This window comes from Pantoea sp. B9002, assembly GCF_013385945.1.
Taxonomy (GTDB): Bacteria; Pseudomonadota; Gammaproteobacteria; order Enterobacterales; family Enterobacteriaceae; genus Pantoea.
Genome location: NZ_JACAPA010000009.1, coordinates 1 through 57671, shown reverse-complemented (window position 1 = coordinate 57671; position 57671 = coordinate 1). Strand labels below are relative to the sequence as shown.

Below are 57671 nucleotides of genomic sequence, written 5' to 3'. Positions count from 1 at the left end.
AGATAGCCTTCCGCATCGGTGGCAATCTCTTTACCAGCAAAATTCACAGTCATTCCTCATCGCGTTAATCAACACATTGTAAATTCGCCCGGCCGTAAAAAGCAAAAACCCCGCCGAAGCGGGGTTTAATCACTATTGCAGCAGCTTAATCGCGGTTAGCGAAGCCCAGCAGGCTCAACAGGCTAACAAAGATGTTATACAGCGAAACATACAGGCTCACGGTGGCGCGAATGTAGTTGGTTTCGCCGCCGTGAATGATGTTGCTGGTTTCCCACAGAATGGCACCGGCAGAGAACAGAATGAACAGGGCGCTAATCGCCAGATGCAGCGCAGGCAGTTGCAGGAAGATGTTAGCCACCACCGCTACCAGCAGCACCACAAAGCCGGCCATCATCATGCCACTCAGGAATGACATATCGCGGCGCGTGGTCAATACATAGGCCGAGCAACCGAAGAACACCAGCGCGGTGCCGCCCAGCGCCATGGCGATCACATCACCCATGCCCGCAGTGAGGAACGAACTCAGGATTGGGCCAAGGCAATAACCGAGGAAGCCGGTGAAAGCGAAGGCCGCCAGAATCCCTGCCGGACTGTTAGCCAGTTTATGCGTCAGGAACATCAAACCATAAAAGCCCACCAGCATCAGAATCAGGCCCGGTGAAGGCAACGCAAACACGGTGCTGAGTGTGGCGGTGACCGCCGAGAAGGCCAGCGTAAAGCCAAGTAACAGATAAGTATTGCGCAGCACCTTGTGGGTGCTGACTAACGATTGCTGCGACGAGCTAAAAATTCTTTCCATCACGCGCTCCTTAAAGAGAGAAACACCAAATATGGCACGAGGATACGCAGCGCTTGAAAGACAGAAAAGGCGTTTTACCCATCTTTACGCGATAAATTGCTGTTTCACTGAGCAGAATGGCGAAATTGACGCCGAAAAAATAGAATTTGGCTGTTTTTCAGCCGAACGAATCATTGCAGGCTTTACATCGTTATGGGGGATGTTTATAGTGCGCCTCATTGCGGAGGGGTGGCCGAGTGGCTTAAGGCAACGGTCTTGAAAACCGTCGATGGGAAACCATCCGAGAGTTCGAATCTCTCCTCCTCCGCCATTCACTCTTGCAGAGTGACGCAACAAAAAAATCCCCGGAGGGATGGCCGAGTGGCTTAAGGCAACGGTCTTGAAAACCGTCGATGGGAAACCATCCCAGAGTTCGAATCTCTGTTCCTCCGCCATATTAAAGAAGCCCGCAGAAATGCGGGCTTTTTGCTTTTCTGCGTTCACAGATTCCGAAAAACATCGCGTTGCTTTTCAATCTGCTGCCGTTCCCCAACGCCACGCGCGTTTACTGCTATATTCCATGCACGGTTTTTTGCAAACATCTGGCGATTTTCCGATGCAAGCTGAGTTACACTGTGCGGTAATTCGCTCTTTGGCGGGCTAATCGTTTGAAAGCCAGAGTGTTTCACTGATGAATTATGGAATAGGCACAATGATCAAGAAACTGAGTCTTTGCGCGTTGTCAGTCATCGCTGCGCTCCCGATGGGCATGTCCGCCTATGCTGCGGATGGAGATATGCAACTCCAGCAGGTGCTGATGTTAAGCCGTCACAATCTGCGTGCGCCGCTCGCCAATAACGGCAGCGTACTGGAACAATCCACCAAGAAGAGCTGGCCGCAGTGGGATGTCGCGGGTGGTGAGCTCACCACCAAAGGTGGCGTGCTGGAAGTCTACATGGGGAATTACACCCGTCAGTGGCTGGCACAGCAGGGCTTAGTCCAGAACGGTACTTGCCCGGACAGCAGCAACATCTTTGTCTACGCCAACAGCCTGCAGCGCACTGTTGCTACCGCGCAGTACTTTATCACTGGCGCCTTCCCAGGCTGTGATATCGCGGTAACGCATCAGGATGCGATGGGCAGCATGGATCCTATCTTCAATCCGGTCGTCACCGACGGCAGCGATGAATTCAACAAGAAAGCGTTGGCTGCTATGACCGCCGCCAATGAAAAGCTGGCACTGAAGCCTGCCTTCCAGCACCTGGAAAAAATCGTCGATTACAAATCTGCCCCGGCTTGTAACGGCAAAAAGCAGTGTGATTTGAGCAGTGGCGACAACACCTTCAGCGCGGATAACGGTAAAGAGCCGAACGTAAGCGGCCCGCTGAAAATCGGCAACTCGCTGGTGGATGCGTTCACGCTGCAATATTACGAAGGTTTCCCGGCCGATCAGGTTGCCTGGGGCCAGATCAAAACGCCGGAGCAGTGGAAAGAGCTGGCGTCGATCAAAAACGGTTATCAGGATGCGCTGTTCGCCTCTCCTGAAGTGGCGCGCGAAGTGGCGGCACCGCTGGTGGATTACATCCGCAGCCAGTTAGTCGATCAGGACAAGGCCAACGCGCCAAAAGTGACGCTGATGGTTGGTCATGATTCCAACATCGCCTCCTTACTCAGCGCGCTTCAGGTTAAGCCTTATGAACTGCCGGGCAACGATGAGAAAACGCCGATTGGCGGTCAGGTGGTATTCGAACGCTGGCACGATGTGAAGAACAACAAAGATCTGCTGAAAATTGAGTACGTCTATCAAACGGCCGATCAGCTGCGCGATGCCGATGTGCTGAGCCTGAAAAATCCGCCGAAGCGCGTCACGCTGCAACTGGCGGGCTGTGAAACGGATGCCAACGGCTATTGCAGCTGGGATCAATTCACCGGCGCATTGAATGGCGCTCTGCAAGGTACGCCACTGCAGCCTGCAGCTGCACCGGCTGCGGCAGAACAGCCAGCACCAGCGGCCGCAGCACCAGCTGCAGATGACGCTAAGCAGAAAGCCGATCAGGCTGCTGCGGATAAAGCAGCGGCAGACAAAGCAGCAGCGGATAAAGCCGCAGCACAGAAGGCTGCAGACGCGAAAGCGGCGGAAGAGAAAGTGAAGGCGGATAAGGCGGCCGCGCAGAAAGCGGCAGACGAGAAAGCCAAAGCGGAGAAAGCCACTGCCCAAAAAGCAGCGGATGACAAAGCCAAGGCCGATGCGGCAGCGGCGCAGAAAGCACAAGCCGATGCAACGCCAGCCAAGCCAGAAGAGCCGGCCAAACCAGCGACCAATAACTGAGTTTGCTGCTAAAAGAAAACCCCGCCGCGGCGGGGTTTTTTTATGCCTGTGAACTTAACCGGCGACGACCACCAATTTCTGGTTGGCGAACTCTTTGATACCCAAATCCGACAGCTCACGTCCGTAACCGGAACGTTTTACGCCACCAAACGGCAGCTCTGCTGAGGTATCGCTCTGCGAATTGATAAACACCATGCCGGTTTCAATCTGCGACGCCATCTTACGGCCGCGCGCAATGTCTTTGGTCCAGACCGAACCGCCCAGGCCGTAATTTGAATCATTCGCCAGCGCCACAGCGGCACGATCGTCCGCCACCACATACACCTGCGCCACCGGGCCAAAGAACTCCTGATAGTAAGCCGGATTGTCTGGCGTCAGACCGGTGAGCACCGTTGGCTGGTAATAGCAGCCGACGCCATCAATGGCGCGTCCACCAAACTCCACGCGCGCGCCATTTTTTACCGCTTCATCAACCTGCTTCACTAAACGATCGCGCGCATCTTTTGAAGAGAGCGGGCCGAGCGTGGTTTTCTCATCGAGCGGATCGCCCGGCGTGGCAGATTGCAGAGCCGCGCTGAATTTGGCCATAAACGTATCGGCAATTTTCTCATGCAGAATAAAGCGCTTGGCGGCGGTGCACACCTGGCCGCAGTTGCTGAGGCGAGCTTGCGCACCCTGACGAACCGCTTCATCGATATCGGCATCGTCCAGCACCACAAACACATCGTTACCGCCCAGCTCCAGCGTCGATTTCTTCAGATGTTTACCGGCCTGTTCCGCCACGGCGCTACCAGCGCGTTCGGAACCGGTCAGCGCCACGCCTTGCACGCGCGGATCGGCAATCAGATCCGCGACCTGATCGGTGGAGATAAACAAGTTGGTCCATGCGCCTTTTGGCGCACCGGCTTCTTCTACCAGCTTTTCAAACACATCGGCGCAGTGCGGCACGATATTGGCGTGTTTCGCCAGGACCGGATTGCCGAGCGCCAGGTTGGGCGCCAGCACGCGCATCAGCTGATAGTAAGGAAAGTTCCACGGTTCAACCGCGACGATCACGCCAATCGGATGGTACTCAAGCCAGGCATCGCCCACATCGCTGGCGTAGGGTTGTGGCTGTAAAAATGTCGCGGCATGTTCAGCGTAGTAGCGGGCGATCTGCGAACAGATTTTCACTTCACCGCGGCTTTGCCCAATCAGTTTGCCCATCTCTTTACTGGCGATGGTCGCCAGCTCTTCGGCACGTTGGTCAATCAAGTCGGCTAAACGGTGCAGCACCTGCAGACGCGGCTGAATATCGCCTTTACTCCACGCGGAATGATAAAGCGCATCTGCGGTTTTCAGCGCCTGCTGTGCATAGGCATCATCGTGCTCGTTCCACGCTTTTAACAGTTGGTTATTGGCTGGATTGATACTTTGATAGGCTGACATACAAGGCTCCTTGGTGATGTAAAGGTAACAAAGGCGGGACAATGCCCGCCTGCAATTCAAACGTTTTTGCGCTCGACCGTTTTATCGTCCCAGGTCAGAACATCCTGGTCGGTTTTTTTGAAGGCGCGAATCAGCACTTCATCGCTGCCTTGCTGGCTCCAGATCTGCTCGGCTAAACGTTCGTCGTAGTTGGCTACCTCAAAAATGGCTTCAGCGATTTCGCGTGAAGTGTGGCGCAGTGATGCCCATTCGCCTACGTGATGCTCTTTAGACTGTTCTGTTGTCATGAAGGTCTCCTGTTGTGGATTTTATCCCTGCAGCTTTACCGCCAGTCCGGCGACGTGTTGGCCCTGATAACGGGCAATATCCAGTTCTTCCGCCGAAGGTTGACGTGATCCATCTCCGCCCGCCAGCGTGGTGGCGCCGTAAGGCGTTCCGCCGCGGACGTGGGAGATGTCGAAAAGTTCTTTAGTGCCATAACCGATGGGAACAATCACCATGCCGTGGTGGGCGAGGGTGGTCCAGACGGAAGTGATGGTTTGCTCCTGGCCGCCGCCGGTGCCGGTGGAGGCAAAGACGCTGGCGATTTTGCCGTACAGCGCCCCCGAAGCCCACAGGCCGCCGGTGCGATCCCAGAAGTTACGCATCTGGCCCGCCATATTGCCGAAGCGCGTCGGCGTGCCAACGATGATGGCATCGTACTGCGGCAAATCTTCCGGTTTCGCTTCAGGCGCGGCCTGATTCACTTTGCCGCCAACCTGGGCGAAACGCTCTGCATCCATGCTTTCCGGCACGCGTAAAATCGTGACTTCCGCGCCGCTCACACTCTTTGCACCGTCGGCCACGGCTTGCGCCATGGTTTCAATGTGTCCGTACATCGAATAATAGAGCACCAAAATCTTTGCCTTACCGCGTTGTTCATCTTGCATCTCAATGTCCCTTCAGCAAACGAATCTAAAGGAAAGCGTAGCACATGGAATTGTTCCCATAATTCGCCATAAAATTCGGGTTTCATAGAGTTCTAAATCCAAAAAACAAAGCGCATTGGCGAAGGCTCAATGCGCTTTGTTTATTAGCTAATGAACTTAGAGACTTTGCAGATACTGCTCTTCCAGTGAATCTGAAGGCTGCATCGCCACCATGGCATAAGCAGTAGGTAATGCCTCATACAGGCTATCTTGGGACATCGCGGCCAGATCTAACGTCAGCGGAGTGATATCCAGCGTTACTGGCATGTCTGGTGCAAGCAACATATCGCCTTCATCAATCAGTAGATCACTAAACGACAGGCTAGACAGAGTCGTCTCATCTTGCAGCATTGCATTGCCTTCCTCTAACGAGAACATCGAACCGTACGCCTGTTTCGTAAAAGTGAAGTTTTCGCTGTACTCATTGCCGACTTTGATTCTTAGAGTATTTTCGCCATTAGGGAAACCGGCGTTAATATCCCAGCGACCGTTGAAGTCGGTCTGCACTCGACCATAGAACGAACCATTCAGATACAGCTCGACAGTGGTATTGCGCAGAGCGGTACCGCTAACAATGAAGCTGTCTGCTGATGTGGTGTCGCCATCGCTAACCATTCCCTGCGTACTGTACAAACGATCAATGCTCAGATCTGTTGAGGTCACGCCATCCACGTTGACAACGAAGCCTTCACTTGCCTGTGAACCATCGGCATTGGTGATATGCAGAATGTTTTCGCCATCATTTAATACCGGTGAATACGACCAGTTGCCTGCGGCATTCGCGACAGCTTCACCTACAACTTCATCATTCGCATAAATCACGACGACGGAATGAGGCTGCGATGTTCCCGAGAGGATTAGCTTTCGGTTCGCGGTCATGTCACCGCTTTCCAGGAAGTCACCCGCATTGACTGCGTCAAACACATTCAGTGGCAATGCAATGACAGGTTCTGGTGTTGGCTCTGGTGTCGGTCCCGGCGTTGGCTCAGGAGTTGGAACCGGTTCTGGTTCAACAGGTGCAACCGGCACGCCTTCGGGCTGAACGGTAATCAAATAAGGCTCACTACGTTCACCGCCCGACGCGATTTGCAGTTGATGTGTTCCGTTGCTAAGTGTGGCTTTATAGCTCCACTTACCTTCGCTGTCAGTACGGATGTAAGCGACCTCATTGCCGTTTACCAGCAGGCGCACCAATGCATTCGGCTTATCACCGGTGCCGCTTAGCAGGACGGTATTACCGTTAGTGGTGCCACCTTCAGGAACGGCGTCGTTATCGCTGCTTTGATTGATGATACCGGTAATCGCCGCTACCGGTGCCGGTGTTGGCTCTGGAGTCGGCTCTGGAGTTGGTTCAGGGATAGGCTCAGGGGTTGGAGCCGGTTCTGGTTCAACAGGTGCAACCGGTGCACCCTCGGGCTGAACGGTAATCATATAAGGGTCGCTACGCTCACTCCCTGACGCGATCTGCAGTTGATGTGTTCCGTTGCTAAGTGTGGCTTTATAGCTCCACTTACCTTCGCTGTCAGTACGGATGTAAGCGACTTCATTGCCGTTTACCAGCAGGCGCACCAACGCATTCGGCTTATCACCGGTGCCGCTTAGCAGGACGGTATTACCGTTAGTGGTGCCACCTTCAGGAACAGCGTTGTTATCGCTGCTTTGATTGATGATACCGGTAATCGCTGATACCGGAACCGGAGTTGGTTCTGGCGTTGGTTCAGGAGTTGGTTCAGGAGTTGGCTCAGGTTCCGGAGCGGGTGGCATAACCGGCGCGGTAACCGGCTGGACATCAATGTTAATCACTTCGCTCCACTCACCGCGAGAAACGATCTGCAAGTTGGTGCTGCCGGTTTGCAGAATCGGCTCATAACGCCAGTTTCCTTCGCTATCGGCGATCACGCGGGCGATTTCCTGACCGTTAGAAAACACCTGAACGGTGGCGTACGGTGCTGGCGCGGTACCTGTGATGATGACGAAATTACCGTCGGTGGTGCCGCCTGCAGGAACATCGTTTTGTTCACCGCGCACATTTTTTACGCTGCCGATGGTTGCTGCTTTCGGTGCTGGTGGTGTAATAGGATCGGGAGTAGGAAGCGGATTTACAGGCTGAACGGGCTGAGATTCAATCACCACTGGGAAGGTGTCGCTCATCTGGCCTTGAGACATCACACTTAAAGAGTGCCCACCATAGTTCAGTGGCTGAGTTGGGGTAAATGACCAGCTGCCGGTATTATCGGACTGCGCAACACCGATAAAGCGACCATGAGAATAGATAAAAACCATACTATTGGCGGGTGCGGTGCCTTCTAACGTGGGTGTGGTATCGCTGGTACGGCCGAGGAAAGGAATTGTTTGGTCTGTATCGTTGGAATTATCAATGACTGAGGTGATTTGAGGTTTTGACCGAAATATTGTCGACATAAATTTAAGTCCTTATAAACGTATTAAATATGTTTTCCCTGGTGTTTCAAGTACAACAACACTGTTTAGTTAGTAAGTGTCCTGCTTAGTGTAAGGAATCAAAGGATAGAGCAAATTGGGAGAGGTCTTGCATTTAGGTAAAGATTCGTGAGCAAGACGTTACTGACTATCATATGGAATATTTTTAATGGTTTTTATATTTAAGGCTGAAGAGTTATAATTGTGTCAGTGCTCGTAATTTCAAAGTTTGAGTTTATCCTCGGCATGTTTATTCATCGCTTTTATTAATTTTCTCACCACACTCCAGCTTGCAGTGAAACCAAAGAAAGACATTTCCTTTTATTCAGAAAGTGCTTGTTTTTCTGTTTATTACAGTTAGTTAGTCCGCGACGCATCTTGTATTTCTTTACGTGAAAAAACGAAACACAATGTCGATAAGGCTCAAAGTTGACCTTAAGGCCGTTGTAAGTTTTTAACTTAAAAAGGATATTGTCATGACGACTAAATTTACTCCACTCAGCACCTCTGGGCGTACCCCGCCAGAAATTACTCGTGTAACTGATGCCACGGGTTCGATTATTAATGATGGTTCTACCAGTTAGGGGAATTTATTAACGCTCTCGGGTATCGGAGAGCCGTTAACCGCGTTGATGATCTTCGTTGACGGCGTGCGAGTTCAGATTGGTACCACGCGTGCCGATGGCAGTTGGAACGTGATGATTAATATCAACGGTGACTTTGGCGACCACCTAATTGAAGTGAAACAACCTAGCGAAAATGGACTGCTGAGCGATGCATTTCGCGTGACCACGATTGAGCCACCTATCGATACGCGCCCGACCATTGCAGTTGCTTTAGATGATGACCATGGTTTTTTAGTCTCGATCGGCGATGGTACCCAAACCACCGACGGTGATCCGCTATTACGCGGTAGCGCTGAACCTAACAGTCTTGTGCAGATTGTGATTAATGGACAGGTGCATGCCACAGTACAAAGCGACGAAAATGGCGAATGGAGCAGCAACCTGCTTCTGCTTGAAGGGGAAAACAACATTGTCGTTCAGGTAAACGGTGAAGATAGCCTGCCTTATCACATCACTTACACACCCGTTGCGGTTGTTGAACCTGAATTGCCTCGCGCGCCAGTCATTACCGAGGTTTTCGCCAATCAGGGCCAAATCGGCGACATTCTTAACGGCGGAGAAACTGACGACCGTACGCCAGTTTTGCGGGGTACCGCTGAACCTGACACGCGGCTGGAAGTGATGGTTAATGGGCAGATTTTCACCCATTGGGTCCCAAGCGACGGCAACTGGACGCTGACCGTTACCCTACAGGCAGGCCATAATGAGATCATCGTCTCCTCTGCCGGACAAAGCACTGATCCCTTCATTATTAACTATTCAACGGCATCACTACCGAAACCTGAGATCACCTCCGTATGGGCCGATGAACATCAGATCGGTGAAATTGCCAATGGCGGCAGCACTAAAGACGGCACACCGCGCATCCATGGACGCGCGCTGCCTAATTCTGTCGTTGAAGTAACGGTGAATGGTCAGGTTTACACGGCTTACACGGTGAGAAATGGAAGCTGGAGCGTTGAGGTCACGCTGCAGGAAGGGCGTAACGAAATCATTGCTTCCATCAACGGGCAATCCGCCGAACCGTATATTATCGATTATGCCGTGCCCGAGAGCATGAAGCCGGAAATCTTTGCTGCCTTTGCCGATGAAAATCAGATGGGTGATATCGCCAATGGCGGCTCTACGGACGATCGCACTCCACGACTGAGTGGACGTGGAGAGCCGAATACCCTGCTGGAGGTGTCGGTCAATGGTCGAATGTATTTAACGCTTATCGGAAACAATGGTCTTTGGAATCTTCAGGTCAGATTGAGTGATGGGCATAACGAAATTATCGCGACCTCAATGGGCAAGAGCAGCGAAACGTTTGTCATCAATTTTGCGCTGCCAGAAGTCGCCACACCTGAAATCACCTACGTGTTTGCTGATGAACATCAAGTTGGTGATATTTCAAACGGTGGCAACACCAACGACCGCACCCCGCAATTGCAGGGAAAAGGCGAACCCAACTCCATGCTTCAGCTCTACGTCAATGGTGAGCTATACAGCCTCTACATTGGCCACAATGGCAACTGGAATATCCGGATAACGTTGCAGGATGGGTACAACGAAATTGTTGCCGTCTCAGGTAACAAAAGCAGTGAACCGTTCATCATCGAATATGCTGCCCCTGCCGCGCCTAAACCGACAATTACGGCGGCTTTCGCTGACGAAGGTCAGATTGGCGAAATCGTTAACGGTAGTGTAACGGATGACCGTACACCACGTTTAAGTGGTAAAGCAGAACCGAATGCCAACCTTGAAGTGACAGTGAATGGTCAGGTTTACCATACCTGGGCAGGTTGGAACGGTTACTGGAGTTTCACCGTTACGCTGAGCGAAGGACATAACGAGATTATCGTTTCATCAGCGGGTCAAAGCAGCGAACCGTTTGTTGTCGATTACGTTGCAGCCCCTACGCCAGCGAAACCAGAAATCACCCACATTTTTGCTGATGAAGGGCATATTGGCGAAATTTTTAACGGTGGTACGACGAATGACCGCACGCCACGCATCAGCGGGCAGGCGGAGCCTAACGCCATGCTGCAAGTGATGGTGAATGGCCAAACCGTGCACGCCAAGGCCGGCTGGAATGGCCACTGGAGCATCAACGTTACCTTGAATAAAGGTTTCAATATGATCCTGGTCTCTTCTGCTGGCGTAACCAGCGAGCCACTTTATCTAACCTTCGATCCACTGCAATCAGCAAAACCACAAATCACCAATATTCTCGGCAATGATGGAGATATGGGTGAGATTATTAGCGGTGGTATGACCGATATTCAATCTCCGCGCCTGAGTGGAACAGCCGAGCCAAATAGCCTACTGGAATTGATGATTAATGGTCAGCTTCATACCACGATGGTCAGAAGCAATGGCTACTGGAGCCTGTGGGTTAACTTGCAGGAAGGTACAAATGAGATTGTTGTCACTTCTGCTGGACAAAGCAGCGATCCATTTGTCATTAACCGGCGCCTGCGGCAGTAACCCTGAACCGCGCGCCGATAACTGCAAGTATTCCAACGCGCGTACCTGCTCCTGATGTGTTAGCACCTCATGCGGCAGCAAATTTGAAGTCAGCACCGGTAACTGTGGACCGCACAACGATAAACGCGAGTATTCCCGCACGCGAAGCCGTTGCGCCAAAACCTATGTCAGCGGTAAAACCGATCCAATCAGGTCAACCTTTACTGGTATGGGAAACCTCGCAGCCAAAACCGGTGCTTACGCCAGCGCCCGCCTTAACTAATAATCCGGGACCTGCGGTTACGCCACGTGCACAGCAACGTGCGCAAGAGGAACTGCAACAGCAGCAAAATGTGACATTTGATCCATTTACAGCCGTACCGGAGGAACCGGTTGCCGCGTCGAAACAGGATGATGTGCTGCTCAAGCGCACTAACGCGCTGCCGACGGCTGAAGCATTGAACCGCAGCCATCATGTGGCGGGACCGGGGGAGAGCGCGATCAGAGAAATCTTCTATCACGCCGCGCAAATTGCACTGAAAACCAGCCCACAGTTACGAAGCGCGCAATTTAACGCATCGGCCGCTGAGGCTAACGTCAAAGAAGCGAAAGGGCAGCGTTGGCCGCAGGTCGATGTTGGGAGCAGCTCGCGTTCTTATCAATTCGGGGGTGGTGAAAAAACCAAACAAAGCAACACGCCAGCAGTAAACCTGAATATGGCGACCACGCTGTTTGATTTTGGTCAAATCAGCAATACCATTGATAGCCGACAAAAAACCGCAGCGGCGGCCGGTATTGCAGTTAATGCTTCTGCCGAAGATTTAGCCTGGCAGGTGAGTCAGGCATTAGTGGAACTGAGTAAACAGCGCCTGATCATTGAGCTGAGCCAGCAATACGTCGCCCGCATGAAAGAGTTGGTTAAAATGCTGAGCGGCATTGTCGGTTCTGACCCTGGTCGTCGCAGTGAATTGACTCAGGCGAAAGGACGCGAGTTACAGGCACAATCTTCTCTGGATAATGCCCTGGCGAAAACGCGCGAAACCGAAATCACTCTGCATAAACTGATCGGTAACACCGACATTGCGTTACCGCGTACCGCCCAGTGGAATTTACAGCAGACCTCGGTGGAGCGACTGCTTTCCGCCGTGAATCACCATCCGGTGGTACGTCAGGCGCAGGCACAGGCCGAAGCCGCAGTGGCGGAAGCGAAAGCGGTAAGATCGTCGAATCTGCCTAAAGTTAACTGGGTAGTTAGTAAAAATACCGCCGAGGATCAATTTGGCCGTCAGCAAGCGTGGCAAACCGGTGTTAACGTTAGCTGGGGCTTGTTCCGCGGTGGTTCAGGCACCGCCGCTGAGCAGGCAGCACTGCAGCGTGCAGAAGCTAGCCGTGAACAAATTGCAGAGCAATTGCGCGATCTTGACTATCGTATACGTAACGCCGATCAGGATGCGCGTTCAATGTTACAGCGCGCTGATTTGTATCGTAATTTAACCGTTGAATCCGATCGTATCCGGTTAGCCTTCTTTGATCAGTGGTATCACCTGGGGAAGAGGACGCTGCTTGACGTACTGTCAGCCGAGTCTGATTACTACAACAACCGTGTTGCTGAAGTGACTAATCGCTTCGACAGTTACAGTGCCATTTTCCGTGGCTATGCGAGCGCAGGGCAGTTGATTCCCTGGCTGAGCGGTAATTTACGCTAAGTATTCAATCTTTTATGCAACAGAGTGACAACACCCTTAATGGAGGGGACTATTAATGAGTTGGTTATCTAATAATAAAAAAATTTCTATTGTGCTACTCGACGATCATCCGACGCTCTCTTGAAGTGGTTGTTACAGATGAAAAAGATTTGGTGCTAAGCGGCTGCTTCGGTTTAAGCCAGGATTTGATGCGCTATTTACGTAACAACCAACCGGATGTGTTAATCCTTGATTATATTTTAGGCGATGAAGAGTTAGATGGCTTATCCCTGATCCGACAAGTGTTGAACCATTATCCGGGAATAAAAATCCTGCTCTCCTCATCGGTTGAAAGTGTTGCCGTGGTTCGCACCGCCTATAACATCGGCATCCGTGGTTATGTCAGTAAACGCGCGCCGATGGAAGAGTTTTTCGCGGCGATCCGTCATGTCGCGAAAGGTTATATTTATACGCCTGAAAACATTGAACATGAGCTTTCACTGTTCGCTGGTAAAATGTCGGCGCATGCGGCAGCGAAGGGTAACGAGCAGATTGAGGGCGAAGAGCCCGCGGCAGACGTGGTTTTCCGTAATGTTGAGCTGCTTACGCCGCGTGAATCTGAAGTGTTACGCTGCTTTTTAGACGGCATGACCATTTTAGAAATCTCCGCCAAGGTCAAGCGTAGCCGCAAGACCATCAGTGGCCATAAGCAATCTGGCATGCGTAAGCTGGGCATCAAGAGCGATATTGAGCTGTTCAAATATCGTGATGATTTATTTAATTAATAACGATGATGAACAGAATAATTGTGGTTGAATCACATGTGCAGAAACGTGGGCTTATTGATGATCTTTTGCTTCAAGAGAATATGCAGATCATAGGCCATGCAACGAACGGATTTGAGGCACTGCATTTGGTTGAAGAATATCAGCCTGACATGGTGCTGATGAACGCAGAATTACCGGCGATCTCGGCATCTGAGGTTTTAGACTTGTTCAACAATCGCCATTATGCTGGAAAAACGTTGCTGATTACGTCAAGACCCTGCGAGTCTGCTACTGAGGCCTTTCGTCGCCGTGGTGCTGCGGCGTTAATCGACGAGGCTAATTTGGTGGCGGATCTCCCGCGCGCTTTAGACGCGGTGAATGCCGGCTATGCTTTCTTTCCCTGGCACCCAACGGTGGAATTGGCTGAATTAACAGCCTCTGAACCTTCGGCATCATTGTTACATTCGCTTTCGGCTCAGGAAAATAGAGTATTGCGTTATCTACTTAATGGCTCGAGTAACTGCGATATTGCCAGGGTCATGTGCCTGAGCAATAAGACAGTGAGCACCTATAAAATGCGTCTGCTGCAGAAAACCGACACCAAAAACCTCGTTGAACTGATAGCGAAATTAAACCCGACGGGGAAAGCTTTTCTGAAGTGACGCCTGTAGAGGGCAGTTAAAAAAATCATTATGGCGGTAAGCGGATAAGGAGCAGTATGAAATTTTGGCGTTGGCCGGGAATCGGATTGGGTTTGATGTTAAGCATAGTGCTATTTGGCTTGTTGCCGGTAAACGCGGCAACGGAGCAAATCGCATTACTCAATCGCGTCACGCCAGCGTCAGAATCGCTGCCTGAACTCACGCTGTCGCCTGCGGCCAAATCATGGATAACTCAGCATCCAGTGCTTAAAATTGGTGTTTTATCGCAAGATTGGCCCCCGTTTGCCCAACGCTCCAGCCGCAATGAAATGCAGGGCATTTCGGCCGATTACCTGATTCAAATAGCGCAAATGCTCGGCATAAAATTACAAGTCACGCGTTTCTATAACGATCAGGAAGCCTGGCAAGCGCTGCAGCGTCAGCAAATTGATATCATGCCTAATTTAAGTGCATGGCAAGTACCGCAGGATATTACTCTCAGCGTACCATACGCCAGTGTGCAGCCTATCATTGCGGTGCCGATGGCTCAGAATCAGCAACCTGGCTATTATCTCACCGACCGTAGGGTGGCAATGGCCCGGGGATTTATTCCTGAGGCGGTGTTTAAACGCTATTATCCTCTCGCAAAACTGCACGTTTATGACAATTACCAGGATGCAATTAGCGCCGTGGCATTTGGTCACGCGGATGCTTTTTTTGGCGATGCATTTCCAGTCAGTCGTAACTTTTTAAATAATATGCGGATTGCCCAATATGCCAATATGCCGGAAATTAACATCGGCTTTGCGCTTAATAAGCAAAACACACTGTTGCTCGATTTAGTTAATCAAGCCATTACAACCCTACCTGCTCGTTTTAAAGAGGAAGTGTTGCAGAGTTGGTTACCGGGTCGCGGTGAGATGACGCTGAATGGGCGGCGCATCGATTTGAGCGAAGAAGAGCTTAGCTGGATTAAAAATCACCCTCAGGTTTCGGTATTAACGCTGGAGAATTATGCTCCCGTCTCGTTTATCGATAATGATGGCAATGTGCGCGGTATCGGGCCAGAAGTCCTGTCATTAGTGGCGTTACGCACCGGATTAAATTTTCGCTTTTCCAGCGCGTCCACTGTGACGTCGATGATAAATCAGGTTGCCGAAAACAAAGCGGACATGTTGGTTTCGTTAACACCCAGTCGTCGTCGCAGTGAAGTCCTCCGTTTCTCTCTCGGTTATGTACGAAATGCCTTTGTATTGGTTGTGCGCAAAGAAAACCAGCAGGTTATTCGGCTGAATGATTTAAAAGGAAAAACGCTTGGCATGATTGCCGGCAACGGCCTTGAGGACTTCATTCGCCAGCGTTATCCAGAGATAAAACTGGTGACAGCAAATGATGCTAATCATGTCATGGCGTTATTAGATGACCGTCGAGTCGATGCAGTAATCAATACCTTAATAAATAGTGAGTATCAGATTCTCGCCAAATATGCTGATGAATTCAAAATTGTGAACACGGTAGGCACCAATCCCGCCTATATCGCTTTCGCTATGTCAAAGGATCAGCCCATTTTGCAGAGCATTATTGATAAAGTGTTGCTCTCTTATTCCACCGATGAATTGGATTTAATTGCCAACCGCTGGCGGCCGAATAATATGGTGGTGGCTAACAGCTTTTGGTATCAGTATCGCACCACAATTATCGCCTCTTTAAGCGTGGCGTTAGCGTTGATTATGATCTCTGCCGTTTGGGCTTTCTATCTACGCCGTCAGATTACCCTCAAGCAGCAGGCGCAAGAAGCGCTGGCGGATCAAAACCAGAAAATGCGACAACTGGTGGATGGTACGCCGTTCCCAATGTTTACCCGTGATACGCAAGGTCGACTGACCGACTGCAATCGACATTATCTGGATACGGTCGGTAATGAAAAAGCCTCTTCACTGGGGCGTAATATTATTGAGGAAGGTGCACTGCACGATCCGCAAAAAGCCGTTGAAGTTCACCAGATGTTTATGGATGTGATGGCCAATGACACACCCGTTTCTGCGGATCGGCATTACGTATTAAATCCACACTCGGGTGAACCGCAGCGGCTGGCGGTGTTTTTCTGGGTTCAGCCCTTCCGTGACGCCGCCGGAAAAATGGCTGGCGTGCTGGGGGGGTGGATGGACATCACTGAGCGCCAGAACATGACCGAAGCACTGCGCATCGCGAAAGATCAGGCCGAAGAAGCCAGCCGGGCAAAATCTACCTTCCTGTCCACCATGAGCCATGAAATTCGCACCCCGTTAAACGCGATTATTGGCATGCTGGACATTGCTATCCAGAAGGGAAAACAGGGTGAGCTGGATATGCAGGCGTTGGAGGTGGCAACGGAATCTGCCGACGGTTTGGTGGAGTTGATCGGCGACATTCTGGATATTTCACGCATTGAAAATGGTCGTGTCGACCTTGATCCTAAACCCGGCAATATTGTTGAGATTGCCCGCAGCGTGGTGAACACCTTCAAAGGTTTAGCGCTGCAAAAACAAATTGAACTGACGCTGAGGGTGCCGCAGGACATGCCGCACAATGTGCAGATTGATGCGCTGCGCATCAAGCAGGTGATCGCTAATCTACTGAGTAATGCGATTAAGTTTACCGACATCGGCAGCGTGTCATTGCAGGTGAGCCAACAGGTCGACGTTCGCAGCAATTTTGCCCACATCACGCTACAGGTAAAAGACAGCGGCGTGGGCATTGCCCCTGCACAACAGCATCACCTTTTCCAGCCCTTTGAGCAGGCGGACAATCGACGTAAAGGCACCGGCTTAGGACTGTATATCAGCCAGTCGTTCTGCCAGATGATGCAGGGTGATATCACCCTGGAGAGCGTTCCGGGCGTAGGCACTACGGTAACGGCGTCGGTTGCCCTACCGCTGGCAGCAGCGGTGTCAGCAGCTTCGGCCGAACCGCCAACATCACCAGAACAGCTTGCTGCTATGCGTATCATGGTGGTTGATGACAATGCGGCGAATCGTTTGTTGATGCATAAGCAGTTAACGTTATTAGGGCACCAGGTGATGGAGGCGGAGAGCGGCGAGGCAGGGCTGGCGTTGTTCCACCAACATGACTGGGATGTGATGATCACTGACTGCAATATGCCGGGCATGGATGGTTATCAACTGGCCGCCGCTATCCGTGAAGCAGAACAACGCGGGCAGAATGCCGCAATTCCCATTATTGGATTTACCGCCGATGCGATGAGTGAAGCGCGCTCGCGTTGTTTGCGCGCCGGGATGAACGGATGTTTATTTAAGCCTTGTACCCTGGATGACGTGCGTCGGGCGCTGACTGAAGTGGTACAAACCGCACCACCAACGTCTGTCTTGCTGGATTTCTCAATGTTGGCGGGCGATGACAAAACGCTAAAAGCGCGTATTGTCGGCCAACTTTTGCGCAGCACCCGCTATTATCTTGAAGAGTTACAACAATTATTGTCACAGCAGAATAGTGATGATTTGCTGACGCTGACCACGCATATTATGACGTCGGCGCAAACAGTGAATGCGAATTTTATGCTGCATGCTTGCGAAGCCGTAAAAAAGGCTAACGGACTCGAGCGTCTCACTGCCGGATATGCGCTGGAAAAGGCCTTGAAGCGTTTTAGCGTGCTGCTTGAAGGTGAATCCACGCTCAATTAGAAACAGAGACGACTGCGATACCATTTAGTGTCGGCTAACTGCTTGTAACGCGGCGGTAAATTCGGTTTTTCGCAGTTAAATGAGTGAATTATCTGTTTCAAAGTATGAACAGGGCGCGGGATGGGTGATTGAGTTGTCTATTATTTATGCAGGTGGACGGAATATCCGTCACCGCGCTTTTCACGGCAGCAACGTGATAAGCCCTCAATCTGGATGATCAATCGCTGGAGGAAATGATGGCCGAACATCGTGGAGGATCAGGCAATTTCGCTGAGGACCGTGAAAGGGCCGCAGAAGCGGGTCGCAAAGGCGGCAAAAACAGCGGGGGTAATTTTAGAAACGACCCGCAGCGCGCTTCTGAAGCCGGTGAAAAAGGGGGACGCAGCCGCGGTAACAAATAGCGCGACGGCCCGTCAATCCCTGGCCGCCGGGTTCGCCCGGCGGTAACAAGCATTGCATTTTCTCCTCTCTCTGAGCAAACTGACCGCCAACTGATTATTCTGGTGCGTTATGTCCGCTTCCTCTTCTCGTCTCAGCCTGCGTATTTCGCGTCAGGAGCTGGTCCTTATTTTTATTACCATGGTTTGGGGTGGCACCTTTTTGGTGGTACACCGGGCGATGGCACATTCCGGCCCCTTCTTCTTTGTTGGATTACGTTTTGCCACGGCATCGCTCCTGCTGGCGTTTTTCTTCCGTCGTTATCTGAAGCAGGTGACCTGGCTGGAAATTAAAGCTGGCGCGCTGATCGGCTTGTCGATTGCCGGTGGCTATGGCCTGCAAACCTGGGGCATGCAAACCATTTCCAGTAGCCAGTCGGCGTTTCTCACCGCGCTGTATGTGCCGGTGGTGCCGCTGCTGCAATGGCTGTTCCTGCGCCGCCCGCCCGGATTAATGGCGTGGCTGGGCATTCTGCTGGCGTTTACCGGTTTAGTGCTGGTGGCCGGTCCGCAGGATGGCAGCTTGACGTTGAATGCGGGTGAAATCGCCACCTTGCTGAGTACGTTGGCGATCGCGGCAGAGATCATCCTGATCAGCCGTTATGCCGGGCAGGTTGATGTGCGCCGCGTCACGCTGATTCAGCTGATGGTGGCGTCGGCCTGCGCCTTTGTGCTGATGATTCCGAATGGTGAATCGGTTCCTGCCATGTCGACGCCGCTGCTGCTGAGTGCATTAGGTTTGGGAGCCGCCAGCGCGTTGATTCAGGTGACGATGAACTGGGCGCAACGCAGCGTTTCACCGACGCGCGCGACGGTGATTTACGCCGGTGAACCGGTATGGGCGGGCGTCGTAGGGCGTTTAGCCGGTGAGCGCTTACCTGCCGCTGCGCTACTGGGCGCGGCATTGATTGTGTGTGGTGTGATCGTCAGCGAACTGCGCATTCGCCGCAAGAAAGCGGTGCCCGATCAGGCACCGCTCGAACCTTAAGGATGTTGTCGTGCCGCCTGGTTCGCCAGTGCGGCGCCGCGACGTTGCAGAATTGCGTTGAGGATGATGGCACCAAAGGTTGCAGTACCGATGCCGCCAAGGGTAAAGCTACCAATCTTCAGGGCAAAATCACCTGCGCCCAGCACCAGCGTGGTTGCCACCATGATCAAATTGCCATTCTGATTGAAATCCACATGGTTTTGCACCCAAATGCGTGCGCCTGCCACCGCAATCAAACCAAATACGACAATCGATGCGCCACCAATCACCGGACCGGGAATGGTGTGAATGAGCGCGCCAAACTTCGGTGAAAAGCCGAGCACCAACGCAATCACTGCGGCAGCCACGAAAGCCAGCGTCGAATAGACTTTAGTCACCGCCATCACGCCGATATTTTCCGCGTAGGTGGTGACACCACTGCCGCCGATCGAACCTGACAACATGGTTGCCAAACCGTCGCCGACAAAGGCGCGGCCCATCCACGGATCGAGATTGCGTCCGGTCATGCCTGCCACGGCTTTAATGTGCCCAAGGTTTTCCGCCACCAGAATGATCGCCACAGGCGCAATCATCACGATGGCCTGCATATCAAAGATCGGTGCGGTGGTGTGTGGCAGGCCAAACCATGGCGCATTGGCAAGGCCGCTGAAATCCACCGGTTTACCAAAGCCCATCACGTTGGTCAGCAGCGCGTAAATTGCCCACGCCACAATCAGCCCCACCAGAATCAGCAGGCGCTGGATCATACCGCGCGTGAACACCGCCACCAGACCGATGCACAACACCGTCATCACCGCCATCCAGCTGTCGAACATCGAGCCGGAAACGCCGTGTACCGCAATCGGTGCCAGATTAAGACCAATCGCCATTACCACCGCGCCGGTCACCACTGGCGGCATCAGGCGTTCGATCCAGCCGGTGCCGACTTTCATCACGATCAGGCCAATCACCGTATAAAGCGCGCCGCAGGCGATGACGCCGCCTAGCGCCAGCGCCAGATTGGGATTGAGTCCCTGGCCGTTAAAGCCGGTTACCGCAATGATCACACCGACAAATGCCGCACTGGAACCGAGATAGCTGGGTACGCGTCCGCCGGTGACAAAGAAGAACAGCAGCGTACCGATGCCGGAAACCAGAATCGCCAGATTGGGGTCCAGTCCCATCAGCAACGGCATCAATACCGTTGCGCCAAACATTGCCACAGCATGCTGCAGACCAAGGACCATCGTCTGCGCAAACGGCAGCGTTTCGTCCGGTGCAATCAACCCGTCATCGGTCAAGGCTGACTTTTTCTGCCAGCGGGGGAACCAGGAACTCGCCATCGTCATCTCCAGGGTGTCAGTGAAAGCGGGCCGCACAAGGCGGCATTAGCGGGCGTCCTGCCGTAAAAGGTGATGATATCCACGGTCAAACCACGCCAGGCCGTGAGTTTCATCATTGCGCACCAGCGCCTGCACTTCACAAAACAGAATGTCGTGCGTGCCCACGCTGACCACTTGCGCCACTTTGCAGTCAAACGACACCAGTGCGCCGTCTAACAGCGGTGAACCGCTGGCAAGCGTGAGCCAGTCAGCGGCGGCGAAGCGTTCTGCCATCGGCGTTTTACCGCCAAACAGCGTTGAGAGATCTTCATGCCCGGCGGCCAGGGTGTTAACGCAGAGATAACCGTTGTCGCGAAAAATCGGCCACACCGATGCCGAACGATTAAGGCATATCAGCAGCGTGGGCGGCGTATCGGTGACGCTGCACACCGCCGAGGCGGTAAAACCGGCGCGTCCGGCGGGGCCGTCGGTGGTGATGATATTCACCGCCGCGCCTAAGCACGCCATCGCGTTACGAAACGCATCGCGTTCTACACCGGGTAACACTGGCAGTTCATGCACGCTCATTGGCGGCTCCTGTGATTAGCTGGCCGCTCGCTGGGCAGGCGCAGCCGTATCGGCCAGCCAGCGCAGCAGCAGCGCATTAAAGTTGTCGGCATCGGTGACGCTCATCGCGTGTCCGCCCCAGGCCATCTCAATCAGGCTGCCGTTGGGCAGCGCCTGCGCCAGCTGCGGTGAGCAGCTCCACGGCACCAGCAGATCGTCCTGACTGCAGATCGCTAACACCGGCTGGGAGAGGCGCGCCACATGTGGACGGAAATCCGCGCTTTTCAGCGCATGCAAGCGGCGCAGCAGGTTTTCCATGCCCTGGAAATGGGCGACATGGTGCGCATCTTCAGCGTTAATGCGCTCCTGATTGCGCGCCAGCCATTCCGCGGGATAGAGGAACAGCGGCTGCGCCCGCACAAAGGCTTCGACGCCGACGTTCATCAGCAGATCCTGACGCACCTGGAAGCAGCGCTGCGTGTGCGCATCCAGCGAAAGCCAGCCGTTGATCACCACCACGCGCCCCACACGCTGCGGGAAGTCCAGCGCCAGCTGCAGGCCGATTAAGCCGCCCAGCGCATGGCCGATAATGTCGTAATGCTGAATGCCGTGCTGTTGCAGCGTTTCTGCCAGTTCCGCCGCCATCATCGTCATGCTGTAGCCGTCCGGCAGCGTATCGGCGCTGCGGCCGGTGCCGCGCTGATCGTACGTCACCACGCGATAATGCGGCGTCAGCGCCGCCAGCTGCGGCTGCCAGAAACCGGCGACGCCGCCTAAACCGGAAGCGAGCACCAGTGTCGGCGCATCTTCAGCGGTTAAACCCTGAATCTCCAGATGCATCACGCCTCCTGTTTGCCGATATGCGCAACGCTGGCGATTTCGATCAGCGCATCCGGTTTCACTAAGCCGCACTGAATGCAGAAGCGCGCCGGTTTATCGCCGGGGAAGTATTCGGCGTAGATCTGGTTAATCGCCGCGTAGTTGCTCCAGTCGGTGAGAAAAATCGAATTGAAGGTCACGTCGTCCATGGTGCCGCCAGCGGTTTCGATCACCTTTTTGATGGTCTCCAGCACGTGACGCGTTTGCGCGGCGGCATCACCGACGTGCACCACTTTGTTGTTGGCATCGAACGGCAAGGTGCCGGAGACGTAGACGATGCCGTCAGCTAAGGTGCCGGGCACGAATGGCGCGATTGGCGTACTGGTGCCGGGCGGAATAATCACACTTTTAGGCATGGCGAAATCCTCTTCTTAAGGGCTGCAGGTGAAGCGAGGCGTTAGCTTTTCAGCGTTTCGCAGAACGTGTCGGTATCGCTGACCCAGCCAAAAAACGTTTCGATATTGAAAATGGCCGCCTGCTGGGCAAACGCCGGACCTGCCTGATAGGTTGCGTCCTCCAGCACCACGCCGAAATATTCCAGGAAGAAGCCATCACGCAGCGTCGATTCCACGCAGACGTTGGTGGCGATGCCGGTAAACACCAGATGGCGAATGCCACGGCTGCGCAGCATGCTGTCGAGTGAGGTGTTGAAGAAGCCGCTGTAGCGCGGTTTCGGCAGCACGATATCGCCCTCCTGCGGCACCAGTTCATCGACCAGCGCATAATCCCAGCCGCCTTTCGACAGCAGCGTGCCTTGCAGTTCCGGGCGCTTGCGCATGGTTTTCAGCGCGTTGGATTTGTGGAAGTTGGGGGATCCGGCGTCACCGGCTTCAACATATTGGTCGTCCCAGCCGTTCTGGAACCAGATGATCTGCATCCCGGCGGCCCGCGCCGCGGTGACCGCCTGATGAATTTTGGCAATCACCGGTTTGGTAGCGGAGACATCAAAGCCCGCCAGATCGAGGTAGCCGCCTTGCGTGGCGTAGGCGTTCTGCATATCCACCACAATCAGCGCACTTTGCGCGGGCGGCAGCGCGATGGCTTCCGGGCGCGCCGGTAAGGTGACGTTCGGTAAACTTGAGGTGTGGGCGCAAACAACGGTACTCATCAGGCAACCTCCTGCTGGGATGCGATTAAATCGTGGCGACACTGCATTAAGGGCTGAATACGTTCACCGAAATCTTCGATGCCTTGCAGGAAGTCGTCGAAGGTGAGCAACACGCCTTGCGTGCCATCTACTAATGCAACCTCATCCAACATTCGTGCCACATTGGCGTAAGAACCCACCAGCGTGCCCATGTTGATGTTGACGGCGGAGGTCGGATCGGCCATTTGGCGCACATTGGTGTCGCTACCAGATTTGGTGTCCTGCTGACTTTGCGTGGTGAGCCAGGCGAGTGCCTCTTCATCGGCACCGGCTTTGTAGTGCTCCCATTTGGCGCGTGCGGCTTCGTCGCTCTCGGCGGCGATAATCATAAACAGCACATAAGAGCCGACGTCGCGGCCCGCTTTATCGGCAGCTTGCTTCATACGCGCGGCGGTTGGCGCGAAGGCAGTTGGCGTGTTGACGCCTTTGCCGAAGCAGAAGTTGTAATCGGCGTGCTGCGCCGAGAACGCCATGCCCGCATCGCTCTGGCCGGCGCAGATCACTTTCATCGGTTTCTGCGGCTGCGGGCTGACGCGGCAATCGTTCATGGTAAAGAATTCGCCCTTGAAGTCGCTCTGGCCGGTGCCCCACAAATCGCGCAGCACGGTGACGTATTCGGTCAGATATTGGTAGCGGCTGGAGAAGTAAGCATCGCCCGGCCACAAGCCCATCTGCTCGTACTCGGGTTTCTGCCAGCCGGTGACGAGGTTGACGCCGAAGCGGCCATTGGAGATGGAATCAATGGTTGAGGCCATACGCGCCACAATCGCGGGCGGTAAGGTCAGCGTGGCGGCGGTGGCGTAGATCTCAATGCGCGAGGTCACCGCCGCGAGTCCCGCCATCAGCGTGAAGGATTCGAGGTTGTGATCCCAAAACTCCGTTTTACCGCCAAAGCCGCGCAGCTTAATCATCGAAAGGGCAAAGTCGAAATGATAATGCTCCGCTTTCAGCACGATCGCTTTGTTCAGTTCAAAGGTCGGTTTGTATTGCGGCGCATGGGTGGAGATCAGCCAGCCGTTATTACCAATCGGGATAAAGACGCCAATTTTCATGTGAAACCTCTCTGCATTAGACGGGGACTGCTTCACGCGCTGCGCTGCTTCCTGCACGCATCCTGCGGGCGGCGCTCCATCACAAAATTGCAAAGCCTGTGCCACATTTTTAAAAGGCTTAAATAACAAAGTGTTAAAATTATCGTCCGTACTAAACTGGAGTAATTGGTCCAATTTGGACCGTTTGGTCAAAACCTTCTGCACGTTTTCCATGCGCTGCATGGTCAAAAAAGGTGCAGGTGGGCGATTAGGCAGGAAAGAAGGCCTTTGTTATGATGCGTTCACGCAGGACGGAAGAGGTAACAGTGTGAAAAGCGATGAAAAAAAACCGGGACGCCGTTCGCGTGCGGTCGCCGCAAAGCGGGCAGCCATTCTTGAAGCGGCGTTAGCCTTCTTCTCGCAATATGGCATTCACGGCACCAGTCTGGATAAAGTGGCGGAGCGCGCTGATGTCTCCAAAACCAATCTGCTGTATTACTATCCGTCGAAAGAAGTGCTGTATGTGGCGGTTTTGAAAGAGATCCTCGATGTGTGGCTGGCGCCGCTGCGTGCGTTGCAGCACGATCACGATCCGCTCACAGCGATTCGTCAATACATTCGTCTCAAACTGGAAGTCTCGCGCGACCATCCACAAGCCTCGCGTTTGTTCTGCCTTGAGATGTTGCAGGGCGCGCCGTTGCTGAAAGGTGAACTGGCCGGCGATTTAAAAGTGCTGGTGGATGAGAAAGCGGCAATTATCGAGCAGTGGATCGCCGAAGGTCGGTTGGCGGGCGTGCAGCCGCAGCACCTGTTTTTCCTGCTGTGGGCGACCACGCAGCACTATGCAGATTTCGCCTCGCAGGTAGAAGCGATTACCGGCCAGACGTTGAACGATGCGGCGTTCTTTGAACAGACGCTGGAAAACGTGCAGCGCATGATTATTGAAGGGATCCGCGTGCGCTGATCCCGCGTTTTCAAGGAGAGTGCATGGATTCGTTATCACAATTGACGTTAGGCGCGACGGTCACCGTTGCGGTGATGGGCAAACGCGTTCCGCTGTGGCAAGCGGCGCTGGTGGGCGCGGTGGCGGGCACCTTGCCGGATCTCGACGTGTTTATCGATCACGGCGACGCCATCCGCAATATGACGCTGCATCGCACCGAAAGTCATGCGCTGATAATCCTCACCTTAATTGCACCGCTGCTCGGCTGGCTGGTGGCCGGTGCGACCCGCAGTCGCGCGCAGTGGCGCGGCTGGACGCTGGCGATGTGGCTGGCGCTGATAACGCATCCGCTGCTGGATCTCACCACCGTTTACGGTACGCAGCTGGGCCTGCCGCTCACCGATTTCCCCTATGCCATTGGCAGCATGTATATCATCGATCCGCTGTATACCTTGCCGCTGCTGATTGCGCTGCTCGTCGCCCTGTGGCGACGTGATGCTGTGGGCTTGCGCTGGAATCAGGCGGGATTATTGGTGAGTACGCTCTATCTCGGCTGGAGCATGGTGGCACAAAGCATCGCGACACAGCACATTGAGCAAGCGCTGACGCAGCAATCGGTGCAGCCGGAGCAACTGCTGGTGACGCCGACGGCGTTTAATACGCTGGTGTGGCGTACGGTGATCATGACGCCGGATCGTTATGGTGAAGCCTATTGGTCGCTGTTGTCACCGGGGCGTCCGCTGCAGATTAGCTGGCACGATCGTCAACCTGCGCTGTTTGCGCCGTTCAAAGGGCAATGGCACGCCGAGCGTGTGGCGTGGTTTAGTCATGGTTTTTACGCGATGAAGCAACAGGGCGATCGCACGTTGATCAGCGATTTGCGGATGGGGGAAGAACCGGATTACACCTTTACCTTCAATCTGGGATCGCCGCAATCGCCGGAGCTAGCGCCGCAGCGTGAACCTTCAGTGCGACCCTCGTTGTCGCAAGCATGGCACAAACTCCGCGAACGACTTTGATTTGTAGAGTCGCCATTTATGGCGACCTGGTTGCATTATTCTTAAGGATTGCTATTCGTGCGGGCTCTGACACATCTGCTGCGTCACGGGCCGTCCTCGCGCCGCTAGCGCGGTGCCTTCGGCTTCCACATTGTGCCGACGGACCATTCGGGGATCGGCCGTCCTGGCCGGCCCCGAACTGCCTCACGCATCCATGCGTGAGGCTCCTGGCCCAACGTAAAAGCCTCAGCGCTGCGGATAGCCCTTTTGCCGCAGCAGACGCGCCAGCGCCTTTGGCAAATGAGCCCTTTTCAATAACACGCACGCGCCGTTGCCTTAAATAACAAGCATTACGCCATTGATGGCGACCGGTAACTTTTACGCTTTACGACGACGTAACAACCAGCCCATGGTTAGCATCACAAACCACAGCGGCGTGACCATCAGCGCCTGGCGGGTATCCTCCTGCAGCGTCAGCAGCACCAGCACAAAGGCGAAGAACGCCATGCATACCCAGCACATAAACTTGCCCAGCGGCATTTTGAACTTCGATTCAGCATGACGCTGTGGATGCTGCTTACGGTACGCCAGATAGCTGCACAGGATGATGGTCCAGACGAACATAAACAGAATCGCCGACACCGTGGTCACCATGGTGAACACCGTCATCACATCCGGAATCAGGTAAATCAGCGCCACGCCCGCCAGCAGACACAGGCAGGAGAAGAACAGGCCGGTGGTTGGCACCGCACGCGCTGAGAGGCGACCAAAGGCTTTATGCGCCACGCCTTGTTCCGCCAGACCAAACAACATGCGGCTGGTGGAGAAGATACCGCTATTGGCGGATGAGGCGGCGGAGGTCAGCACCACGAAATTGACGATGCTGGCGGCGGCAGGCAAGCCGATCAGCACAAACATCTCAACGAACGGGCTGCGATTCGGCAGCACCTGATTCCACGGCGTTACCGCCATGATCACCATCAGCGCCAGCACGTAAAACATAATAATGCGCAGTGGAATGGCGTTAATCGCACGCGGCAGAACTTTGTGCGGATCTTTGGTTTCTGCTGCCGCGGTGCCGACCAGCTCAATGCCGACAAAGGCGAAAACCGCAATCTGGAAGCCGGCAAAGAAGCCGCTCAAGCCTTTCGGGAACATGCCGCCGTGATCCCAGATGTTGCTCAGGGACGCGGTGCCGCCGTTCGGCGATGGATAATGCATACTCACTAGCGCAATGCCGGTGATGATCAGCGCCACAATGGCGACGATTTTGATAATCGCGAACCAAAACTCCATCTCACCAAACAGCTTCACCGTAGCGATGTTCAATGCCAGGAAGACAAAGACGCACAGCAGGGCGCTCATCCAGATGGAGAAGTCCGGGAACCACAACTGGAAATAGGCGCTGATGGCGACCACGTCGGCAATGCCGGTCACCACCCAACAGAACCAGTACGTCCAGCCGGTAAAATAGCCCGCCCACGGACCGAGTAAATCGGCGGCGAAATCGCTAAAGGATTTGTATTCGAGGTTGGATAACAGCAGTTCGCCCATGGCGCGCATGACGAAGAACAGCATAAAGCCAATGATCATGTAGACGAAGATGATCGACGGGCCCGCAAGGCTGATGGTTTTACCCGAGCCCATAAACAGCCCGGTGCCGATGGCGCCGCCAATAGCAATCAGCTGAATGTGACGATTATGTAAGTTACGCTGGAGTTTATCCGGCTGTTCGGCCTCTACTAGCGCCTCTTTTGATTGATCAACCATAAATTTTTCTTTCCTGTCGGGATGTTGTGTCAGCTCTATTGGCTGTTTTGTGCGTCATACTTCAAGCCGCAGATGCGTTGGCTACGCATGTTCACCCCAGTCACTTACTCAATTAAGCTCCTGAGGATTCACACACTTGCCACCTTCCTGCGGCTCGAATTATTTAGGGCATTCGTTATGAGCCTTTGTATAGGCAAGTGGCATAAGATAGTGGAAAGCTAAGCAGTTTCGGTAATGGTTTTTCCCCCTTTGTGACCTTTTACGTGCTTTGCTCTGTCAGTAATTATTTACAGAGTTTAAAGCGCAGTCATTTTGCGTAAATCTTCAACAATTAAGCAATTTACGTCACTTTCCGCGCGCATGACTTCTACACTTGTTAGTTCATTTCATCAGGAAAAGTGAGGCATTGTGCGCGCTCTGTTCGCCGTCGCGTTGCTGGCTGTTTGCGGCTGGCTCAGTTTGCCGTGGTTGAAAACCCATCTGCCGCCTCAGTGGAATCCCTTTACGCCGCTTAACGTCACCGATCCGCCCGGTTGGATTACGCGCTACAAGCTAAAAAAGTTGAGTGGCGATCCGGCTGCCTGCCTGGCGGTGATGCGGCAAGCCAGCGAACAGCGGCTGGTGCAGTTTCGCGCTGTGCCGCCAATGCAGGGTGATTGCCCGATTGAACAGCCGCTACGTATCAGCGGCTACGGTGACGTCACGTTGAGCAGCAGTTTTCTCGCCAGCTGTCCGATGGCGGTGACCAGCACCATGTTTGTGATTAACAGCGACAGCTCGTTACGTCAGGCCGGTTTTAACAGTCCGCTGAAACGCATTGCCCATGTTGGCAGCTATGCCTGTCGCAATATTTATCATCGTCAGGAAGGGCGTTTGAGTGAGCACGCCAGCGCCGATGCCTGGGATATCACCGGATTTCAGCTGGCGAATGGGCGTTGGTTACAGGTAGGGAAAAACTGGCAACAGCCGGAGGATGTGGCGGCAGGACTGCATGCGCTGTGGCGTAACGGCTGCGCGACGTTCGGTAATGCGCTGGGCCCTGATTACAACGCCGCGCATGCCAGCCATTTTCATCTTGGCATGCGCGGTTCGGGTTACTGTCGTTAGCTAGACCGCAGGATTAAGCCCACGTTTTATCAGGAAATGATTAGCCGGCCAGGAGAAAATAAAGCCAATCATTATTGCCAGTTGCAGCATAAACCAGAATGCCGCCAGCAGCGGATTGACCTGCTCGTTCAGCACAAACTTTAGGGCCAATGCCATAAAGATAAAAATACCTAATTGAAAAATCAGCAGGGGAAAAATTTCGGTTTTCAACGCCAATAATAATGCGCTGCCAAATGAATGTTTTTCACGTTGGCGAATCGCCAGGAATTGAAAAAGTAATCCCATAAACAATGAAGCGATAACGCAAATAAGCGCCTGCATCCCTATCGTCGGATTAATGGCAAATTGTTTTAGCAAAGTGACTATCGGGATTGTCATTATATCGCCGAATATACAAGCCGCTGCGGATAATGACGTGGAAATAAATATGGTTTGCCAGCTGGCGTTGCTGCGTATTTTTTGTGGAACCAACAGCGCAAGTTTTTGCTGTTGAGATGGTTTACGGCCTAAGTACCACCAGGCGATCCAGCCAATAAAAGGCATATACAAACCGGTTAATGGCCAAATGATATTCATCACCGCCACCGGATGTGGATGGCGAAAAAGATCTTTTAAAATCATCAGGGCAGTGCAGCCGCCCAGAACAAGGAAAGGTAATGCAAACTGGTTCAACATAGTCAGTTCCGCTAAGTTTCCCACCTACATGCGACAATGCGCCTGAGCCGTGCTGCAGCGCTGTCTCCCAAAGCATCTTTACCCTGCATCTTTTCTCTCAGCCAGCATTAAGCGTAGCCGTTAATCAGCGTGAGAGAAATCACATCATTACTTAATGCATTATCTCAACCGCAGAAATAGGTGGGATTAAGATTAAGTCAAAACTAATTCACCGTACAAACCCCTTTCACAGCAAAAGAATCTGCTTTTCTCTTCAATAATTTTAGTTAATGACGATGCTAAAAATTTATCAATCTAACGATCATTTTCAATCAATTGGGTGATTGAAACTACTTCAGAAAAATCCTATTCTAATCTGCTGAGGAATTAAAGTTGTGAACCTGTTAACAAATAGCATGAACTTACACATCTTCATTACGTTAACGCATTGACATTAGGAGGGTTATGCTAACTGTTGGCAAGTTTGCTCTCTTTTCAATCAATATTTTTTGTCTGGCTAATTTATTTTTTTGCGTTAACACGAACTAATTTCAGAATGTAAAAGCGTGAAACAGCGCTAAGGCAATAATGACGACCGATAATTATTTCGTCTGGCGAGGCGAAATGGAAAATGAATTTCTGGCGCTGACGCAAGTGACGCAATTGAAATCACTATTGCAGCAGCAGATTGAAAAGCTGGGTTTTGATTACTTCGCTTTTTTGGTTCAGCATCCGGTACCTTTTACCCGGCCGAGGCTGTTTTTGTTCAGTACGTACCCGGAAAGCTGGGTAAAACGCTACGAAAGTGAGAACTATTATACGGTCGATCCGGTGCTATTACTCTGTCAACGGCCGGGACGCGGCGTGGAATGGACGCGCGATTTATTTACCGGTGCGGGTAATTTATGGGCAGAAGCCAACGCCGCGGGATTAATGAGCGGCTTTTCCTGCTCAGCAATGGCACCAAATCGTACCATTGGTATATTATCTATTGCATCGACGCTTCACAGTAAGACCCAACACTTACGTGTTCAGCTAGAGGTCAAACTGCATCTTCTGGCGGAACTGAGTTTGCGCGTGTTGGAGCGTCTGAATGACGATTCTATGGTCGTTTTATCTAACGATTTTAGTCAGCGTGAATTAGAAATTCTGAAATGGACCGCGGAAGGAAAAACTTCGGCGGAAATTTCACTTATTTTAGCCATATCAGAACATACGGTGAATTTTCACCAAAAGAATATGCAAAAGCGTTTTAATGTTTCCAATAAAACGCAAATTGCCTGTTATGCCGCAGCGGTTGGCCTGATATAGCGAAAACGCAACTACTAATTTTAGTAGTTCCTTCTCCAGTGTCAGTTGTCTACCCTGCGCGCAACGTTGCCAGGCTGGCTCAAAGAAATCATTGCATACATGGGGATGTCAGAGGCGCATGATGAAAGTAATTCAAACACAGCTTAAGGATATGCCGTCCTCACTGTTGGCAGAACTGGGAACGTATCGCTATAGCGTGTTTGCGCGCGGCGAAGGGTGGTCGATTCCACCGCGATTGAGTACGCCAGGGCAAGAGTACGATCGTTTTGATCGCTCGGATGTCACCTGGTTGATTGCCTGGAACGCACGTCAGGGTATTTGCGGCTGCGCACGTCTGTTGCCGTGGCATGAACCTGAGGTGCCGGAAGGTTTTGTTTTGCCTTTCGATCAGGAAAAGGTATGGGAAATGTCGCGCTTCTCGGCGCGCCTTGAGGTGGACGCGGAGCTGCCGCTGAGTATTTTGTGGCACTCGGTGCAATTAGCAGAACTGAGCGGCATGGAGTATTTGATCAGTTCGGCAACGCCAATGCTTGAGAAGATGTTCGAACAGCATCAGGTGGTCTACGAGCCGCTCTCACCGGGCTTGATCCAATCTGAAGACAATCTGTTTGCCATTCGCATTCCGGTTGATCAACCGGCGCTGGCGGAGAAGTATCGGGGTACGCGACGCTTTAGCCCGGAAGAGGTGCTGCCGTCGCTGGGTGTTTCAGTGAACTGGCAATCACACAGCTAAATACCCCGCGCATCGCGCGCGGGGCACATCGCTTATTGACGGTAAGCGGTTTTGATCTGACGAATCGTATTGTTAAACACTTCCGCCTGCGGCTTATCGCCTAACGAAGCTTGCACATAACGCTCCATGTTGATGATCACCTTACCGGCATCGGCTTGACCCATTCCTTTCAGAATCAGCGTCACCATCATTTTCAGACAGGCGACTTCGTCTGCCAGCGCCTGCGTGTCTCGTGAAGTTGCGAAATCTTCATCACTCATAATTGACTCCTTGGTGGTGTTACTCAATGTAGACACATTCTTCCTGTGCGTAAAAAAGAGAGTATATCATATGGTTGTCAGACGAATTTTAATGCAGGCGAAGCGGTAAAAGCCAGACCGCTAATTAATTGCGCATTGCGCTATTTGTCAGCAATCAGAATTAGCGTTTAACTATTATTTACCCGGCAAAGAGAGTGCGGCAATAAAATCGAGCTATAAATTATAACTTAATGATATTAGTCACAATTTTACTTGTTTCATTTTGCATGTTATTGCCCTCTGCGTTAAAAGCAAGATCCAAACAATGTTATTGATTTGCATCATTTCATTTGAGATTTATCTGTAGCGATAGATGTTTTTTCCACCTGAAAACCGGTAAGATGACCGCTCTGAAATATATTTCCCTTTCTTAACCTGCGGAGTACGTCCCGTTGATCAGCCTGCTTCTTGTTGATGACCATGAACTGGTACGCGCCGGTATTCGCCGCATTCTGGAAGATATGAAAGGACTCGTCATTGCGGGTGAAGCGGCCTGCGGTGAAGACGCCGTGAAATGGTGCCGCAGCAATCCGGTTGACGTAGTGCTGATGGACATGAATATGCCCGGTATTGGCGGCCTGGAAGCGACACGCAAAATTGTGCGCTTCAACCCCGATATCCGCATCATCATGCTCACCATTCATACCGAAAATCCACTGCCGGCGAAGGTGATGCAGGCGGGCGCAGCGGGTTATCTCAGTAAAGGCGCCGCGCCGCAGGAAGTGGTGAGTGCGATTCGCTCGGTGCATTCGGGGCAACGCTATATCGCCTCTGATATTGCCCAGCAAATGGCACTTAGCCAGATCGAACCGCAAAAAGCCGAATCACCGTTCAGCTGTTTGTCGGAAAGGGAATTGCAGATTATGCTGATGATCACGCGCGGGCAGAAAGTGACGGAAATTTCCGAACAGCTGAGTCTCAGCCCGAAAACCGTTAACAGTTACCGCTATCGCATGTTCAGTAAGTTGAATATCAGTGGCGATGTCGAGTTAACGCATTTGGCCATTCGACATGGCCTGTTCAATGCGGAGCCATTAATCAGTAGTGAGTGACGTTTTCAATTCCAAAGCCTTTCTCAGCACCGTGACCAGCCAACCCGGCGTCTACCGTATGTACGATGCGACCGGCACGGTGATCTATGTTGGTAAAGCCAAAGACCTCAAAAAGCGCCTGACCAGCTACTTTCGTACGCAGGTGGGCAGTCGCAAAACTGAAGTGCTGGTCAGCAATATCCAGAACATCGACGTCACCGTGACGCACACCGAAACGGAAGCGCTGCTGCTGGAGCATAACTACATCAAGCTCTACCAGCCGCGCTATAACGTGCTGCTGCGCGATGACAAATCCTATCCTTACATTTTCCTCAGCGGCGATAGCCATCCGCGCCTGGCGATGCACCGTGGCGCGAAGCATGCTAAAGGCGAATACTTTGGCCCGTTTCCTAACGGCTATGCGGTGCGTGAAACCCTCGCGTTGCTGCAGAAGGTATTCCCGATTCGCCAGTGTGAAAACAGCGTGTATCGCAACCGTTCGCGCCCGTGTTTGCAGTATCAGATTGGCCGCTGCCTTGGACCCTGCGTTTCGGGTTTAGTCAGCGAAGAGGAGTATGCGCAGCAAACCGATTACGTGCGTTTGTTCCTCGCGGGGAAAGATGATCAGGTAATCAATCAACTGGTCAAGCGCATGGAAAATGCCAGTGAGGAACTGCGTTTTGAAGAAGCCGGGATTTTGCGCGACCAGATTCAGGCGGTCAGGCGGGTAACCGAGCGGCAGTTTGTCTCCAATCAGGGTGAAGACCTGGATGTGATGGGCGTGGCCTTTGATGCCGGCATGGCTTGTTTGCACGTGCTGTTTATTCGTCAGGGCAAAGTGCTCGGCAGCCGCAGCTACTTCCCGAAGGTGCCCGCCGATACTGAACTGACCGAAGTGGTGCAAACCTTTGTCGGCCAGTTCTATCTGCAAGGCAGCGAAGCGCGCACATTGCCAGCGGAAATCCTGCTGGACTTCAATCTGCCGGAACGTGAGTTGCTGGCGGAATCGCTCAGCGCGCTGGCGGGACGTAAGGTGAATATCCAAAGTAAACCGCGTGGCGACCGCGCACGTTATCTGAAACTGGCGCGCACCAATGCGGCAACGGCGCTGATTACCAAGCTGTCGCAGCACTCGACCATTCAGCAGCGTCTCGCAGCGCTGGCGACATTCCTCGAGCTCGATACCATCCATCGCATGGAGTGCTTCGACATCAGCCACACCATGGGCGAGCAGACCATTGCGTCGTGCGTGGTGTTCAACCGTGATGGCCCGCTGCGTTCTGATTACCGTCGCTACAACATTGAAGGCATCACGCCGGGCGATGATTACGCGGCGATGAATCAGGTGCTGCGCCGTCGTTACGGCAAAGCGCTGGAAGAGGACAAAATCCCTGACGTGATCATTATCGACGGCGGTAAAGGTCAGTTAGCGCAGGCGAAACAGGTGTTCGCTGAGCTGAATGTGCCCTGGGATAAAGATCGTCCGATTTTACTTGGTGTGGCGAAAGGCAGCGATCGTAAAGCCGGGCTGGAGACGCTGTTCTTTGAAGCGGAAGGTGAGGGCGTTTCCTTGCCACCGGACTCGCCTGCGCTGCATGTGATTCAGCATATTCGTGATGACTCTCACAATCATGCGATTTCAGGTCACCGAAAAAAACGCGCCAAAGTGAAGAACACCAGCGCGCTGGAAAGTATTGAAGGCGTGGGGCCAAAACGGCGCCAACAGCTGCTCAAGTATATGGGTGGCCTGCAACCGTTGATGAATGCCAGCGTCGATGAAATCGCCAAAGTGCCGGGAATTTCCACCGCGCTGGCGGAAAAAATCTACTACTCACTGAAACACTAACGTTGAAAGAGGGGGGGCAATGTAGGAACATACATGAAACCCTACTCACACCAGACAGTTACTGGCATATGCAATTTAACATTCCGACGTGTCTTACCCTGTTTCGAGTCGTACTTATTCCCTTCTTTGTCCTGGCGTTTTATCTGCCATTTCAATGGGCACCCTTTGCTACTGCACTGATCTTTGTGATTGCTGCGGTCACTGACTGGTTTGATGGTTTTTTAGCGCGTCGCTGGAAGCAGACCACGCGTTTTGGCGCGTTCCTCGATCCGGTTGCGGATAAAGTGCTGGTGGCGATTGCGCTGGTGCTGGTGGCGGAGCATTTCCACGCGTGGTGGATTACGCTGCCTGCGGCAACCATGATCGCCCGTGAAATCATTATCTCTGCGCTGCGTGAGTGGATGGCAGAGATTGGTAAACGCAGCAGCGTGGCGGTGTCGTGGATCGGCAAGGTGAAAACCACCGCGCAGATGTTCTCGCTGTTTGCGTTGTTGTGGCGTCCAGAAGCCACGGTGGTTGGCGTGGGTGTGGTTGCGCTGTACATCGCAGCCGTGCTGACTTTCTGGTCAATGTTCCAGTATTTAAGCGCAGCGCGCGGCGATTTGCTCGATAGCTGATCGATGCGATTTAAAAAGCAGCAAACGGACGCAGTGTGTGGATAATTCTATTGACTCACTGCGTCAGATAAGTAGAATGCATCGCATCGAACGGCAGCGAGTCTGCAAGAAGCTGAATAAAATCAGCAAGTTTGATGAAGAATGTAACAGAATCGAGCATGTTAAGTTGGTGCAAGGCGGCAACTGAACGAATCCCTGGGAGCTTACATTGGTAAGTGACCTGGGTGAGTGAAGGCAGCCAACGTAGCAACAAGTTAACAGGCGAAGATTATGCGGGAATAGCTCAGTTGGTAGAGCACGACCTTGCCAAGGTCGGGGTCGCGAGTTCGAGTCTCGTTTCCCGCTCCAAATTTAGTGGTTCGTATTCAACGAATTACATATCAGATTAAAGGCGCGTTGGCAGAGTGGCCATGCAACGGATTGCAAATCCGTCTACCTCGGTTCGACTCCGGGACGCGCCTCCAATTTACACCCTGCCCGGGTGGTGAAATCGGTAGACACAAGGGATTTAAAATCCCTCGGCTTATGGCTGTGCGGGTTCAAGTCCCGCCCCGGGCACCATATTCGCAGTCGATAAAACGAATAAAATAAAGCAATAAGCAGTAATGTCGTAACCGCCTAAGGGCGGTTTTTTTGTTTTTGTCCTTTCCTCATCGCCAATAAAAAACCCGGCAAAGCCGGGCAAGTCATTACGATTGCGGTTGTCCCACCGGACCTGCACCTTCGCTAGCGCCTGGCACCGGTTGGTTACTTGGCGCATGTGGACGCCCATCGCTGCCCACGGCATCACTTTTGTGCATACAACCCGCCAGCGAGACCAAGGTTAACGTCACCAATGCTGCTTTTGCTAAAACTTTCATCTGCTGCTCCTCATAAATGAGCGATTGAGTAACCAATCTCAAAGAGATCAAAGGATTGACCTTGAGCTAAGCAAAGTCAGTGACAGCAAATTACGCAAGCGAAGCGCGGCGATAACCATAAAAAACGCCGGAAATCCGGCGCTTTTCGTCTCAATCCTAATAATTGCTATCCCAGATTGCCACTCAACCGCTCGCGGAAATCGCTGCTGCGGTTATCCAGCCCGATAAAAGTCACGTTTGCACCGTGACGTTGATAGCGATATTCGATGGCATCGAGAGCCGCCACGCTGGAAGCGTCCCAAATCTGCGCATGCGTCAAATCAATGGTGACAGTTTTTGGATCGTGGCCGTAGTTGAAGTGTTCAAACAAATCATTGCTGCTGCCAAAGAACAGCGGGCCGCGTACGGTGTAATTCACCTGTTGGCCATCGTCGCTCAGCTGGCGTTCAGCGTGAATGACGTGAGCGATGCGGCGCGCGAACAGCATCATCGCCAGAATCACACCAATCAGTACGCCAATCGCCAGGTTGCCGGTCCACACGGTGACCGCCACCGTCAGCACCATCACCAAGGTTTCCGACCACGGCATGCGTTTCAGCGTTGCCGGTTGCAGGCTGTGCCAGTTCACGGTTTTCACCGCCACCACCATCATAATGCCCGCCAGGACTACCATCGGAATCTGCGCCATAATCTGGCTCAGTCCGGTCACCAGCAACAGCAGCACGATACCCGCCGCGACCGTTGAAACACGCGTACGCGCTTTGCCCAGCTCGACGTTAACGATGGTTTGGCCAATCATCGCGCAACCGGCGATGCCGCCATAAAAACCCGCCAGAATGTTACCAACGCCGAGCGCCCAGGATTCGCGGCGTTTAGCGGAAGGCGTATCGGTGATGTCATCCACCAGTTTGGCGGTCAGCAGCGACTCCATCAAACCCACAAAGGCGATGCTCAAAGCGGTGGGCCAGATGATTTGCAGCGTGTGCAGATTGATCGGCACCAGCAGCGTAGTGAAGCCTGGCAAACCGGCGGTCATTGGCCCTTCATCGCCCACGTTCGGTACGCGATAGCCAAGCAGCAACGCCACCGCCGTCACCACCACAATCGCCACCAGCGGTGAAGGGACGCTTTTCAGCACTTTTGGCAGCAGCAGCACGATGGCCAGTGTGACGGCGAACAGCACCCACACCAAAGCGGATTGTCCCCAAACGTGCGGGACCTGCGCAAAGAAGATCAGGACGCCAAGGGCATTAACGAAGCCGATCATCACCGAACGCGGGATATAGCGCATCATGCGCGACAACCCAGCGAGTCCAAAAATAATCTGGATAATGCCGCCCATAATCACCGCCGGCAGGATGTATTCAACGCCGTGCGCATGCACCATCGGACCGATCACCAGCGCCACCGAACCGGCCGCAGCGGTGACCATCGCCGGACGACCGCCCAGAATCGACAGCGTCAGACACAGCACCACTGAGGCAACAAGGCTGACTTTGGGATCAACACCGGCAATCACGGAGAAGGAGATAACTTCCGGGATCAGTGCCAGTGCGGTAATAATGCCGGCCAGACACTCGCGGGTTAGCAGGGCAGGCGAACGTAATACGCGCCCCACGGTGATATCGCTCTCCACCGCAGTGGCGCGCTCAGTTGGTTGGCTCATAGATTGTGCAGGCTCTTTTATTATTGTGCGCATACCCTCGCGGTACGGCAGTAACCAGTTAGGATTTTCCGAGAAGGGATGTTACCGGGCAATAAGATGAGACGCTAGCGCGTTGGGGCAGGTGAGGGTGATTCCATCCCTGGAATCCGGCTTTAGACCGCGAGATCGTCAGGGGTTTTATTCACAACCAATTCAAGCAGGTGGCGATAAATATCCAGCTGAATCACATCGCTTTCCATCTCAAGACGGTTAATCAGCGAAGCAATAATCGCTTTATTGGAAACCGGCATACCGGCTTGCAGGATTTCGGCGATGATCTGCCCGAAAACTTCCATTTCAGTGCTGTCGCTGTTACCGGCCAGTTTGAAATAGTCAGCGATGGCAGCGCTACTGTTTGCGGCGTTTTGCATATGTGAAGCCCTTAAGATCGGCCTGATGGCAATGTGCCTTCAGCTCCATGATGAAAAATTTGCACGCGGACAGGCGCGCAACACCCAACTCATCAACCAACGCAAAAAGACACCTCTGAAGGTGGAAATCCACAACACCTTCAGAGGCGACGCAAAGTGCATCATTCGTTACGGAGCCATCAGCTGGCTCACGGGACGTAAACTTATACAATCTGGTGCAACTTGTACAACAAGGATCTTAAGCAATTCGTGCTAGTTATTAATTAACAATGAGTTATGATTTGTAATGTTTTCTAAAAGCTATACAAGAATGTGCCTGAACAGCTAAATTTTCCGCGAGTTGTACAACTGATAAAGAAAGCTGGAGAATTTTTGCCCTGACAACTACGTTTTCAGGTGTAAGCAAAATTTTCATTGGCGAGCGGCTTACCCTATAATAACGCTCCCGTTTAGTTAGATACCTAACCATTAGGCCACTACGTTTTGAGCGACTATCCCCAACCCTTTTCTCGTTTGCTGCATCTCACCGCGCACGCGTGGCGTTTGGCTGTCGATCGTCGCCTTAAAGAGAGCGGATTGAGTATGAGCAGCTGGATGGCGATTGCCAGCGTGGCCACCGCCGCCGAGCCGCCAACGCAAAAAGCGCTGGCGCAGTTGCTGGGTCTGGAAGAGGCCAGCGTCGTGCCGCTGGTGGATCGTCTGGTGAAGCAGCAACTGCTGGCGCGCGTACAGCCGCCGGAAGATCGCCGCAAGCGCCTGCTGATTCTGACGGAGCAGGGCAGCGTGGCCTTTGCCGAAGTGAAAACGCAGGCCGATGCGCTCCGTGCGCAGTTGCTGGCGGATATCGATCCTGCATCGCTGGCGATAACGGAACAGGTGCTGCAACAGCTGCTCGCACGCTTGGGAAGCGTCTAACCGTGGCAAAACGTAATCCTTATGCCCAACGCGAATGGCTGCCGCATGAAAAGCCGATGCTGCCGGGCTCGCCCTCCACGCCGCTGCATTCGCCCTCGAAGCGCATCGCGTTTGGCATTATTGGCTTATTGATCTCGATTACCGGCGCGCTGAGTAACGCGCTGGTCTCTGCCAACCTCACCAATCTGCAAGGCACCTTCGGCGCATACAGCAATGAGATCGCCTGGCTGCCCGCGGTATATGTGATGGGCAACATCTCCATCAACCTGCTGCTGGTGAAGTTCCGCCAGCAGTTTGGTCTGCGGCTGTTCACCGAAGCGTTTCTGGTGTTGTATGTGATAGTTGCGTTTTTCCACCTGCTGGCTAACGATCTCAGCTCGGCGATTATTGTGCGCACCGCGCACGGCATGGTCGGCGCGGCGCTCAGTTCGCTCGGCATCTATTACCAGATTCAGGCGTGGCCGGCGAAGCATCGGCTTAAAGCCCTGGTGATTGGCATCACCGCATCGCAGCTGGCGATTCCGCTGGCACGATTGTTCTCCACCGAACTGCTGCAGCTGCAAGAGTGGCGCGGTTTGTACCTGTTTGAACTCGGTCTGGCGATGATCTCGCTGGGCTGCGTGCTGGTGGTGAAACTGCCGCCTGGCGACCGCATCAAAGCCTTTGAAAAGATGGATTTCCTCACCTTTATGCTGATGGCGCCGGGCATGGCGCTGCTGTGCGCGGTACTGTCGCTGGGCCGCATCGAATGGTGGTTCAGCACGGCGTGGCTTGGTGTGGCATTGGCGCTGGCGCTGGTATTGATCGTCGCGGCGATCGTCGTCGAGCACAATCGCAAGAATCCGTTGCTGAATACCCGCTGGCTCAGCAACGGCACGATTGTGCGGCTGGGTATTGTGATGATCATGATGCGTATTCTGCTGGCCGAGCAAAACACCGGCGCGGTCGGTTTTCTGCAGCAACTCGGCTTACTCAACGATCAGATGCGCGGCCTGGCGTTAGCGATCATTGCCGGTGTGATTTGCGGCATGATTGCCAGCGCGTTGACCATCAAACCCACGCATCTGAGCTGGCCAATTGTCGCGTCGCTGGTGGTGATGATCGTCGCCTCGCTGATGGATGCGCAATCCAACCCGCTGACGCGCGCCCACAATCTCTACTTCAGCCAGTTTTTACTCGGCTTCGGCAGCGCCTTCTTCCTCGGGCCCGCCATGCTGCTGGGAATTGGCGGCGTGGTGACGCAGCCGAAAAATCTGGTCAGCTTCTCGGTGCTGTTCGGCATGAGCCAGAACTTAGGCGGCCTGATCGGCGCGGCCATTCTCGGCACCTTCCAGACGTGGCGCGAAAAGTATCACTCCAGCCTGTTGGGCGATCAGCTGTCGCAGCTGGATCCCAACGTGACCGAACGCCTCAGCCAGTACAGCTCGCTGTTCAGCAGCCAGTTGCCGGATAGCGTGCTGCTCAGCGCGCAAAGCAGCAGCCAGCTGCAAACGGTGGCGACGCTGCAAGCCAACGTGCTGGCCTATAACGACACCTATCTTCTTACTGCCGCGCTGGCTTTCATCACCTTAATCTGGGTGCTGTATCGCCTGACGCGCTTACGCTATATCAACTGGCGTCAGACTAAAATGAATGCGGCACAACCAGTAACCCCGACGGAGAATTCATGAGCCAACAGGACGACATTCAGGCGGCGGAGCGCGAGCGCACCAACCGCCGACGCATTCTTTCCATCGCCGCTGGCAGCGGCATTGTTATCGTCGGCGTGCTGGTGATTCTCTATGCCTGGCAGCTGTGGCCGTTCACCAGCACCGTTCAGTCAACGGAAAACGCCTACGTGCGCGGCCAGGTAACCTTTATTAGCCCGCAGGTGAATGGCTATCTGACCGAAGTGAACGTGGTGGATTTGCAGCCGGTGACCAAAGGCCAGCTGCTGATGACCATCGACGATCGGATCTATCGTCAGCGCGTGCATCAGGCGCAGGCGCAGCTGGATATGAAAATCGCCGCGCAGAATAATAACCAGCAGCAGCGTAAAAGTGCCGAAGCCAACATTCTCAGCAACAAAGCGGCGCTGGAAAATGCCAAAGCGCAGGCGCTGAAAAGCAGCCTCGATCTCAAGCGGGTCGAGAATCTGGCGGCTGACGGCTCGCTGTCGGTACGTGAGCGCGACGCCGCGCGCGCGGCGAATGCCCAGGCGCAGGCGCAGTTGCGTCAGGCGGATGCGCAGGTCGCCGTTTCACAACAGAATCTGCAAACCGTGGTGGTGAATCGCGCGTCACTGCAAGGCGATGTTGCCAGTGCGCAGGCGGCGTTGGAGTTGGCAAACATCGACCTGGCGAATACGCGCATCATCGCGCCAGACAGCGGCCAGCTTGGTCAGCTGTCGGTGCGCAAAGGCAGCTATGTGACCGCCGGCACACGTTTGACTTCGGTGGTGCCTGAAAACAAATGGATCATCGCCAATTTCAAAGAAACCCAGCTGGCGCGCGTACGTCCCGGCTTGCCGGTGAACATTCGCGTCGATGCGCTGGACGGTAAGCACTACGATGGTCGCGTCGAGTTTATTTCACCTGCCGCCGGTTCCGAATTCAGCGCTATCTCGCCGGATAACGCCACCGGCAACTTTGTGAAAATTGCCCAGCGCATTCCGGTGCGCATCAAAATTCTTAACGACGATCTGCATGCGCTTCGTCCGGGCATGTCGGTGGAAGTGAGCATTGATACCGCCGCAGAGCCGCACAAGGATGCGCCATGAAGCGCGTACTGTTTGCCACCTGCGTGGCATTGATGGTAGGCGGCTGTGCAACGGAAGTGGAAAAAGCGCCTTCATCGTTGCCGATTCCTGATAGCTGGCGTCAGCAGGTGGGCCCGTATGCGTTGCCCGAGGCGCAATGGTGGCAGAACTTCGGCGATGCCCATCTCAATCGCCTCGTCACGCAGGCGTTGCAGCACAACAGCGATGTCCTCACCGCACGTTCACGCGTGGATCAATACCGTGCCGAGTTGCGTGCCGCGCAGGGCGATAATTTCCCGACGTTGTCGGCGGGCGTTGCGGCTACGCATCAACGTGCGCTGTCAGCGGCGACCGGTCAGCCGTATGAAAACGCGGTATTTCAGGGATTGCTGCAGGCCAACTACGAGGTGGATTTATGGGGCAGCCGCAGCAACAGCATTCGCGCCGCAGAAGCTTCGCTGGATGCGCAGCGTGCCGCCGCGTCTGCCGCTGAGCTAACCGTCGCCAGTTCGGTAGCATCGGGTTATCTCAGCCTGTGCGCGCTGGATGAACAGCTGCGCGTCACTCAGGCGACGCTGGCGACGCGTGAAAACTCGCTCAATCTGGCGCAGCGTCAGTTTGAAACCGGCTACACCTCGCGCCTCGAATGGATGCAGGCCGCCTCGGAATATCAAACCGCCAAAGCGCAGATCCCGCAGTTGCAGCATCAGATCGAGCAGCAAGAGAACGCGCTCAGCGTGCTGGTGGGCATGAACCCGCGCCAAATCGCGCGCAGCAGCCAGTTCGACCACATCAAGCCGCAAACCTTGCCATCGCTGCTGCCGTCGCAGCTGCTGAATCGCCGTCCGGATATTGTGCAGGCGCAGCGCCAGCTGCTGGCCGCCGACGCTTCACTGGCCTCAACCCAGGCCAAACTGTTGCCGTCGCTTAATCTCACCGCCAGCGGCACCTTGCAAAGCAGCGAACTGCATCAGCTACTGGATAATCCGTTCCGCCTGTGGAGCATTGGCGGCAGCATTCTGGCTCCGCTGTTGAATCGCGAAGCGCTGACTGCTCAGGTGGATGTGGCGATGGCGACGCGTAATCAGGCGCTGTACGGTTACGAAAAAGTGGTGCGTAACGCCTTCTCCGATGTGGATAACGCGCTGGATGCCATTCGCCGCAGCGAGGAGCAGCTGGTGGAGTTGCAGAAACAGGAGAGCTACGTGGCGGAAGCGTATCGCATTGCCCACAACCGTTACCAAAACGGTTACGCCTCTTATCTGGATGAGCTGGACGCCCAGCGCACGCTGTTCAGCACCCAGCTGAATATCGTGTCAGTGAAAAATACGCTGCTGTTAGCGCAAATCGATCTTTATCGTTCGCTCGGTGGCGGCTGGCAGGGTTAAACATCATGTCGCAAGGCCATTTTTCGGTAGAAATTCCGCCGTAAAACGGCCTGCGTCTGGTTTTAAATCGGCAGTAAACGATTCTAAAGTGATTCATGCTTCTTTTTACTTGTCTTTACAAATAATGTTATTATCCGCCCGCTTTACACAGTCTGAACGGAACAGTGTTGGTAAGTTTACCAGCGCGGTCGCTCACCCAGGCGGCTTGCAAAGACAGGGGAAGAAAAGGAAATGATGAATAAAAAAATCGGTTTTGCGTTGTTAGTTACTGCGGTCCTGTTAACCGGCTGTGCACCGCGTACCGCGCCTATCCAGAATGTGAGCCAGGCCGTGGGTCAGAGCTACTCGGATGATCAAATGAAGCAAGCCATCGTCCAGGCGGGTGCCGCTAACCATTGGGTGATGACGCCAGCCGGTCCGGGCGTGATGAATGGTCACCTGGCCGAGCGCGGACATACCGCGGATATTCGCGTGAACTACACCGCGAACAGCTATCAAATCCAGTATGTCAGCAGCCAGAATCTGAAAGCAGGCAGCGGTCAGATTCACCGCAACTACAATCGCTGGATTCAGAACCTGAGCCAGGGCATCCAGACGCGTCTGGCGGTCGAAGCCGCTAAATAAGCGCGAAGCGTGATTGCTGACATAATGTTGTAAAGTTAGCCGTAACGCTGCCGAAATAGAAACAGGCGGGCCAAGTGCCCGCCTTGTTAATCGGCGACATCCGCATGGGATGACGGGTATAGAGAGCAAGGAAGGGATGCCGCGCAGCGAAAAACTGACCATCCCTGAGGCTGAAGAAAGAATACAGGTATGAAACTCGCTTACTCCCTTGTTGACTGGCACGCCATCGCGCCGGGCAACAGCACCGCAGAAGAGTGGCAACGCTGGGCGCAACAGGCACCGGCGTTAGAGGCCACGCAACCTATCGCGAAACCCCAATTTTTGCCGATGATGACCGCGCGTCGTCTCAGCGCCGGCAGCCGTGCGGCGGTTGAGTGCGGGCTGGCGTTATTGGCGCGGCAAAGCGTGGACGCCATCGTCTTCACCAGTCGCCACGGCGAACTGGAACGCAATCTGCGCATTCTCACCGCGCTGGCGGAACAGCAAGCGCTGTCGCCCACCGATTTCGCCATGTCGGTCCACAACTCAGCGGTGGGAAGTTTGACCATCGCCGCGCGTCAGCCGCTGGTTTCATCCTCGGTTTCGGCCGGTATCGATAGCTTCCAGCAAGGATTGATAGAAGTGGCGGCGCTGCATCAGGCGGGTTACGCGCAGGTGCTGCTGGTGGATTTTGACGGCGTGGTGCCGGATTACTACCGTCCGTGGCTGCCGGAAATCGAGCGTTTTAATGCGCCGTACGCGGTAGCGCTGCTGCTGCGCGCGGGCGAGGCGTGGCGCTGCAAAGCGCAGGCCGGCAAACCCGCTGAGCCGCACAACCCTCTGCCGCAAAGTCTGCAATTTCTGGCGGCGATGCTGCACAACACGCCACGTTTTAGCGTGGCCGGCGAGCGCCATCAGTGGCACTGGGAGCGTCTGCATGGTGGATAATTCGCTGACCGAGGCGCGTCCCGGTTTCAACTATTACTGGCGGCTGGTGATGACCGCCGTCAGCTTCACGCTGTTCAGCGTGGGCGGCCTGTTACTGTCGCTGATCTGGTTCAATCTGCTGTTGCTGGTGCAGCGCGATGGCCTGCGTCGTCGCCAAATCGCCCGCAGCAGCATCGCCTGGAGCTTCCGCTGCTTCCTGCGTTTCTGCCGCTTTGTCGGGGTTTACGATTACCAGATCGTTGGCGCAGAACAGCTGCGCCAGGATCGCGGCTGCCTGATCGTCGCCAACCATCCTTCACTGATCGATTACGTGATGATCGCCTCGGTGCTGCCGGAGATGGATTGCCTGGTGAAAGCCGAGCTGCAGCACAACATTTTCTTCCGTGGCGTGATTCGCGCCGCCGATTACCTGATTAACAGCGAAGCCGATACGCTGCTGCCGGATAGCCAGCAGCGGCTGGCGCGCGGCGATACCATCCTGATTTTCCCGGAAGGCACGCGCACACGTTATGGTGAGCCGCTGAAGCTGCAACGCGGTGCCGCCAACATTGCGGTGCGCGCGGGCTGCGATCTGCGCGTGGTGCACATCAGCTGCACCGAGCGCATGCTCGATAAGCAAAGCCGCTGGTATCAGATTCCGCTGGTTAAACCGATTTTTACTGTACGCGTACAATCGCGTATTGCCAGCCACGCCTTTTGTGAAGCCGAAGAGGATGCGCAGCCGCTGGCCGCACGTCGTCTGACGCGTCATCTGCAACAGGCGCTGGTGCCTGACGAGACCAACTAAGTTATGCAAGTACTGATTAACGACATCAAACAGATGATTATCGACACGCTGAATCTGGAAGACATCAGCCCTGACGACATCGAAACCGACGCACCGCTGTTTGGCGAGGGGCTGGGCCTCGATTCAATCGATGCGCTGGAGCTGGGACTGGCGGTGAAAAATCGCTTCGGCGTACAGCTCTCCGCCGAGAGCGAAACGCTGCGCGCGCACTTTTTTTCCGTGGCTACCCTGGCCGCGTTTGTTGAACAACAGCAAGCCTGAGAACAGTCAACATGATGAACAAAAACGAAATTTACCAGGAAGTGGCTTCGCTGCTCACCTCGCTGTTTGAAATTGAGCCGGATGATATTCGCCCGGACGCCCGCCTGTATGAAGACCTCGAGCTGGATAGCATCGATGCGGTCGATATGGTGGTGCATCTGCAAAAGCGCACTGGCCGTAAGATCAAGCCGGAAACCTTCCGCGCGGTGCGTACCGTGCAGGACGTGGTGGATGCCGTCGACCAACTGATGCGCGACGAAGCCTGATCGCATGCTGCTGCGGCTGCTAAACGGAGCGGCGCTGCTGGCGTGGCCGTTTCTGGTGTGGTTAACCCTCACCCAGCCACAGTGGCGCGGCGTGACGGGCCTGCTGGCGCTGCTGTTTGTGCTGCGCGTCTGGACGCTGCGCCGCGCCGCCGGGCCGATGGCGCGCGTGATGCTGCTGCTGGCGCTGGTGGGCAGCGCATTATGCCTCGCCAGTCTGCTGCTGCGATCGCAGCATCTGCTGCTGTGGTATCCGCTGGTGGTCAATGCATTGATGCTGCTGCTGTTTGGCGCGTCGCTGTGGAGCCCAATGCCGCTGGTAGAGCGGCTGGCGCGGCTGCGCGAACCGGATCTGCCGCCGCGCGCGGTGCGTTATACCCGCCGCGTGACGCAAGTGTGGTGCGGCTTTTTCATCTTCAACGGCAGCGTGGCGTTGCTCACCTGCCTGCTTAATGATGTCACGCTTTGGACACTCTGGAATGGGTGCATCAGCTATCTGCTGATGGGCACGCTGATGGGCGGCGAATGGCTGCTGCGTCAGCGCATAAGGAAACAGGCATGAACCTACATAGCCTCCGCGACTGGCTCAGCGCGCCGGATCGCATTGTGGCCTGGCACGGCCAACAGCAACATACGCTGCATTCCTTGCGTCAGCAGGTGCAGGCGCTGGTCGATCGGCTGCAAAACCAGCCCGGCCACTATTGGGCGCTGTGCTTTGATAACAGCTATGCGTTTACCGCCGCGCTGCTGGCGCTGTGGCACGCCGGTAAAACGCCGGTGATTCCCGGACACTGTCGCGCGGCCCAACTCGAAGAGATGGCCGACAGCCTGGATGGCGTGATCAGCGATATGCCGCTGACGGTCTCGCTGCCGCAGCTGCGCTGGGACGGCGCGCTGGCGAGCGGTGCGTTAGCGCCGATCGCCGCCGATGCCACGCTGGTGCTGTTCACCTCCGGTTCGACCGGCACGCCGCGTCGCGTGGTGAAATCGCTGCGCGCGCTGGATCTCGAAGCCCGCTGGCTCTACAGCTTGTGGGGCGCACGCTTACGCGATTGCCATGTGATTGCCTCCGTCAGCCATCAACATATGTATGGCCTGAGTTTTCGCATCGTGCTGCCAATGGCGTTGGGTTTACCCTTTGCCGCGCAGCAAATTTTCTACAGTGAACAGCTGGCCGATCAATCACCCGATCGTCGCTACGCGTTTATCAGCAGCCCGGCGTTTCTGCGGCGTCTCGATCCTGCGCTGGCCGGGCCGCGCTGCGAACTGATCGTCTCCGCCGGTGGCGCGTTGCCGTGGACGGCGGCGCAGCATGCGCAACAGGCGCTGAGCTGCACGGTTGATGAAATCTATGGCAGCACCGAAACCGGCGTGATTGGCTGGCGCTGCGCCCGCGAGGAGAACGCGCTGTGGCACTGTTTCCCGCAGATTACCCTGCGTGAGCAGGACGCTGGACGCTGGCGGGTGTTTTCCGCTTTGCTGGAAACCGATGCCGGTTGCGCGCTCGACGATCGCATTGTGCAGCAGCCGTCCGGCCAGTTTCAGCTGGCGGGTCGTCAGGATCGCGTGGTGAAGATTGAAGATAAGCGCGTGTCGCTGAGTGAAATTGAACGCCGCCTGCTGGCGTTGCCCGGCGTGGACGATGCCGCCGCGCTGGCGATTCAGCGTCACGGTCGTCATGCGATTGGCGTGGTGCTGGCGCTGCCCGAAATGCTGGATGCAGCAACGCTGCATCAGCTAAAAATTGAGTGGAAACGCGCGCTGCAACCCTGGCTGGAGCCGGTGGCGATGCCGCGCTACTGGCGCGTGGTGACGTCGATTCCTGTCACCGCACAAAGTAAACGCGCCTGGCCACAAATTGAGGAGTTATTTGATGCTGCCGGTTGAACTGCATGCCGAACAGCAGGGCGATGCACTGACATTGCGCCTGCACGTTGCCGCCGATCTGTTTTGGTTTCGCGGCCATTTCCCGACGCTGCCGATTCTGCCCGGCGTAGCGCAGCTCGACTGGGCGCTGCATTACGGCCTGACGCGTTTAGCCATCGGTAAATCTTTCGCCGCGATTGACAATATCAAGTTCCAGCAGCCGGTGCCGCCGGATGCCGAACTGGCGTTACAGCTGCAGTGGCAGGCAGAAAAATCGCTGCTCAGTTTCAGCTACAGCCTGATCAACGGCGACGTGGCGACGGTGGCCAGCAGCGGGAAGATCCGCCTGTGTTAAGCCCTGACTTCGCGCCCTGCGTACTGATTCCCTGCTATAACCACGGCGTGATGCTGGCGTCGGTGCTGGCGCGTCTGGCACCGTTCAACTTGCCGGTGATTCTGGTGGATGACGGCAGCGATGCCACCACCAAACAGCAGATTGCGGCGCTGGAGGCACCGCAGTTGCAGGTGCTGACGCTGCCCCACAATCAGGGCAAAGGCGCGGCGGTGATTGCCGGACTGCGCGCGGCAGCGGCAGCGGGTTATAGCCACGCGCTGCAACTGGATGCCGATGGTCAGCATCAGGTGGAAGACACGCCGCTCATGCTGGCCGAAGCGCAGCGTTATCCGCACTGTCTGATCTCCGGTCAGCCGCTTTACGACGCCTCGATTCCCAAATCGCGCCTCTATGGCCGCTATATCACCCATTTCTGGGTGTGGGTGGAAACGCTGTCGTTTTCGCTGAAAGACAGCATGTGCGGCTTCCGCGTCTATCCGCTCGCGCCGTCGCTGGCGTTGTGCGATCGCCGTCCGATTGGTCAGCGCATGGATTTCGACACCGAAATCATGGTGCGCCTCTATTGGCAGGGCACGCCGAGCCGTTTTATCACCACGCGCGTGACCTATCCGGCCAGCGGCGTGTCGCACTTTGACGCGCTGCGTGACAACCTGCGCATCTCGTGGATGCACACGCGGCTGTTCTTCGGCATGTTGCCGCGCATCCCGCAGTTGCTGCGTCAGCGTGGCGCTGCGCAACACTGGTCGGCAACGCCGGAACGGCGCGGGCAGAGCGGTTTGCGCTTTATGCTGTGGCTCTATCGCCGCGCCGGACGCTTACCTTTTATCTTGCTGCTGTGGCCGGTGGTGGCGGTTTACTGGCTAACCGGACGCACCGCGCGCGCCGCCTCGCAGCAGTGGCTGACGCGGGTACAAGCGGTGGCGCAGCAGCAGAACATCGCGCTGCCTGCGCCGCTCAGCAGCTATCGTCACTTTCTGCGTTTCGGCTACAGCATGCTGGATAAAGTTGCCAGCTGGCGCGGCGATCTGCAGTGGGGACGCGATATCGATTTCGCGCCCGGTGCGGAAGCCACCATTCGCGACGCCGAGGGCAAAGGCCATCTGATTCTGGCCTCGCATCTTGGTGATATCGAAGCCTGCCGCGCGATGGCCAAACAGGTCAGCGGATTGGTGATTAACGCGCTGGTGTTTACCGACAATGCGCAGCGCTTCCGCGAGGTGCTGGAGAGCATTGCGCCGCAGGCGGGCGTCAATCTGATGCCGGTCACCGATATCGGCCCGGACACCGCCATTCTGCTGCAGCAAAAACTCGATGCCGGTGAATGGGTGGCGATTGTCGGCGATCGCACCGCCGTGCATCGCCAGCGCGGCGGCGAGCGTCGCGTGGTGTGGAGTGAATTTATGGGCCATCCTGCACCGTTTCCGCAGGGGCCGTTTGTGCTGGCGGCAGCATTGCGCTGTCCGGTGCTGCTGATGTTCGCCTTGCGTGAACAGGGGCGATTGCGGGTGCACTGCGAAGCCTTTGCCGATCCGCTCTCGCTGCCGCGCGCCCAGCGCCAGCAGGCGTTACAAGCCACCGTCGATCGCTACGCCGAACGGCTACAACAGCACGCGCTGCTGGCGCCGCTGGACTGGTTTAACTTTTACGATTTCTGGACGTTGCCCGAGGAGAAAAGCCGCGATGAGTGAAAGCAACTACCGCGCTGAGGTGGAAATTACCGTGTCGTTTCACGACTGCGATCCGATGGGCGTGGTGTGGCACGGCAACTATTTCCGCTTTTTTGAAGTGGCGCGCGAAGCCTTGCTGCGCAGCGTCAATTACAGCTACGGCGAAATGGCCGCCAGCGGCTACGTCTGGCCGGTGGTCGATACCCATGTGAAATACCGCCAGCCGCTGCGCTGCGAAGAGGTGGTCCGCGTGGCGGCCAGTATCAGCGAATACGAAAACCGTTTACGCATCGATTACGTGATCCGCAACGCGGCGGGGCAGGTAACCACCAAAGCACACACGCTGCAGGTGGCGGTAAATGCGGCCACGCAGGAGATGTGTTTTGTCTCGCCCGCTATTCTGTTTGAACGCCTGGGAGTGAAACCGTGATCAGAACCCTTTGTCTGCTGCTGCTGGTGATCTGTGCCAATGCCAGCGCGGTCACGCTCGAGCAGCTGCAACAGCGCTTCGCCAGCCAGCCGGTGATCCGCGCCAATTTTGTTCAGGTGCGCACCATTGCCGGAATGGCGCAGCCGCTGGTGTCACGCGGTCAGCTGCTGATCGCCCAGCAGCAGGGTTTGTGGTGGCAGCAAGCCACGCCGTTCCCGCTGATGCTGATCCTCGATGATAAGCGCATGGTGCAGAGCATGAGCGGTCAGCCGCCGCAGGTGATCACCGCCGACAGCAATCCGCAGATGTTCCAGTTCAACCACCTTTTGCGCGCGCTGTTCCAGGCGGATGAAAAGGTGCTGCGCGAGAATTTTGAGCTCGATTTCCACGATCTTGGCAACAACCGCTGGCAGCTTGGCCTGACGCCGAAAGCCGCGCCGCTGAATAAGATCTTTAACCGTATCGATCTGCAAGGCGAGGCGTTTCTCAACCGCATCACGCTGGATGACAAGCAGGGCGACAAAACCGAGATCACCCTCAGCGCTACCCGCACCGAACCGAAACAGTTAACCGATGAAGAGCGAGCCCGTTTTGCCCCAGCGCAGTGAAAAAACCGTTGCGCTGCTGTGGCTGGCGGTGTGCCTGACATTAGCGGTGGCGCTGGCGATTTTACTGCCGCGCAGCCAGCTGAACAGCAGCGTGCTGGCGTTATTGCCGCAGCAGAATCTCGGCCAGGCGCCAGCGGAGATCCAGCACGGCTTTATGCAGCGCCTCGATCGTCAGCTGGTATGGCTGGTGAGCGCCAACGATCAAGACGGCGATGCGGTTGCGGCCTGGTGGCAAGCGCAGCTGCAAGCCTTGCCGATGCTGAAACAGGTGAGCGGCGAGCTGGATGATGATCAGATGCAGCGCTGGGGCGCCTACGCGTTTCAGCATCGCAACGGTTTGATCGACCCGGCCACGCGCGCGCGCTTACAGAACGGTGGCGGCGCGCAGGCCGACTGGATTCTGGCGCAGCTGTTCTCGGCCTTCGCGGGCGTCGGCAGCCAGGAGATCAGCCACGATCCGCTGCTGCTGGTGCGGGGCGCGCAACTGGCGATGCAGCAGAACGCCAACAACATGCTGCTGCATAACGGCTGGCTGACGGTCAAGGATGCGCAGCAGCGCCGCTGGTATTTCCTGCACGGCGAACTGGCGAGCAATGCTTTCAGTATCAAAGAGAGCCATCAGCTGGTGACCGCGCTTAATCAGCTGGAGCAACAGCTGAAAACCCGCTGGCCGGATGCGCAACTGCTGACGCGTGGCACGGTGCTGTTTAGCGACGATGCCAGCCAGCGCGCGCAGCATGATGTCGAAACACTTGGCAGCGCGACTTTGGCGGGATTGCTGCTGCTGGTGTGGCTGGTGTTCCGTTCATTACGACCGCTGGCGCTCTGTGCGCTGTCGGTGGCGATAGGTGCGATGGCGGGCACGGTGCTGACTTTGCTGTGTTTTGGTGAGTTGCATCTCACCACCTTAGTGATGAGCCTCAGCATTGTCGGTATTTCGGCCGATTATACGCTCTACTATCTAACCGAACGCATGGTGCACGGCGAGCAAGCCACGCCGTGGCAAAGCTTGCATAAGGTGCGCGGCACGCTGCTGCTGGCGCTCGGCACCACGGCGATTGCCTGGCTGCTGATGCTGCTGGCACCGTTCCCCGGCTTGCGCCAGCTGGCGGTGTTTGCCGCCAGCGGATTAAGCGCTTCCTGCCTGACGGTGATCTGTTTTTATCCGTGGCTGGTGCGCGGTTTGCCGGTGCGGCCCATTCCGGCGATGGTATGGCTGGCGCGCTGGCTGGCCGCGTGGCGGCGCAATAACTGGCTGAAGCGCGGCTTACCGGCGCTGGTGGCGATCTATGCGCTGAGCGGCATGCTACAACTCAAGGTCGATGATGATATTGCCCATCTGCAAAGCGCACCGGCGCAGCTGTTAGCACAGGATCGTCAGCTGGCGCAGCTCACCGGTCAGCAGGCCGATCAAACCTGGTTTGTGGTGTGGGGCGATGATGAACAGCAAGCGCTACAACGGCTGAGCGCGCTGGCACCGGAGCTTCAGCAGGCAAAGCAGCAAGGTTGGTTTAACAGTTATCGCGTGCTGCCGCTGAGTTCGCTGGCGCAGCAGCAGCAGGACGTAACGTTGCTACAGCAAGTCGCACCGACCATTCTGGACCGCTTGAAGCAGGCGGGCATCACGGTGGCGAATGCCAATCTCAACGCTATGCCGGTGACCGCCGCCGACTGGCTGGCGAGTCCGCTGAGTGAAGGCTGGCGGCTGCTGTGGCTGTCGCTGCCGGACGGACGCAGCAGCGTGCTGGTGCCGATCGGCGGCGTCAAAAACAGCGCCGCGTTGCAGCAGCTGGCATCCCAGCAGGCGGGCGTCAGTTGGGTCGATCGTAAGGCCAGCTATGATGAACTGTTCCGCTTCTGGCGCACGCTGCTGAGCGGATTGCTGGCGCTGGCATTATTGCTGATTACCGCCAGCTACATGCTGCGACTGGGGGTGAAAGCCGGGATGCGCAGCGCGCTGCCGTCGTGGCTGTCGCTGGCGGCGGCGCTGGCGACGCTGGGCTGGATCGGCGCGAGCCTCAATCTGTTTGCCTTGCTGGCGCTGATTCTGGTGCTGGGCATCGGCATCAACTACACGCTGTTCTTCAGCAATCCGCGTGGCACGCCGTTAACCTCAATGCTGGCGGTGACGCTGGCGATGATGACCACGCTGTTAACGCTCGGCATGCTGGTGTTCAGCAGCACCGCCGCCATCAGCGGTTTTGGTACCGTGCTGTGCAGCGGGATTTTTTGTGCATTCTTGCTGGCGCCGCTGGCGCTGGCTCCGGGGAAAAGGAAGCAACGATGAAAATGGGCATTTTGCTGCTGTTGAGCCTGCTGGTAAGCGGCTGCGCGCAGCATCAGAGCGACCTCAACCGGCCAACCGCGTGGCTGAAACCGGGCGTGCGCGTCACGCTGCCAGCGCCGGGCATCTCGCCCGCATTCCAGCAGCAGCAGTTGCTGACCGGCCACGCCAAAGGCAAAACCCAGTCGCTGCTGGTGTTGCTGAGCGCGGATTCACAGCAGCTGAGCCTCGCCGGTTTGTCATCGCTTGGCATTCGCCTGTTCCGCGTTACCTATGATAAAAACGGCATTCACACGCAGCAGATGATGGCGCTACCAGAAATGCCGCCCGCCAGTCAGGTGCTGGCGGATGTGATGCTGAGCCACTGGCCGATCAGCGCATGGCAGCCGCAGCTGCCGCGCGGCTGGACGCTGACCGATATCGACGATCGCCGCGAGCTGCGCGATCCCTCTGGCAAGGTGGTAACGCTGATTCGCTATCTGCAGCGCGGCGAGTTGCGTGAGCCGATCAGCATCGATCAACGTGCTTTTGGCTATCAGATTCAAATCCAACATCTGGATGCGTCATCATGATCTACATCTCCGCCTTTGGCATGGTGAATGCGCTGGGCAACGACCTGGCGCACATCGCCGCGCAGCTGCAAGCGGGCCACGCGCCCGGCATGCAACCGCGCGACGGCTGGCTGCAAGACGGCAAACGCTGCTGGCTGGGCGAGGTGCAGGGCGAATTGCCGCTGATTCCTGCCGCGTTGGCGGCGCATAACACCCGCAACAATCAGCTGCTGCTGGCCGCGCTGGCGCAGATGCGTCCGGCAGTGGATGCGGCCATTGCGCAATATGGGCGCGATCGCGTGGCGATTGTGCTTGGCACCAGCACCTCCGGCGTTGATGAAGGCGATCGTCAGGTGGATGGTGCATTGCCGGGCTACGATTACCGCATGCAGGAGCTCGGCGATCCATCGCGCTTCCTCGCACATTTTTTAGCGCTGGACGGTCCGGCTTACACCATTTCGACTGCCTGCTCATCCAGTGCGCGCGCGATAATCAGCGGCCAACGTTTGATTGACGCTGGTTTAGCGGATGTGGCGCTGGTGGGCGGCGCGGATTCGCTAAGCCGCATGCCGATTAATGGCTTCGCCAGCCTGGATTCACTTTCTGAACGTCACTGCGCGCCGTTTAGCGCCGATCGCGACGGCATTTCGATTGGTGAAGCTGCCGCGCTGCTGCTGCTGACGCGCGAAAAGCAGCCGCTGGCGCTGCTCGGCTGCGGTGAATCGTCGGACGCGTGGCACATGTCGGCACCGCATCCTGAAGGCGTCGGCGCCGAGCGCGCTATGCTGATGGCGCTGCAACAGGCGGGTTTACAGCCGCAGGATGTCGGTTACATCAATCTGCACGGCACCGCCACGCCGCTGAACGATCAGGTGGAATCTGCGGTGATTCATCGCCTGTTTGGCGATCGCGTGCCGTGCAGCTCAACTAAACACCTTACCGGCCACACGCTGGGCGCGGCGGGCGCCACCGAAGCGGCTTTAGCCGCACTGATTCTGCAGCAGCATCTGCCGCTGCCGCCGCAGGATTTCTCGCTGGCGGCACGCGATACCTCGCTGCCGGAGTGCGGTTTGATCACCGCGCCGCAGCCTTTGGCGCGCCCGGTGATTGCCTCAAATTCGTTTGCTTTTGGCGGGAACAATACCTGCCTGATTGTAGGAAAGCCTCATGAGTGATTTTCTGCCGGTTGATGCTTATCTGCCGCATCGCGCACCGATGCTGCTGCTGGATCGCGTCATCCAGGTCACCGACGACAGCGTGACCTGCGAAGTCTGTATCAACGCTACGGGCGTGCTGGCCCCTTTTCTCACCCCGCAGGGCGATTTGCCGGCGTGGTACGGCGTGGAAATCATGGCGCAGTCGGTTGGCGTCTGGTCGGGCTTTCATGCGCGTCAGCGCGGCGACAGTGAGATTCGTCCCGGCATGCTGCTTGGCGGACGCGGTTATCGTGCCAGCAGCGCCACTTTCGCCGCCAGCAGCACGCTGCGCGTTGAAATGCGCCTGCTGATGCGTGACGACCGATTGGGCAGCTTCGAAGGAGAGATCCGCTGCGGCGAGGCGATCATCGCCAGCGGGCGGCTGAATACCTATCAGCCCAATGAACACGAGTTAATTCAATTGCAACAAGGAGTTCAGCCATGACACGCAGCGTATTAGTGACCGGCGCCAGTAAAGGTATTGGCCGCGCCATCGCACTGCGTCTGGCGCAGGATGGCTTTGAAATGGTGGTGCATTATCACCGCGACAGCGCCGGTGCCGCGCAGACGCTGGCTGAGATTGAGGCGGCGGGCGGATGTGGACGCACCTTGCAGTTTGACGTGGCGCAGCGCGATGCCACACGCAGCGCGCTGGAACAGGATATCGCCGCGCACGGCGCCTATTACGGCGTGGTGAGCAATGCGGGCATCACGCGCGATGCGGCGTTTCCGGCGCTGACCGATGATGAGTGGGACAGCGTGATCCACACCAATCTCGACAGCTTCTACAACGTGATTCATCCGTGTGTGATGCCAATGATTGGCCTGCGCAAGGGCGGACGTATTATTACGCTCTCCTCGGTATCGGGGATCATGGGCAATCGCGGCCAGGTCAACTACAGCGCGGCCAAAGCCGGCATTATCGGTGCCACCAAAGCGCTGGCGATTGAGCTGGCGAAACGTAAAATCACCGTTAACTGCATCGCACCCGGCTTGATTGATACCGGCATGACCGATCTTGAGCCGCTGGTGATTGACGAGGCGATGAAGCTGATCCCGATGAAGCGCATGGGCGCGGCAGATGAAGTCGCCGGACTGGCCAGCTACTTAATGTCGGACATCGCGGGCTACGTCACGCGTCAGGTGATTTCAATCAATGGAGGTATGCTGTGATTCAGCGTGTAGTGGTAACCGGCATGGGCGGCGTGACCGCCTTTGGTGAGCGCTGGAGCGCAGTGGCTGAGCGGATCAAGCAGGGCAAAAATGCGGTGCGCCATATGCCGGAATGGCAGATTTACGACGGCTTGCATACGCTGCTCGGCGCGCCGGTGGACGACTTTACGCCGCCAGCACATTACACGCGCAAACGCATTCGCTCGATGGGGCGCGTTTCACTGATGGCGACGCGCGCCACCGAACTCGCGCTGGAGCAGGCCGGTTTGATCGACCATCCAGTGCTGACCAGCGGTGAAACCGGCATTGCCTACGGCTCCTCAACCGGCAGCACCGGACCGGTGAGTGAATTTGCCACCATGCTGACGGAAAAGCACACCAACAACATCACCGGCACCACTTACGTGCAGATGATGCCGCACACCACCGCCGTCAATGCGGGCCTGTTCTTTGGCCTGCGCGGCCGGGTGATCCCGACGTCCAGCGCCTGTACGTCGGGCAGCCAGGCGATCGGTTATGCGTGGGAAGCGATTCGCCACGGTTATCAAACCGTGATGGTGGCGGGTGGCGCGGAAGAGTTATGTCCATCCGAAGCGGCGGTGTTTGACACGCTGTTCGCCACCAGCCAGCGCAACGACGCGCCGCACACGTCGCCCGCGCCGTTCGACCAGCAGCGTGACGGTTTAGTGATTGGCGAAGGCGCGGGCACCTTGATCCTCGAATCGCTGGAACATGCGCAGGCGCGCGGAGCCACCATTTATGCCGAGCTGGTGGGTTTCCACACCAACTGCGATGCCGCACATATCACCCAGCCGCAGCGTGAAACCATGCAGATTTGTATCGAGCGCGCGCTGAAAACCGCCGGCGTCACGGCGGATCAGATTGGCTATATCAATGCCCACGGCACCGCCACCGATCGCGGCGATATCGCCGAGAGTCAGGCGACGGCGGCGATCTATGGCAACAGCACGCCAATCTCTTCGCTGAAAAGCTACTTTGGCCATACGCTGGGCGCGTGCGGCGCGCTGGAAGCCTGGATGAGCATTGAGATGATGCGCGAAGGCTGGTTTGCGCCGACGCTGAATCTGTCGCAACCGGCAGCGGAATGCGGTGAACTTGATTACATCATCGGCGCAGCGCGCCAGATTGAGACGGATTACATCCAATCCAATAACTTTGCGTTTGGCGGTATTAACACTTCGCTGGTGTTTAAACGCTGGCGCGATGGCTGATAGCAGGTCGCCATGAATGGCGA

55 protein-coding genes and 5 tRNA genes (1 of these 60 running past the window's edge) are annotated in these 57671 nt (G+C 55.4%); 42 read left to right on the top strand and 18 right to left on the bottom strand.

Translation table 11 applies throughout. The annotated features are described in order from the left end of the window. Window positions 1-47, bottom strand: partial view of a sulfurtransferase TusE gene (gene tusE / locus HX773_RS06130; protein ID WP_101761038.1) — the beginning only. 280 nt of this gene lie to the left of the window's left edge; the window shows 47 of its 327 coding nt (coding positions 1-47); it begins with the start codon at window positions 45-47; its stop codon lies beyond the left edge, outside the window. Between the two features lie 98 nt (window positions 48-145). Continuing rightward, complete coding sequence (gene yccA / locus HX773_RS06125) at window positions 146-799, bottom strand: FtsH protease modulator YccA (protein WP_007887332.1); 654 nt, start codon at window positions 797-799, stop codon at window positions 146-148. Between the two features lie 222 nt (window positions 800-1021). On the opposite strand from yccA, the gene HX773_RS06120 reads away from it, so the two are divergent. The 3 genes from HX773_RS06120 to agp all read left to right on the top strand — a co-directional run bounded on the left by HX773_RS06120 (window position 1022) and on the right by agp (window position 3107). Continuing rightward, window positions 1022-1109, top strand: a tRNA-Ser gene (locus HX773_RS06120). 36 nt (window positions 1110-1145) lie between these two features. Next, a tRNA-Ser gene (locus HX773_RS06115) sits at window positions 1146-1233 on the top strand. Window positions 1234-1490: 257 nt separating this feature from the next. Further along, entirely contained in the window at window positions 1491-3107 is a 1617-nt protein-coding gene (agp, locus tag HX773_RS06110; protein ID WP_176970836.1) for a bifunctional glucose-1-phosphatase/inositol phosphatase, read from the top strand. Between the two features lie 54 nt (window positions 3108-3161). Here the strand turns inward: agp and HX773_RS06105 are convergent, their stop codons facing one another. The 4 genes from HX773_RS06105 to HX773_RS06090 form a co-directional block, all read right to left on the bottom strand. Continuing rightward, window positions 3162-4535, bottom strand: a complete 1374-nt coding sequence (locus tag HX773_RS06105; RefSeq protein WP_176970835.1) for an NAD-dependent succinate-semialdehyde dehydrogenase — start codon at window positions 4533-4535, stop codon at window positions 3162-3164. Between the two features lie 56 nt (window positions 4536-4591). Next, window positions 4592-4822, bottom strand: a complete 231-nt coding sequence (locus tag HX773_RS06100) for a YccJ family protein (protein ID WP_007887329.1) — start codon at window positions 4820-4822, stop codon at window positions 4592-4594. Window positions 4823-4843: 21 nt separating this feature from the next. Beyond that, the gene (gene wrbA / locus HX773_RS06095; RefSeq protein ID WP_176970834.1) at window positions 4844-5464 is read right to left on the bottom strand and encodes an NAD(P)H:quinone oxidoreductase; all 621 of its coding nucleotides are present in this window, start codon (window positions 5462-5464) and stop codon (window positions 4844-4846) included. A gap of 156 nt (window positions 5465-5620) precedes the next feature. Continuing rightward, window positions 5621-7924 (bottom strand): Ig-like domain-containing protein, encoded by a 2304-nt coding sequence (locus HX773_RS06090; protein ID WP_176970833.1) that lies wholly within the window; start codon window positions 7922-7924, stop codon window positions 5621-5623. Between the two features lie 716 nt (window positions 7925-8640). Between HX773_RS06090 and HX773_RS06085 the strand changes: the two genes are divergently transcribed. From HX773_RS06085 to HX773_RS06055, 7 genes are all read left to right on the top strand, one after another. After that, window positions 8641-11037, top strand: coding sequence for an Ig-like domain-containing protein (locus tag HX773_RS06085; RefSeq protein WP_176970832.1), 2397 nt, complete (start codon window positions 8641-8643; stop codon window positions 11035-11037). Window positions 11038-11201: 164 nt separating this feature from the next. Further along, complete coding sequence (locus HX773_RS06080) at window positions 11202-12722, top strand: TolC family protein (protein ID WP_176970831.1); 1521 nt, start codon at window positions 11202-11204, stop codon at window positions 12720-12722. Between the two features lie 125 nt (window positions 12723-12847). Further along, on the top strand, window positions 12848-13486 hold the full coding sequence (locus HX773_RS06075; protein ID WP_370463589.1) for a LuxR C-terminal-related transcriptional regulator: 639 nt from the start codon (window positions 12848-12850) through the stop codon (window positions 13484-13486). Between the two features lie 23 nt (window positions 13487-13509). Beyond that, complete coding sequence (locus HX773_RS06070) at window positions 13510-14130, top strand: LuxR C-terminal-related transcriptional regulator (protein WP_176970830.1); 621 nt, start codon at window positions 13510-13512, stop codon at window positions 14128-14130. A 56-nt stretch (window positions 14131-14186) separates the two neighbouring features. Beyond that, the gene (locus tag HX773_RS06065; protein ID WP_176970829.1) at window positions 14187-17789 is read left to right on the top strand and encodes a transporter substrate-binding domain-containing protein; all 3603 of its coding nucleotides are present in this window, start codon (window positions 14187-14189) and stop codon (window positions 17787-17789) included. Window positions 17790-18025: 236 nt separating this feature from the next. Then, on the top strand, window positions 18026-18190 hold the full coding sequence (locus HX773_RS06060) for a general stress protein (protein WP_176971007.1): 165 nt from the start codon (window positions 18026-18028) through the stop codon (window positions 18188-18190). Window positions 18191-18299: 109 nt separating this feature from the next. Next, window positions 18300-19214, top strand: coding sequence for a DMT family transporter (locus tag HX773_RS06055; RefSeq protein WP_176970828.1), 915 nt, complete (start codon window positions 18300-18302; stop codon window positions 19212-19214). On the opposite strand, the gene rutG is transcribed toward HX773_RS06055, so the two are convergent. From rutG to rutA, 6 genes are read right to left on the bottom strand one after another with little or no spacing between them, the layout of a single operon-like run. After that, window positions 19211-20536, bottom strand: coding sequence for a pyrimidine utilization transport protein G (gene rutG, locus HX773_RS06050; protein WP_176970827.1), 1326 nt, complete (start codon window positions 20534-20536; stop codon window positions 19211-19213). The two genes, HX773_RS06055 and rutG, sit on opposite strands and share 4 nt — an antisense overlap. A 45-nt stretch (window positions 20537-20581) precedes the next feature. Continuing rightward, window positions 20582-21103 (bottom strand): NADH-dependent FMN reductase RutF, encoded by a 522-nt coding sequence (gene rutF, locus HX773_RS06045; protein WP_176970826.1) that lies wholly within the window; start codon window positions 21101-21103, stop codon window positions 20582-20584. Window positions 21104-21118: 15 nt separating this feature from the next. Beyond that, window positions 21119-21922, bottom strand: coding sequence for a pyrimidine utilization protein D (gene rutD / locus HX773_RS06040; RefSeq protein WP_176970825.1), 804 nt, complete (start codon window positions 21920-21922; stop codon window positions 21119-21121). Continuing rightward, a complete protein-coding gene (gene rutC / locus HX773_RS06035) occupies window positions 21922-22317 on the bottom strand; it encodes a pyrimidine utilization protein C (RefSeq protein ID WP_176970824.1) in 396 nt (131 codons plus the stop codon). The genes rutD and rutC overlap by 1 nt, the downstream gene beginning before the upstream one ends. Before the next feature lie 41 nt (window positions 22318-22358). After that, on the bottom strand, window positions 22359-23069 hold the full coding sequence (gene rutB, locus HX773_RS06030; RefSeq protein WP_008109438.1) for a pyrimidine utilization protein B: 711 nt from the start codon (window positions 23067-23069) through the stop codon (window positions 22359-22361). After that, window positions 23069-24160 (bottom strand): pyrimidine utilization protein A, encoded by a 1092-nt coding sequence (rutA, locus tag HX773_RS06025; RefSeq protein ID WP_064741207.1) that lies wholly within the window; start codon window positions 24158-24160, stop codon window positions 23069-23071. The genes rutB and rutA overlap by 1 nt, the downstream gene beginning before the upstream one ends. A 307-nt stretch (window positions 24161-24467) precedes the next feature. On the opposite strand from rutA, the gene rutR reads away from it, so the two are divergent. Both rutR and HX773_RS06015 read left to right on the top strand, forming a co-directional pair. Beyond that, window positions 24468-25103, top strand: coding sequence for an HTH-type transcriptional regulator RutR (rutR, locus tag HX773_RS06020; protein ID WP_176970823.1), 636 nt, complete (start codon window positions 24468-24470; stop codon window positions 25101-25103). Between the two features lie 23 nt (window positions 25104-25126). After that, a complete protein-coding gene (locus tag HX773_RS06015; protein ID WP_176970822.1) occupies window positions 25127-26101 on the top strand; it encodes a metal-dependent hydrolase in 975 nt (324 codons plus the stop codon). A 357-nt stretch (window positions 26102-26458) separates the two neighbouring features. On the opposite strand, the gene cycA is transcribed toward HX773_RS06015, so the two are convergent. Continuing rightward, window positions 26459-27850: a D-serine/D-alanine/glycine transporter gene (gene cycA, locus HX773_RS06010; RefSeq protein ID WP_176970821.1), complete on the bottom strand. Its 1392-nt coding sequence runs from the start codon at window positions 27848-27850 to the stop codon at window positions 26459-26461. Window positions 27851-28258: 408 nt separating this feature from the next. Here cycA and HX773_RS06005 point away from each other — a divergent pair, with 408 nt between their 5' ends. Then, window positions 28259-28957 (top strand): extensin family protein, encoded by a 699-nt coding sequence (locus tag HX773_RS06005; protein WP_176970820.1) that lies wholly within the window; start codon window positions 28259-28261, stop codon window positions 28955-28957. Here HX773_RS06005 and HX773_RS06000 read toward each other — a convergent pair whose 3' ends face one another. Then, complete coding sequence (locus HX773_RS06000; RefSeq protein ID WP_176970819.1) at window positions 28958-29632, bottom strand: DUF4396 domain-containing protein; 675 nt, start codon at window positions 29630-29632, stop codon at window positions 28958-28960. It abuts the gene before it with no gap. A 567-nt stretch (window positions 29633-30199) separates the two neighbouring features. Here HX773_RS06000 and sdiA point away from each other — a divergent pair. Then, on the top strand, window positions 30200-30922 hold the full coding sequence (gene sdiA / locus HX773_RS05995; protein ID WP_176970818.1) for a transcriptional regulator SdiA: 723 nt from the start codon (window positions 30200-30202) through the stop codon (window positions 30920-30922). Window positions 30923-31043: 121 nt separating this feature from the next. Next, entirely contained in the window at window positions 31044-31655 is a 612-nt protein-coding gene (locus HX773_RS05990) for an acyl-homoserine-lactone synthase (RefSeq protein WP_008102322.1), read from the top strand. 32 nt (window positions 31656-31687) lie between these two features. On the opposite strand, the gene HX773_RS05985 is transcribed toward HX773_RS05990, so the two are convergent. After that, entirely contained in the window at window positions 31688-31915 is a 228-nt protein-coding gene (locus HX773_RS05985; RefSeq protein WP_007887303.1) for a DUF2594 family protein, read from the bottom strand. A gap of 431 nt (window positions 31916-32346) precedes the next feature. Here HX773_RS05985 and uvrY point away from each other — a divergent pair, with 431 nt between their 5' ends. From uvrY to HX773_RS05955, 6 genes are all read left to right on the top strand, one after another. Then, window positions 32347-33006, top strand: a complete 660-nt coding sequence (gene uvrY / locus HX773_RS05980) for a UvrY/SirA/GacA family response regulator transcription factor (RefSeq protein WP_008102320.1) — start codon at window positions 32347-32349, stop codon at window positions 33004-33006. Then, window positions 32999-34831 carry an excinuclease ABC subunit UvrC gene (uvrC, locus tag HX773_RS05975; protein WP_176970817.1) on the top strand — a complete coding sequence of 611 codons (1833 nt, stop codon included), beginning with the start codon at window positions 32999-33001 and terminating at the stop codon, window positions 34829-34831. The genes uvrY and uvrC overlap by 8 nt, the downstream gene beginning before the upstream one ends. A gap of 68 nt (window positions 34832-34899) precedes the next feature. Then, the gene (gene pgsA, locus HX773_RS05970; RefSeq protein ID WP_008102316.1) at window positions 34900-35448 is read left to right on the top strand and encodes a CDP-diacylglycerol--glycerol-3-phosphate 3-phosphatidyltransferase; all 549 of its coding nucleotides are present in this window, start codon (window positions 34900-34902) and stop codon (window positions 35446-35448) included. A 272-nt stretch (window positions 35449-35720) separates the two neighbouring features. Continuing rightward, a tRNA-Gly gene (locus HX773_RS05965) sits at window positions 35721-35796 on the top strand. 42 nt (window positions 35797-35838) lie between these two features. Then, a tRNA-Cys gene (locus HX773_RS05960) sits at window positions 35839-35912 on the top strand. Between the two features lie 11 nt (window positions 35913-35923). After that, a tRNA-Leu gene (locus tag HX773_RS05955) sits at window positions 35924-36009 on the top strand. 128 nt (window positions 36010-36137) lie between these two features. On the opposite strand, the gene HX773_RS05950 is transcribed toward HX773_RS05955, so the two are convergent. The 3 genes from HX773_RS05950 to HX773_RS05940 all read right to left on the bottom strand — a co-directional run bounded on the left by HX773_RS05950 (window position 36138) and on the right by HX773_RS05940 (window position 38384). Further along, on the bottom strand, window positions 36138-36308 hold the full coding sequence (locus HX773_RS05950; RefSeq protein ID WP_176970816.1) for a hypothetical protein: 171 nt from the start codon (window positions 36306-36308) through the stop codon (window positions 36138-36140). A gap of 166 nt (window positions 36309-36474) precedes the next feature. After that, a complete protein-coding gene (locus HX773_RS05945; protein WP_176970815.1) occupies window positions 36475-37974 on the bottom strand; it encodes a SulP family inorganic anion transporter in 1500 nt (499 codons plus the stop codon). A 152-nt stretch (window positions 37975-38126) separates the two neighbouring features. Continuing rightward, entirely contained in the window at window positions 38127-38384 is a 258-nt protein-coding gene (locus HX773_RS05940) for a biofilm/acid-resistance regulator YmgB/AriR (RefSeq protein ID WP_176970814.1), read from the bottom strand. Window positions 38385-38867: 483 nt separating this feature from the next. Between HX773_RS05940 and HX773_RS05935 the strand changes: the two genes are divergently transcribed. The 21 genes from HX773_RS05935 (at window position 38868) to HX773_RS05835 (ending at window position 57648) form a co-directional block, all read left to right on the top strand. Further along, window positions 38868-39299: a MarR family winged helix-turn-helix transcriptional regulator gene (locus HX773_RS05935; protein ID WP_101760893.1), complete on the top strand. Its 432-nt coding sequence runs from the start codon at window positions 38868-38870 to the stop codon at window positions 39297-39299. Between the two features lie 2 nt (window positions 39300-39301). Beyond that, the gene (locus HX773_RS05930; RefSeq protein ID WP_176970813.1) at window positions 39302-40969 is read left to right on the top strand and encodes an MFS transporter; all 1668 of its coding nucleotides are present in this window, start codon (window positions 39302-39304) and stop codon (window positions 40967-40969) included. After that, window positions 40966-42057 (top strand): HlyD family secretion protein, encoded by a 1092-nt coding sequence (locus HX773_RS05925; RefSeq protein ID WP_176970812.1) that lies wholly within the window; start codon window positions 40966-40968, stop codon window positions 42055-42057. The genes HX773_RS05930 and HX773_RS05925 overlap by 4 nt, the downstream gene beginning before the upstream one ends. Beyond that, complete coding sequence (locus tag HX773_RS05920; protein WP_176970811.1) at window positions 42054-43424, top strand: efflux transporter outer membrane subunit; 1371 nt, start codon at window positions 42054-42056, stop codon at window positions 43422-43424. Before HX773_RS05925 ends, HX773_RS05920 begins: the two co-directional genes overlap by 4 nt. A 234-nt stretch (window positions 43425-43658) precedes the next feature. After that, entirely contained in the window at window positions 43659-44048 is a 390-nt protein-coding gene (locus HX773_RS05915; RefSeq protein WP_176971006.1) for a hypothetical protein, read from the top strand. Window positions 44049-44237: 189 nt separating this feature from the next. Further along, complete coding sequence (locus HX773_RS05910) at window positions 44238-44975, top strand: beta-ketoacyl synthase chain length factor (RefSeq protein ID WP_176970810.1); 738 nt, start codon at window positions 44238-44240, stop codon at window positions 44973-44975. Continuing rightward, window positions 44965-45762, top strand: coding sequence for a 1-acyl-sn-glycerol-3-phosphate acyltransferase (locus tag HX773_RS05905; RefSeq protein WP_176970809.1), 798 nt, complete (start codon window positions 44965-44967; stop codon window positions 45760-45762). The genes HX773_RS05910 and HX773_RS05905 overlap by 11 nt, the downstream gene beginning before the upstream one ends. Before the next feature lie 3 nt (window positions 45763-45765). Further along, entirely contained in the window at window positions 45766-46023 is a 258-nt protein-coding gene (locus HX773_RS05900) for a phosphopantetheine-binding protein (protein ID WP_007887282.1), read from the top strand. A gap of 11 nt (window positions 46024-46034) precedes the next feature. Beyond that, on the top strand, window positions 46035-46289 hold the full coding sequence (locus HX773_RS05895) for an acyl carrier protein (RefSeq protein WP_101760886.1): 255 nt from the start codon (window positions 46035-46037) through the stop codon (window positions 46287-46289). 4 nt (window positions 46290-46293) lie between these two features. After that, window positions 46294-46848: a hypothetical protein gene (locus HX773_RS05890; RefSeq protein WP_176970808.1), complete on the top strand. Its 555-nt coding sequence runs from the start codon at window positions 46294-46296 to the stop codon at window positions 46846-46848. After that, a complete protein-coding gene (locus tag HX773_RS05885; protein ID WP_176970807.1) occupies window positions 46845-48173 on the top strand; it encodes an AMP-binding protein in 1329 nt (442 codons plus the stop codon). Before HX773_RS05890 ends, HX773_RS05885 begins: the two co-directional genes overlap by 4 nt. Further along, window positions 48160-48507: a beta-hydroxyacyl-ACP dehydratase gene (locus tag HX773_RS05880; protein WP_176970806.1), complete on the top strand. Its 348-nt coding sequence runs from the start codon at window positions 48160-48162 to the stop codon at window positions 48505-48507. The genes HX773_RS05885 and HX773_RS05880 overlap by 14 nt, the downstream gene beginning before the upstream one ends. After that, entirely contained in the window at window positions 48501-50195 is a 1695-nt protein-coding gene (locus HX773_RS05875) for a glycosyltransferase family 2 protein (RefSeq protein ID WP_176970805.1), read from the top strand. Before HX773_RS05880 ends, HX773_RS05875 begins: the two co-directional genes overlap by 7 nt. Continuing rightward, on the top strand, window positions 50188-50604 hold the full coding sequence (locus HX773_RS05870) for a thioesterase family protein (protein ID WP_176970804.1): 417 nt from the start codon (window positions 50188-50190) through the stop codon (window positions 50602-50604). Before HX773_RS05875 ends, HX773_RS05870 begins: the two co-directional genes overlap by 8 nt. Next, entirely contained in the window at window positions 50604-51212 is a 609-nt protein-coding gene (locus HX773_RS05865; protein WP_370463588.1) for an outer membrane lipoprotein carrier protein LolA, read from the top strand. The genes HX773_RS05870 and HX773_RS05865 overlap by 1 nt, the downstream gene beginning before the upstream one ends. Further along, window positions 51178-53499, top strand: coding sequence for an MMPL family transporter (locus tag HX773_RS05860; protein ID WP_176970803.1), 2322 nt, complete (start codon window positions 51178-51180; stop codon window positions 53497-53499). Before HX773_RS05865 ends, HX773_RS05860 begins: the two co-directional genes overlap by 35 nt. Then, entirely contained in the window at window positions 53496-54068 is a 573-nt protein-coding gene (locus HX773_RS05855; protein WP_176970802.1) for a DUF3261 domain-containing protein, read from the top strand. The genes HX773_RS05860 and HX773_RS05855 overlap by 4 nt, the downstream gene beginning before the upstream one ends. Next, a complete protein-coding gene (locus tag HX773_RS05850; protein WP_176970801.1) occupies window positions 54065-55222 on the top strand; it encodes a beta-ketoacyl-[acyl-carrier-protein] synthase family protein in 1158 nt (385 codons plus the stop codon). The genes HX773_RS05855 and HX773_RS05850 overlap by 4 nt, the downstream gene beginning before the upstream one ends. Beyond that, window positions 55215-55688, top strand: coding sequence for a 3-hydroxy-fatty acyl-ACP dehydratase (locus HX773_RS05845; protein ID WP_176970800.1), 474 nt, complete (start codon window positions 55215-55217; stop codon window positions 55686-55688). The genes HX773_RS05850 and HX773_RS05845 overlap by 8 nt, the downstream gene beginning before the upstream one ends. Next, window positions 55685-56416, top strand: a complete 732-nt coding sequence (locus tag HX773_RS05840) for a 3-ketoacyl-ACP reductase FabG2 (protein ID WP_176970799.1) — start codon at window positions 55685-55687, stop codon at window positions 56414-56416. Before HX773_RS05845 ends, HX773_RS05840 begins: the two co-directional genes overlap by 4 nt. Continuing rightward, a complete protein-coding gene (locus HX773_RS05835) occupies window positions 56413-57648 on the top strand; it encodes a beta-ketoacyl-ACP synthase (protein ID WP_176970798.1) in 1236 nt (411 codons plus the stop codon). Before HX773_RS05840 ends, HX773_RS05835 begins: the two co-directional genes overlap by 4 nt. Window positions 57649-57671 lie beyond the last annotated feature (23 nt).

Bases quoted from the DNA above. Each gene is read 5' to 3' on its own strand.
- HX773_RS06105 (WP_176970835.1), bottom strand. From the start codon at position 4,535: ATGTCAGCCTATCAAAGTATCAATCCAGCCAATAACCAACTGTTAAAA.
- HX773_RS05990 (WP_008102322.1), top strand. From the start codon at position 31,044: ATGAAAGTAATTCAAACACAGCTTAAGGATATGCCGTCCTCACTGTTG.
- HX773_RS05845 (WP_176970800.1), top strand. From the start codon at position 55,215: ATGAGTGATTTTCTGCCGGTTGATGCTTATCTGCCGCATCGCGCACCG.
- cycA (WP_176970821.1), bottom strand. From the start codon at position 27,850: ATGGTTGATCAATCAAAAGAGGCGCTAGTAGAGGCCGAACAGCCGGAT.
- HX773_RS05850 (WP_176970801.1), top strand. From the start codon at position 54,065: ATGATCTACATCTCCGCCTTTGGCATGGTGAATGCGCTGGGCAACGAC.
- HX773_RS06055 (WP_176970828.1), top strand. From the start codon at position 18,300: ATGTCCGCTTCCTCTTCTCGTCTCAGCCTGCGTATTTCGCGTCAGGAG.
- HX773_RS06000 (WP_176970819.1), bottom strand. From the start codon at position 29,632: ATGTTGAACCAGTTTGCATTACCTTTCCTTGTTCTGGGCGGCTGCACT.
- wrbA (WP_176970834.1), bottom strand. From the start codon at position 5,464: ATGCAAGATGAACAACGCGGTAAGGCAAAGATTTTGGTGCTCTATTAT.
- HX773_RS05905 (WP_176970809.1), top strand. From the start codon at position 44,965: ATGGTGGATAATTCGCTGACCGAGGCGCGTCCCGGTTTCAACTATTAC.
- HX773_RS05915 (WP_176971006.1), top strand. From the start codon at position 43,659: ATGAATAAAAAAATCGGTTTTGCGTTGTTAGTTACTGCGGTCCTGTTA.
- rutB (WP_008109438.1), bottom strand. From the start codon at position 23,069: ATGAGTACCGTTGTTTGCGCCCACACCTCAAGTTTACCGAACGTCACC.
- HX773_RS05920 (WP_176970811.1), top strand. From the start codon at position 42,054: ATGAAGCGCGTACTGTTTGCCACCTGCGTGGCATTGATGGTAGGCGGC.
- yccA (WP_007887332.1), bottom strand. From the start codon at position 799: ATGGAAAGAATTTTTAGCTCGTCGCAGCAATCGTTAGTCAGCACCCAC.
- HX773_RS05890 (WP_176970808.1), top strand. From the start codon at position 46,294: ATGCTGCTGCGGCTGCTAAACGGAGCGGCGCTGCTGGCGTGGCCGTTT.
- HX773_RS05885 (WP_176970807.1), top strand. From the start codon at position 46,845: ATGAACCTACATAGCCTCCGCGACTGGCTCAGCGCGCCGGATCGCATT.
- HX773_RS05985 (WP_007887303.1), bottom strand. From the start codon at position 31,915: ATGAGTGATGAAGATTTCGCAACTTCACGAGACACGCAGGCGCTGGCA.
- HX773_RS05940 (WP_176970814.1), bottom strand. From the start codon at position 38,384: ATGCAAAACGCCGCAAACAGTAGCGCTGCCATCGCTGACTATTTCAAA.
- HX773_RS05900 (WP_007887282.1), top strand. From the start codon at position 45,766: ATGCAAGTACTGATTAACGACATCAAACAGATGATTATCGACACGCTG.
- rutC (WP_176970824.1), bottom strand. From the start codon at position 22,317: ATGCCTAAAAGTGTGATTATTCCGCCCGGCACCAGTACGCCAATCGCG.
- rutD (WP_176970825.1), bottom strand. From the start codon at position 21,922: ATGCATCTGGAGATTCAGGGTTTAACCGCTGAAGATGCGCCGACACTG.
- HX773_RS06060 (WP_176971007.1), top strand. From the start codon at position 18,026: ATGGCCGAACATCGTGGAGGATCAGGCAATTTCGCTGAGGACCGTGAA.
- HX773_RS05870 (WP_176970804.1), top strand. From the start codon at position 50,188: ATGAGTGAAAGCAACTACCGCGCTGAGGTGGAAATTACCGTGTCGTTT.
- HX773_RS05855 (WP_176970802.1), top strand. From the start codon at position 53,496: ATGAAAATGGGCATTTTGCTGCTGTTGAGCCTGCTGGTAAGCGGCTGC.
- sdiA (WP_176970818.1), top strand. From the start codon at position 30,200: ATGACGACCGATAATTATTTCGTCTGGCGAGGCGAAATGGAAAATGAA.
- HX773_RS05880 (WP_176970806.1), top strand. From the start codon at position 48,160: ATGCTGCCGGTTGAACTGCATGCCGAACAGCAGGGCGATGCACTGACA.
- HX773_RS06015 (WP_176970822.1), top strand. From the start codon at position 25,127: ATGGATTCGTTATCACAATTGACGTTAGGCGCGACGGTCACCGTTGCG.
- rutG (WP_176970827.1), bottom strand. From the start codon at position 20,536: ATGGCGAGTTCCTGGTTCCCCCGCTGGCAGAAAAAGTCAGCCTTGACC.
- HX773_RS05840 (WP_176970799.1), top strand. From the start codon at position 55,685: ATGACACGCAGCGTATTAGTGACCGGCGCCAGTAAAGGTATTGGCCGC.
- HX773_RS05925 (WP_176970812.1), top strand. From the start codon at position 40,966: ATGAGCCAACAGGACGACATTCAGGCGGCGGAGCGCGAGCGCACCAAC.
- rutA (WP_064741207.1), bottom strand. From the start codon at position 24,160: ATGAAAATTGGCGTCTTTATCCCGATTGGTAATAACGGCTGGCTGATC.
- HX773_RS06090 (WP_176970833.1), bottom strand. From the start codon at position 7,924: ATGTCGACAATATTTCGGTCAAAACCTCAAATCACCTCAGTCATTGAT.
- HX773_RS05910 (WP_176970810.1), top strand. From the start codon at position 44,238: ATGAAACTCGCTTACTCCCTTGTTGACTGGCACGCCATCGCGCCGGGC.
- HX773_RS05950 (WP_176970816.1), bottom strand. From the start codon at position 36,308: ATGAAAGTTTTAGCAAAAGCAGCATTGGTGACGTTAACCTTGGTCTCG.
- HX773_RS05860 (WP_176970803.1), top strand. From the start codon at position 51,178: ATGAAGAGCGAGCCCGTTTTGCCCCAGCGCAGTGAAAAAACCGTTGCG.
- HX773_RS06085 (WP_176970832.1), top strand. From the start codon at position 8,641: ATGATTAATATCAACGGTGACTTTGGCGACCACCTAATTGAAGTGAAA.
- pgsA (WP_008102316.1), top strand. From the start codon at position 34,900: ATGCAATTTAACATTCCGACGTGTCTTACCCTGTTTCGAGTCGTACTT.
- HX773_RS05895 (WP_101760886.1), top strand. From the start codon at position 46,035: ATGATGAACAAAAACGAAATTTACCAGGAAGTGGCTTCGCTGCTCACC.
- agp (WP_176970836.1), top strand. From the start codon at position 1,491: ATGATCAAGAAACTGAGTCTTTGCGCGTTGTCAGTCATCGCTGCGCTC.
- rutF (WP_176970826.1), bottom strand. From the start codon at position 21,103: ATGAGCGTGCATGAACTGCCAGTGTTACCCGGTGTAGAACGCGATGCG.
- HX773_RS06100 (WP_007887329.1), bottom strand. From the start codon at position 4,822: ATGACAACAGAACAGTCTAAAGAGCATCACGTAGGCGAATGGGCATCA.
- HX773_RS05945 (WP_176970815.1), bottom strand. From the start codon at position 37,974: ATGAGCCAACCAACTGAGCGCGCCACTGCGGTGGAGAGCGATATCACC.
- HX773_RS06080 (WP_176970831.1), top strand. From the start codon at position 11,202: ATGTCAGCGGTAAAACCGATCCAATCAGGTCAACCTTTACTGGTATGG.
- HX773_RS06065 (WP_176970829.1), top strand. From the start codon at position 14,187: ATGAAATTTTGGCGTTGGCCGGGAATCGGATTGGGTTTGATGTTAAGC.